The sequence below is a fragment of the Paraburkholderia sp. BR13439 genome (assembly GCF_040948805.1).
Classification (GTDB): Bacteria; Pseudomonadota; Gammaproteobacteria; order Burkholderiales; family Burkholderiaceae; genus Paraburkholderia; species Paraburkholderia youngii.
Map to the genome: position 1 here is coordinate 1 of NZ_JBFPKN010000023.1, position 57,671 is coordinate 57,671.

47 protein-coding genes and 2 pseudogenes are annotated in these 57,671 nt (G+C 61.0%); 19 read left to right on the forward strand and 30 right to left on the reverse strand.

What is annotated here, in order from left to right:
• Nucleotides 1-594 precede the first annotated feature (594 nt).
• Both AB3X96_RS33465 and AB3X96_RS33470 read left to right on the forward strand, forming a co-directional pair.
• Complete coding sequence (locus tag AB3X96_RS33465) at nucleotides 595-1,194, forward strand: LemA family protein (protein ID WP_176379792.1); 600 nt, start codon at nucleotides 595-597, stop codon at nucleotides 1,192-1,194.
• Nucleotides 1,195-1,245: 51 nt separating this feature from the next.
• Nucleotides 1,246-3,195, forward strand: a complete 1,950-nt coding sequence (locus AB3X96_RS33470) for a M48 family metallopeptidase (RefSeq protein WP_368593031.1) — start codon at nucleotides 1,246-1,248, stop codon at nucleotides 3,193-3,195.
• Between the two features lie 46 nt (nucleotides 3,196-3,241).
• On the opposite strand, the gene AB3X96_RS33475 is transcribed toward AB3X96_RS33470, so the two are convergent.
• A complete protein-coding gene (locus tag AB3X96_RS33475) occupies nucleotides 3,242-3,814 on the reverse strand; it encodes a class I SAM-dependent methyltransferase (RefSeq protein WP_368593032.1) in 573 nt (190 codons plus the stop codon).
• On the reverse strand, nucleotides 3,814-4,164 hold the full coding sequence (locus AB3X96_RS33480; protein ID WP_368593033.1) for a NirD/YgiW/YdeI family stress tolerance protein: 351 nt from the start codon (nucleotides 4,162-4,164) through the stop codon (nucleotides 3,814-3,816). Before AB3X96_RS33480 ends, AB3X96_RS33475 begins: the two co-directional genes overlap by 1 nt.
• Nucleotides 4,165-4,579: 415 nt before the next feature.
• Here AB3X96_RS33480 and AB3X96_RS33485 point away from each other — a divergent pair, with 415 nt between their 5' ends.
• Nucleotides 4,580-5,182, forward strand: coding sequence for a phosphatase PAP2 family protein (locus AB3X96_RS33485; protein ID WP_368593034.1), 603 nt, complete (start codon nucleotides 4,580-4,582; stop codon nucleotides 5,180-5,182).
• A gap of 468 nt (nucleotides 5,183-5,650) precedes the next feature.
• Here the strand turns inward: AB3X96_RS33485 and AB3X96_RS33490 are convergent, their stop codons facing one another.
• Nucleotides 5,651-6,367: a FadR/GntR family transcriptional regulator gene (locus AB3X96_RS33490; protein ID WP_368593035.1), complete on the reverse strand. Its 717-nt coding sequence runs from the start codon at nucleotides 6,365-6,367 to the stop codon at nucleotides 5,651-5,653.
• Nucleotides 6,368-6,518: 151 nt separating this feature from the next.
• Here AB3X96_RS33490 and AB3X96_RS33495 point away from each other — a divergent pair, with 151 nt between their 5' ends.
• From AB3X96_RS33495 to AB3X96_RS33505, 3 genes are read left to right on the forward strand one after another with little or no spacing between them, the layout of a single operon-like run.
• A complete protein-coding gene (locus tag AB3X96_RS33495; protein ID WP_368593036.1) occupies nucleotides 6,519-7,400 on the forward strand; it encodes a fumarylacetoacetate hydrolase family protein in 882 nt (293 codons plus the stop codon).
• Nucleotides 7,397-8,182 (forward strand): alpha/beta fold hydrolase, encoded by a 786-nt coding sequence (locus AB3X96_RS33500; protein ID WP_368593037.1) that lies wholly within the window; start codon nucleotides 7,397-7,399, stop codon nucleotides 8,180-8,182. The genes AB3X96_RS33495 and AB3X96_RS33500 overlap by 4 nt, the downstream gene beginning before the upstream one ends.
• A gap of 26 nt (nucleotides 8,183-8,208) precedes the next feature.
• Nucleotides 8,209-9,543, forward strand: a complete 1,335-nt coding sequence (locus AB3X96_RS33505) for an amidohydrolase family protein (RefSeq protein WP_368593119.1) — start codon at nucleotides 8,209-8,211, stop codon at nucleotides 9,541-9,543.
• A 479-nt stretch (nucleotides 9,544-10,022) separates the two neighbouring features.
• On the opposite strand, the gene AB3X96_RS33510 is transcribed toward AB3X96_RS33505, so the two are convergent.
• Nucleotides 10,023-10,478 (reverse strand): dihydrodipicolinate synthase family protein, encoded by a 456-nt coding sequence (locus AB3X96_RS33510; RefSeq protein WP_368593120.1) that lies wholly within the window; start codon nucleotides 10,476-10,478, stop codon nucleotides 10,023-10,025.
• A 9-nt stretch (nucleotides 10,479-10,487) separates the two neighbouring features.
• Nucleotides 10,488-10,844 (reverse strand): dihydrodipicolinate synthase family protein, encoded by a 357-nt coding sequence (locus AB3X96_RS33515; protein ID WP_368593038.1) that lies wholly within the window; start codon nucleotides 10,842-10,844, stop codon nucleotides 10,488-10,490.
• A 78-nt stretch (nucleotides 10,845-10,922) separates the two neighbouring features.
• On the opposite strand from AB3X96_RS33515, the pseudogene AB3X96_RS33520 reads away from it, so the two are divergent.
• The 5 genes and pseudogenes from AB3X96_RS33520 to AB3X96_RS33540 all read left to right on the forward strand — a co-directional run.
• Nucleotides 10,923-11,171 (forward strand): annotated as a pseudogene (locus AB3X96_RS33520) (transposase); the annotation flags it as partial.
• A 269-nt stretch (nucleotides 11,172-11,440) separates the two neighbouring features.
• Nucleotides 11,441-12,385 (forward strand): GlxA family transcriptional regulator, encoded by a 945-nt coding sequence (locus AB3X96_RS33525; RefSeq protein ID WP_368593039.1) that lies wholly within the window; start codon nucleotides 11,441-11,443, stop codon nucleotides 12,383-12,385.
• Nucleotides 12,386-12,767: 382 nt separating this feature from the next.
• Complete coding sequence (locus AB3X96_RS33530; protein ID WP_368593040.1) at nucleotides 12,768-13,013, forward strand: PAS domain-containing protein; 246 nt, start codon at nucleotides 12,768-12,770, stop codon at nucleotides 13,011-13,013.
• Nucleotides 13,010-13,693, forward strand: coding sequence for a response regulator transcription factor (locus AB3X96_RS33535; RefSeq protein ID WP_368593041.1), 684 nt, complete (start codon nucleotides 13,010-13,012; stop codon nucleotides 13,691-13,693). The genes AB3X96_RS33530 and AB3X96_RS33535 overlap by 4 nt, the downstream gene beginning before the upstream one ends.
• 914 nt (nucleotides 13,694-14,607) lie before the next feature.
• Nucleotides 14,608-15,699 carry a branched-chain amino acid ABC transporter substrate-binding protein gene (locus AB3X96_RS33540; RefSeq protein ID WP_368593121.1) on the forward strand — a complete coding sequence of 364 codons (1,092 nt, stop codon included), beginning with the start codon at nucleotides 14,608-14,610 and terminating at the stop codon, nucleotides 15,697-15,699.
• Between the two features lie 310 nt (nucleotides 15,700-16,009).
• Here AB3X96_RS33540 and AB3X96_RS33545 read toward each other — a convergent pair whose 3' ends face one another.
• The 6 genes from AB3X96_RS33545 to AB3X96_RS33570 all read right to left on the reverse strand — a co-directional run bounded on the left by AB3X96_RS33545 (nucleotide 16,010) and on the right by AB3X96_RS33570 (nucleotide 21,491).
• Nucleotides 16,010-16,939, reverse strand: coding sequence for an asparaginase domain-containing protein (locus AB3X96_RS33545; RefSeq protein ID WP_368593042.1), 930 nt, complete (start codon nucleotides 16,937-16,939; stop codon nucleotides 16,010-16,012).
• Between the two features lie 63 nt (nucleotides 16,940-17,002).
• On the reverse strand, nucleotides 17,003-17,176 hold the full coding sequence (locus tag AB3X96_RS33550) for a hypothetical protein (RefSeq protein WP_368593043.1): 174 nt from the start codon (nucleotides 17,174-17,176) through the stop codon (nucleotides 17,003-17,005).
• Between the two features lie 88 nt (nucleotides 17,177-17,264).
• The gene (locus tag AB3X96_RS33555; protein WP_368593044.1) at nucleotides 17,265-18,422 is read right to left on the reverse strand and encodes a pyridoxal-phosphate dependent enzyme; all 1,158 of its coding nucleotides are present in this window, start codon (nucleotides 18,420-18,422) and stop codon (nucleotides 17,265-17,267) included.
• 280 nt (nucleotides 18,423-18,702) lie between these two features.
• On the reverse strand, nucleotides 18,703-19,674 hold the full coding sequence (locus tag AB3X96_RS33560; protein ID WP_368593045.1) for an ornithine cyclodeaminase family protein: 972 nt from the start codon (nucleotides 19,672-19,674) through the stop codon (nucleotides 18,703-18,705).
• Nucleotides 19,664-20,293, reverse strand: a complete 630-nt coding sequence (locus tag AB3X96_RS33565) for a transcriptional regulator (RefSeq protein WP_176384734.1) — start codon at nucleotides 20,291-20,293, stop codon at nucleotides 19,664-19,666. Before AB3X96_RS33565 ends, AB3X96_RS33560 begins: the two co-directional genes overlap by 11 nt.
• A gap of 649 nt (nucleotides 20,294-20,942) precedes the next feature.
• A complete protein-coding gene (locus tag AB3X96_RS33570) occupies nucleotides 20,943-21,491 on the reverse strand; it encodes a mucin-associated surface protein (protein ID WP_368593046.1) in 549 nt (182 codons plus the stop codon).
• Between the two features lie 734 nt (nucleotides 21,492-22,225).
• Between AB3X96_RS33570 and AB3X96_RS33575 the strand changes: the two genes are divergently transcribed.
• Nucleotides 22,226-23,443 carry a hypothetical protein gene (locus tag AB3X96_RS33575; RefSeq protein WP_368593047.1) on the forward strand — a complete coding sequence of 406 codons (1,218 nt, stop codon included), beginning with the start codon at nucleotides 22,226-22,228 and terminating at the stop codon, nucleotides 23,441-23,443.
• A 241-nt stretch (nucleotides 23,444-23,684) separates the two neighbouring features.
• On the opposite strand, the pseudogene AB3X96_RS33580 reads toward AB3X96_RS33575, so the two are convergent.
• The 8 genes and pseudogenes from AB3X96_RS33580 to AB3X96_RS33615 form a co-directional block, all read right to left on the reverse strand.
• Nucleotides 23,685-23,889, reverse strand: a pseudogene (locus tag AB3X96_RS33580) (DUF1289 domain-containing protein).
• 8 nt (nucleotides 23,890-23,897) lie between these two features.
• Complete coding sequence (gene dmeF, locus AB3X96_RS33585) at nucleotides 23,898-25,187, reverse strand: CDF family Co(II)/Ni(II) efflux transporter DmeF (protein ID WP_368593048.1); 1,290 nt, start codon at nucleotides 25,185-25,187, stop codon at nucleotides 23,898-23,900.
• A 9-nt stretch (nucleotides 25,188-25,196) separates the two neighbouring features.
• On the reverse strand, nucleotides 25,197-25,469 hold the full coding sequence (locus AB3X96_RS33590; protein WP_368593049.1) for a metal/formaldehyde-sensitive transcriptional repressor: 273 nt from the start codon (nucleotides 25,467-25,469) through the stop codon (nucleotides 25,197-25,199).
• A 301-nt stretch (nucleotides 25,470-25,770) separates the two neighbouring features.
• On the reverse strand, nucleotides 25,771-26,892 hold the full coding sequence (locus tag AB3X96_RS33595) for a hypothetical protein (RefSeq protein WP_368593050.1): 1,122 nt from the start codon (nucleotides 26,890-26,892) through the stop codon (nucleotides 25,771-25,773).
• 40 nt (nucleotides 26,893-26,932) lie between these two features.
• Nucleotides 26,933-28,252 (reverse strand): hypothetical protein, encoded by a 1,320-nt coding sequence (locus AB3X96_RS33600; RefSeq protein WP_368593051.1) that lies wholly within the window; start codon nucleotides 28,250-28,252, stop codon nucleotides 26,933-26,935.
• 25 nt (nucleotides 28,253-28,277) lie between these two features.
• Nucleotides 28,278-29,537 carry a hypothetical protein gene (locus tag AB3X96_RS33605; protein ID WP_368593052.1) on the reverse strand — a complete coding sequence of 420 codons (1,260 nt, stop codon included), beginning with the start codon at nucleotides 29,535-29,537 and terminating at the stop codon, nucleotides 28,278-28,280.
• Nucleotides 29,538-29,582: 45 nt separating this feature from the next.
• Entirely contained in the window at nucleotides 29,583-30,368 is a 786-nt protein-coding gene (locus AB3X96_RS33610) for an NADPH-dependent F420 reductase (protein ID WP_368593053.1), read from the reverse strand.
• Nucleotides 30,289-30,537 (reverse strand): aldehyde dehydrogenase family protein, encoded by a 249-nt coding sequence (locus tag AB3X96_RS33615; protein ID WP_368593054.1) that lies wholly within the window; start codon nucleotides 30,535-30,537, stop codon nucleotides 30,289-30,291. The genes AB3X96_RS33610 and AB3X96_RS33615 overlap by 80 nt, the downstream gene beginning before the upstream one ends.
• Nucleotides 30,538-31,162: 625 nt before the next feature.
• Between AB3X96_RS33615 and AB3X96_RS33620 the strand changes: the two genes are divergently transcribed.
• Nucleotides 31,163-32,074, forward strand: coding sequence for a LysR family transcriptional regulator (locus AB3X96_RS33620; RefSeq protein WP_368593055.1), 912 nt, complete (start codon nucleotides 31,163-31,165; stop codon nucleotides 32,072-32,074).
• A gap of 57 nt (nucleotides 32,075-32,131) precedes the next feature.
• Here the strand turns inward: AB3X96_RS33620 and AB3X96_RS33625 are convergent, their stop codons facing one another.
• Nucleotides 32,132-33,154, reverse strand: a complete 1,023-nt coding sequence (locus AB3X96_RS33625; RefSeq protein WP_368593056.1) for a LysR family transcriptional regulator — start codon at nucleotides 33,152-33,154, stop codon at nucleotides 32,132-32,134.
• A 126-nt stretch (nucleotides 33,155-33,280) separates the two neighbouring features.
• Between AB3X96_RS33625 and AB3X96_RS33630 the strand changes: the two genes are divergently transcribed.
• The 3 genes from AB3X96_RS33630 (at nucleotide 33,281) to AB3X96_RS33640 (ending at nucleotide 40,304) form a co-directional block, all read left to right on the forward strand.
• Nucleotides 33,281-34,258 carry a zinc-binding alcohol dehydrogenase family protein gene (locus tag AB3X96_RS33630; RefSeq protein WP_176107341.1) on the forward strand — a complete coding sequence of 326 codons (978 nt, stop codon included), beginning with the start codon at nucleotides 33,281-33,283 and terminating at the stop codon, nucleotides 34,256-34,258.
• 1,105 nt (nucleotides 34,259-35,363) lie between these two features.
• Complete coding sequence (locus AB3X96_RS33635) at nucleotides 35,364-37,757, forward strand: filamentous hemagglutinin N-terminal domain-containing protein (RefSeq protein ID WP_368593057.1); 2,394 nt, start codon at nucleotides 35,364-35,366, stop codon at nucleotides 37,755-37,757.
• A 276-nt stretch (nucleotides 37,758-38,033) separates the two neighbouring features.
• On the forward strand, nucleotides 38,034-40,304 hold the full coding sequence (locus tag AB3X96_RS33640) for a filamentous hemagglutinin N-terminal domain-containing protein (RefSeq protein ID WP_368593058.1): 2,271 nt from the start codon (nucleotides 38,034-38,036) through the stop codon (nucleotides 40,302-40,304).
• Nucleotides 40,305-40,419: 115 nt separating this feature from the next.
• Here the strand turns inward: AB3X96_RS33640 and AB3X96_RS33645 are convergent, their stop codons facing one another.
• The 3 genes from AB3X96_RS33645 to AB3X96_RS33655 all read right to left on the reverse strand — a co-directional run bounded on the left by AB3X96_RS33645 (nucleotide 40,420) and on the right by AB3X96_RS33655 (nucleotide 44,691).
• On the reverse strand, nucleotides 40,420-42,045 hold the full coding sequence (locus tag AB3X96_RS33645) for a hypothetical protein (protein WP_368593059.1): 1,626 nt from the start codon (nucleotides 42,043-42,045) through the stop codon (nucleotides 40,420-40,422).
• Between the two features lie 1,033 nt (nucleotides 42,046-43,078).
• Complete coding sequence (locus AB3X96_RS33650) at nucleotides 43,079-44,071, reverse strand: IS110 family transposase (RefSeq protein WP_368593060.1); 993 nt, start codon at nucleotides 44,069-44,071, stop codon at nucleotides 43,079-43,081.
• 491 nt (nucleotides 44,072-44,562) lie between these two features.
• A complete protein-coding gene (locus tag AB3X96_RS33655; RefSeq protein WP_368593061.1) occupies nucleotides 44,563-44,691 on the reverse strand; it encodes a hypothetical protein in 129 nt (42 codons plus the stop codon).
• Nucleotides 44,692-45,016: 325 nt separating this feature from the next.
• Between AB3X96_RS33655 and AB3X96_RS33660 the strand changes: the two genes are divergently transcribed.
• Complete coding sequence (locus tag AB3X96_RS33660) at nucleotides 45,017-45,820, forward strand: lipid II flippase Amj family protein (protein ID WP_368593062.1); 804 nt, start codon at nucleotides 45,017-45,019, stop codon at nucleotides 45,818-45,820.
• A gap of 832 nt (nucleotides 45,821-46,652) precedes the next feature.
• Here AB3X96_RS33660 and AB3X96_RS33665 read toward each other — a convergent pair.
• The 7 genes from AB3X96_RS33665 to AB3X96_RS33695 all read right to left on the reverse strand — a co-directional run bounded on the left by AB3X96_RS33665 (nucleotide 46,653) and on the right by AB3X96_RS33695 (nucleotide 53,075).
• Complete coding sequence (locus AB3X96_RS33665) at nucleotides 46,653-46,868, reverse strand: hypothetical protein (RefSeq protein WP_368593063.1); 216 nt, start codon at nucleotides 46,866-46,868, stop codon at nucleotides 46,653-46,655.
• A 364-nt stretch (nucleotides 46,869-47,232) separates the two neighbouring features.
• On the reverse strand, nucleotides 47,233-48,909 hold the full coding sequence (locus tag AB3X96_RS33670; RefSeq protein ID WP_368593064.1) for an NRAMP family divalent metal transporter: 1,677 nt from the start codon (nucleotides 48,907-48,909) through the stop codon (nucleotides 47,233-47,235).
• 116 nt (nucleotides 48,910-49,025) lie between these two features.
• Nucleotides 49,026-49,166 (reverse strand): hypothetical protein, encoded by a 141-nt coding sequence (locus tag AB3X96_RS33675; RefSeq protein ID WP_368593065.1) that lies wholly within the window; start codon nucleotides 49,164-49,166, stop codon nucleotides 49,026-49,028.
• Between the two features lie 625 nt (nucleotides 49,167-49,791).
• Entirely contained in the window at nucleotides 49,792-50,001 is a 210-nt protein-coding gene (locus AB3X96_RS33680) for a hypothetical protein (protein ID WP_368593066.1), read from the reverse strand.
• Nucleotides 50,002-50,082: 81 nt separating this feature from the next.
• Nucleotides 50,083-50,790, reverse strand: coding sequence for an MgtC/SapB family protein (locus tag AB3X96_RS33685; RefSeq protein ID WP_368593067.1), 708 nt, complete (start codon nucleotides 50,788-50,790; stop codon nucleotides 50,083-50,085).
• A 348-nt stretch (nucleotides 50,791-51,138) separates the two neighbouring features.
• Nucleotides 51,139-52,800, reverse strand: coding sequence for an Nramp family divalent metal transporter (locus AB3X96_RS33690; protein WP_368593068.1), 1,662 nt, complete (start codon nucleotides 52,798-52,800; stop codon nucleotides 51,139-51,141).
• Between the two features lie 125 nt (nucleotides 52,801-52,925).
• A complete protein-coding gene (locus tag AB3X96_RS33695; protein WP_368593069.1) occupies nucleotides 52,926-53,075 on the reverse strand; it encodes a hypothetical protein in 150 nt (49 codons plus the stop codon).
• Nucleotides 53,076-54,284: 1,209 nt separating this feature from the next.
• Between AB3X96_RS33695 and AB3X96_RS33700 the strand changes: the two genes are divergently transcribed.
• The gene (locus AB3X96_RS33700; RefSeq protein ID WP_368593070.1) at nucleotides 54,285-56,075 is read left to right on the forward strand and encodes a carbohydrate porin; all 1,791 of its coding nucleotides are present in this window, start codon (nucleotides 54,285-54,287) and stop codon (nucleotides 56,073-56,075) included.
• Between the two features lie 420 nt (nucleotides 56,076-56,495).
• On the forward strand, nucleotides 56,496-57,449 hold the full coding sequence (locus AB3X96_RS33705) for a cation diffusion facilitator family transporter (RefSeq protein WP_368593071.1): 954 nt from the start codon (nucleotides 56,496-56,498) through the stop codon (nucleotides 57,447-57,449).
• Nucleotides 57,450-57,671 lie beyond the last annotated feature (222 nt).

Genomic DNA, 57,671 nt, shown 5'->3' on the forward strand with positions numbered 1-57,671 from the left:
CGCCGGCGTCGTCGACGGCTAGGTGCCGCTGCTTCTTCAATAGTGTTCACGTGTCCACCTATTTAAGTGAACACGATGCTCCCAAGACTTTCACCGTGACTCAAGATGGGATGACCGGGCGCTTACCTTCTGCCGCGCACGCAGTTCGATTTGTTCGCGACGAACAAGCCAGGTTTCGAGGCTTTTTCGTATCGCGGCTCCGAAATCTTCAGCGACTCGATCGTCGAGTATGGCGATTGCAGCGACTATATGGTGTCGCCCAAAGGTTGGGCGGAGATGTTCGAGCGCAACCGCATTGTTCTTCGCGCGGGTCATGAGGCATCGACGCGCACCTTGACAGTTTGACCCGAAAAGCACATATCGTCAGGTCGAGTTCGTGACCAGTTAGCCAGATCGACGATAACTAACCATAATCTCCCGGCGGATCGGCGGGACGACTGAATACATGCACCGACTCGACCGGCGATGCTGTTCTGGCTTCGCCGCAACTGGATTAGCGGCGACTTGATTGAATTGAACGCCATTTCGTTTATCCTGTTTCCATAGTCGTGCGATGGTCCAAACCAGCAGTGCTCTCGTCGGAGGTCACGGCCAATGAGTCCCGTCATTGTCACCCTGCTCGTGCTCCTGGGCATCGGGCTGTTGCTTGCGCTCTGGCTAATGGGCATCTACAACGGGCTGGTGGTTGCCCGGAAGCGCTTCGAGAACGCCTTCGCGCAGATCGATGTGCAGCTCAAGCGGCGCTATGACCTGATTCCGAACCTGGTCGAAGCGGTCAAGGGCTATATGGGCCACGAGAGGGAGACGCTCGACGCCGTCATCAAGGCCCGCAACAGCGCGATGGCTGCCGAGCAGAAAGTCGCCGCCAACCCCAGCGACCCGGAGGCCATTAAGGGGTTCAACCAGGCCGAGGCTCAGCTGGGCGGCGTCCTGGGCCGGCTCTTTGCCCTCTCCGAGGCATACCCGGACCTCAAGGCCAACCAGAACATGCTCGCCTTGCAGGAAGAGCTGACTTCGACCGAGAACAAGGTCGGCTTCGCCCGGCAAGCGTTCAACGATGCCGCCACCGAGTACAACATCCGGCGCGAGGTGTTCCCGGCGGTTACGGTGGCCGGCATGTTCGGCTTCAAGCAGGCGACGCTATTGGAAACCGCGGAGACCGAGCGTGCAGCGCCCAAGGTGTCGTTCCGGTAAGCCGGGACCGCATCGCTCTATGCGTCTCATGCTCCCCAAGCCGCTCTGACCGTGACCACCAATTTCTTTCAGCAGCAGGATTCGGCCCGACGCAAGACCTTTCAGCTGGTGGTCTATTTCGTCCTGGCGATCCTGATACTGATCGCCCTGGTCTACGGGCTGCTAGTGGCGCTCAGCACGTATGACGCCCACGCGCCCGTGTCCTGGTGGCAGCCGGAGATGCTCCTGTTCGCGGCGCTGGGGGTGGGCCTTGTGGTCGGCGGTGCCAGCGCATTCAAGGTGAGCCAGCTCGCTTCCGGCGGCCAGGCCGTCGCCCTGATGTTGGGCGGTGTGGAGGTGCCCGGCACGACCACCGACCCGCGGCAGAAACGGCTGCTCAACGTCGTCGAGGAGATAGCCCTCGCTGCGGGAGTGCCGGTACCCCCCGTTTATGTTCTGGATGAGCCCGGGATCAATGCCTTCGCGGCCGGCTACGCTCCGGGAGATGCCGTGGTCGCCGTCTCGCAGGGCTGCCTCGACTACCTGACCCGCGACGAGCTCCAGGGCGTGGTGGCCCACGAGTTCAGCCACATCCTCAACGGCGACATGCGACTCAACATCCGGCTAATCGGCCTGATCTTCGGGATCATGGTGTTGTCCATCATCGGCCGCGGCCTCATGTTCTCTTCCAGAGGACGCTCGTCGGGAAGGCAGAATGCCCAGGGCGGCATGGTGCTGCTGGGCCTGGGCGTGTTTGTGCTGGGCCTCGTGGGAGCGTTCTTCGGTCGGCTGATCATGGCGGCGGTGTCGCGGCAGCGCGAGTACCTGGCCGACGCCAGTGCCGTCCAGTTCACGCGCAACCCCGACGGAATCGGCGGGGCGCTAAAGAAGATCGGTGGGCTGGCTGAGGGGTCACGCATCGGCAACCCCCAAGCCGCAGAGGCCGGTCACATGTTTTTCGCCAACGCCTTCGCTGGCGAGGGACTCGCCGGAATGCTAGCTACCCACCCGCCCCTCGTCGAGCGCATCCGCCGTCTCAATCCCCAGTTCGACGGCCGGTTCCCGGAGGTGCGGCCGGTAGGTGTCGATCGGGAAGAACCTGAAGGCCCCCGGCCCAGCCATGCCCCGCCGTTTGGCGGGGCTCCTACGTTACCGGGGCTTCCGCAGGTGCCGGTGCCGGTCCTGGGGCTCGCCGACGAAACAGCATCCCGGGTCGGCCACATCGATCCGGAACTGATTAGTTATGCGCAGGGGTTACACGACGGTATGCCAGACGTGCTCCGGGTCGCCGCCCAGGAGCCGTTCAGTGCTCGCGCCCTGGTCTACGCCCTCCTCATGGACCCGGGGTCGGACCTGCGGGAACTCCAGCTGAGCCGGCTGAAAGCCGGCGCTGAGCCTCAGGACTTTGCCGAAACCCTGCGGCTGATCGCCCCTGTCCAGGCTTTGCCGGACACGCATCGGCTGCCCCTTCTGGACCTGAGCCTGCCAGCACTGCGGCAGATGTCGCCGCGGCAGCATCATTCATTCCGCGCACAGGTCGAGATGCTAATGATCGCCGACCAGCGGCTGAGCTTGTTCGAGTACACGCTTCGCTGTGTACTGCATCGCCATCTCGACGCCCAATTCCTCCCGCAGCGCCCGGCGCGTGCAATGCGCAGTTCCCTGCAGAGCCTCGCGCACCCGGTGGCAACGGTATTGGCGCTACTGGCCTGGGAAGGCCAACCGGAAACCGACCAGGCCGCGCGGGCTTTCGATGCGGGCATGCGCGGCTACATCGGCGGCGAGCACGCCTACCGCTTGCGGCCTCGCGAAGAATGCTCCCTCGCCGGATTCGACGCGGCCCTGCAAACGCTCAATCAATCGGTCCCAGCCATCAAGCGCCGGATCGTCGCCGCCTGCGCGGCCTGCATCCTGGCAAACCAGCAGGTCACCGTCCGCGAAGCGGAGCTGCTCCGCGCCATCTGCGATACGCTCGGCTGCCCGCTACCGCCGCTCGTCGTGCGGGAAGCGGAAGAAGGGTAGTCCTGGCAATGCAGGTGCGCGGTGCTCCCGCCGCCTGTTGTGCCGCTCATAGTTGCATCGTCACGACACGGGCCGGCGGCAGGTTAGCCCAGATGATCCGGCTCGACAGCATCACAAAGTCGCCCATCCCACCGGCATTCACGACGTTCCGGTCCGGTCGGATATCGTAGGTGAACTGAATCACGACACCACCAGGACGCAAGACCTGCCGCCACTGGTCGACAATCTCATCCACCTCGCGATGAGGCAACGAGCGCAAGGGAAGGCACGACACGATCGCGTCGACGCGCAGGTCCAGTGGCAGGCACCAGGCCAGGCGGGCAGCGTCGGCGTGCATGACCGGCACATCCGGGAATCGCCCGCGCAGATGCTGCACGAAGGTAGGGGAGCGCTCGACGACGATCAGCCGGTCGGTTGGCACGCCGCTTTCGAGCAACGCGTGCGTGACCGCGCCGGTACCGCCACCGAGTTCGATGACCACACCGTTGCCTGCCGGCACCTCCCGCGCGAGGCGCGCGGCGAGTCGCCGTGAGCTCGGGCAGATGGCGCCGACCGACCAGGGCGCCGTCGCCCATTCCCGTGCAAACAGCCGAGACGTGTGCAGGGGGCCGGCAACCATTACTGCACCACCTTGATGTCATAGACCTTGGCCTTTGATGCGCCGACGATTTCCTTGTCGTACTTGCCCGTCAGCTCGATGGTGCCCGTCTGATTCACCGGCTGTGCGGCCGGCCAGTGTTTGTGGTCGATCTTGACCGGGAGCTCTCTCGTGCTGTCGGCGAACCGGTACTTTTCGTCGCCGATGGATTTCACGATATGGCCGCGCAGTGCGATGCGTTGGTCTTCCCTGCCTGCGTCGCGAAGCTGTTGGACCGTCGTGACCGTCGCTTCGACACCCGGGCCTGTGCATACCGCGTGAGCCTCTGCGGCGGACGTGGCGGTCAGGCAGGCAACAATGAGCTCCTTCATTGGTTCTCCTTGTACGGGCGACATCGTGGTCGCGACAGAAAGCAGTCTACGGACCCGAGGCTGAAGCCAGAGTGAAGGCGACGCTGCGCGGTGTCCCCCCTTAATGCAGTGTTAACCTTCCGGCCGGTAAGCTTGCGACGCCGCGTCACGGAACCGGCGGGAACAGGATGACGACGGATGCGAATACTGCTGGGGCCAAGGACGATCCGCTGATCGGCAATGGACTAAGACTCGGCCTGCGCCGGGAAGGTTTCGCCGCACTACCCTACGGCCGCTTTCGGCGTGTCCAATCTCGCGAGCAGGGCGCGCTCGCTGCGGTGCCGCTTGTCATGTGTAGCCAAGCGCCGCAGCCGCAGACGCAGCCGCAGACGCACGGCGGCTGACGCACTCTTCATCTTCAGCACAAAACGACGCAATGAATACCATCGAAGCATTCAACCACGCGCTCTTCCTGATGATCAACGGCACGCCGGCAACGCCGGGATGGCTGATCAGCACGGCGCTCGTCTCTGCAAATTATCTGATCTGGTTAGTCCCCCTCATGCTGGTGATGATGTGGCTTTCCGGGGACCACCAGCGGCGCGAGCTGGCGCTGCGTGCCTGCTGTGTCGCGCTGCTGGCGCTCGGCGTCAACCAGTTGATCGGTCTCGTCTGGCAGCACCCCCGCCCGTTCATGATCGGGCTCGGCCACACGTTCCTGGCGCATGTGCCCGATTCGTCGTTCCCAAGCGATCACGCCACCCTCTTTGCCAGCATCGCACTGCCGCTGCTCTTCGGCCGGATGTGCTGGCTCGGTGGCTTGACGCTCGTTGTGGGTGTCGTCGTCGCGTGGGCACGCGTGTTTCTCGGCGTGCATTTTCCGCTCGACATGATCGGGGCAGTGGCCGTCGCGTGCATCGCTTATGCGGCAATTGCGCGGCTGTGGCAAACGGGCGGCACGGCGATGACAGATCTGGTGGTCACGCTCTATCGTGCGCTGTTCGCATGGCCGATCAGCCGTGGCTGGCTGAGGCCGTGATTGCCTGTCGGAGATAGTCTGACCCGTTAGGGCGACGCGCGTGGGCGTTGGCAGGACTGGGTAGTGCCGCTGCCCGTTGCTTCTAGACGTAAAAACAACGCGTCACCCCGCGGTCCACAACGTCTTGCAACGCGTGTACTCAAGTTGGTAAAGCGTCGAAGTAGGCGTTGCTGGGCCGACGCCGGGCAAAGCCGCGAGTCCGGCATTGAAAGCGTCCGCCGCTAAACGGACGCGGTCGGCGCGGCATCCTTACTAGCACGATCCATGTCGGCACTTGGGTGCCTTCCGAACGTGCCCGCTTTTCCGCTTTCTCTAGCTTGCTGACAGCCTCATCGGCCAGGCAAAGATGGACTCCCGTGATGCCCGCCATCTCGACCAGCAGTGGCAGGACGTGCTCACGCAGACCTTTCACGACTTGTGTGCGCCATCGTTACGGTGCCGACGGAGCATGTATTGGCGCCAGGTTTTCTAGCCAAAGAGGTTGTGCTGAATCTGAACAAGATGCCCAGTAAGCGCCTTCACTGCTGCATCCGTATCGCGGTCTCTAAGGGCTTCGACGATTTCACGGTGCTGGGCCTCATATTCCTTGCGACGTTCTGGAGTCAGCGAGCGCGCTTTAAGCCGCCCCCATTCGCCTTGCTCGCGCACGCGATTAGTCAACTCCAGAATCTTTAGGAAAAAAGAGTTATGCGTTGCAAGTGCGAAAACTCGGTGGAGCTGACCATCCCAATGCTCGAACTCCTCGATAGTCTGCGCGGCCTCCGAGCGCTCGATGCATTCAATCATCTTCGCGAAATCTGCGCCCGTCGCATTACGCGTGATGAGGCGTGGCATCAGCGGCTCGATTAGCAGTCGCGCTTCCATCAGTTCAGCAGGACTCGTCTGGGCCTCTGGCGGGGGTTCCTCCTGCTCGCGAATTCTCACAGGGAACGTGCTAGCAGCGCCAGGTCGCACGAACGTGCCGCTTCCGACGGCCTGGGAAATCAATCCGCGCTCTTTCAAATCCTGAAGCACCCGCCGGACGGCCCCTCTCGACGCTCCAAACTGCTCGCTCAAAAGACGCTCCGCGGGCAACTTCGCCCCGTCGCCCAGCCGACCAGACTTGATTTCTTCGTCCAGATACGCCGCCAAGGACTTCGCGCCGGCCGCCCGAACCGTACTGCCACCACTTTCAAGGTCGCTCATTCTTTTGCTCTCCCTCCTGACCGTTGAAGTAATTATACGCGAAACGGTACCAATTGGTGAAAACATTGGTTTACCCCCCAGTTGCATATGTGCCAATATGGTTCTACAGTAGAACCACATCGCAACCAAATGGACCAACAACGAGTGAGAAGTGAAGCTTGCAAACTTACGAGTGGCTGGGCAGAAGGTCGTTGCCCTTGTAGATTCGGACTCGGAGACATTCTGGAGCATAGGTGCACTGGTGCCTGGTTTCTCTGGTGACATGGTCCAATTGGTACAACAATATCCAGATCTAAAGGCTGACCTGAAGCCCAAGACGTCCGGCACACCTTTGAGCGGTGCTGAAGTGCTGGCTCCGATAGACCAGCCTCGCCGCAACATCTTCTGCGTGGGCAAAAACTATCACGAGCATGCCGCGGAATTTCAGAATTCGGGCTTCGATAGCAGCGCGCAAAACGGTGGGCACGCGCCGGAAGCGCCTGTGCTCTTCACAAAGCCGGCGTCGGCCATCATAGGTCCTGGCGAAAAGATTCCTCGCCACACGAGCGTTACCAGTCAACTCGACTATGAAGCCGAACTTGGCGTCGTTATCGGTAAGGCTGGCCGCAACATCTCCAAAGCGAACGCGATGGACCATGTGTTCGGCTACACAGTGATTAACGACTTTACCGCGCGGGACCTGCAAAAGCTCCATCGTCAGTGGTTTCTCGGCAAGTCGCTGGACGGCTTCTGCCCGATGGGCCCGTACGTGGTCACTGCAGACGAAGTCGATGGGCAAAACATCGATGTCAAGTGCTGGGTCAACGGCGAACTGCGTCAGAACTCGAATACATCGCAACTGATATTCGACATTCCAACGCTTATCGAGACCCTTTCTGCTGGCATCGAATTGCAGCCGGGTGACGTCATTGCGACGGGTACTCCGGCAGGAGTCGGTATTGGGTTCACACCGCCCAGATTCCTTCAAAAGGGCGATGTGGTTCGTATCGAAATCGAAAACGTAGGTGTTCTTGAAAACGAGGTGGGTGAATGACGACGACTTTGGTCAAAAACGTGGTTGTGGAAATTGATGGTGATGGTCAACCGGTGGTGTGTATCCACGGTCTGGCAGGTTCCTCGAATAACTGGACGCCTGTGTTGCCCGCGTTCGAAGGCATGAAGGTCATCCGCCTTGACCTGCCCGGCAGTTCGCGCTCGGAACTCGCGTCGGAGCCTCTGTCCATTGAGCTGTACGTTCAGACAATTGCCGCTGTTCTTGGCGAGCTCAAGGTGTCCGGGGCGCACATCGTCGCGCACTCGATGGGCACCATCGTCGCTCAACACCTTGCTCTGAAGCATCCGGACCTGGTGAAGAGTCTCGCGTTGTTCGGTCCGTTGATTGAACCGCCAGAAGCCGGTCGCAACGGAATGAAGGCACGCGCCGCACTGTGCCGGGACAAGGGCATCGTCGGCGTGCAGGAAGTGGCGGACGCAATCGTTAAGGGTGCAACGAGCGCGGAGACCAAGGCCCAGCGCCCGGTGACGGTGGCGCTCGTACGCGAAAGCGTGATGCGCCAAACACCGGAAGGATATGCGCAGAGCTGCGAAGCGCTGGCCGGAGCGCAGGGTGCGAACGTCGACAACATCAAAGTGCCGACGCTGCTCGTGACGGGAGATGAGGACGGTGTAGGCCAGCCGGCCGCAGTCAAGGCCATGGCAGAGCGTATCGCGGGCAGCAAGGTGACGGTCCTTGCGGGCTGCGGTCACTGGACTACCTTTGAAAAGCCGGCCGAGTGCACGGCCGAACTTCAAAGCTTCTACAAGACGGCGAACTAACACCTTCCAGGAGAAATGGAGGAGACATGGCTAAGATCCTTTTCACCAACGTGAACATCTTCGACGGCAGCGGCACCGACCCTTTTCGGGGCGAGGTACTCGTCGAAGATGATCGAATCACGCGCGTTTCCCGAGCGGAAGAATCGGTATCGCGCGAGGGGTTCCAGATCATCGACGGCAAGGGCAAATTCCTCATGCCGGGCATGACCGAAGCGCACACGCACTTCTCGTGGAATGACCAGCCGTCGCTCAGTGCGATCCAGTTCATGCCGCCCGAAGAACATATTCTGTGGTGCGTCCGCGTGGCGAAGCGCTATCTGGAGATGGGCTGGACGTCCGCCATCGGCGCGGCAACTGCGAAGCCGCGCCTCGACGTGGTGACGCGCAATGCAATCAACGCCGGCGAATTTCCTGGCCCGCGCTATCTCGCAGGCAGCCAGGAAATTACCGTTCAGGGCGGTCTGGGCGACAACACGCTTTCGCACCTCCCGTTCCGTGAGCTTAGCTTTGGCGAAGTCGTGTGCGGGCCGGAAGAGATGCGCAAATCGACACGCATGTTCCTCAAATACGGCGTTGACCATCTCAAACTCAACCTGTCTGGCGAATATATCGCGGGCATTCCTGCAGAGGCCTCACCGTTTTCCGAAGAAGAAATCGCGATGTGTACCGCGGAGGCCAAACGCGCGGGCAAGCGGGTTGCCGCGCATGCGCGCTCCGCTGAATCTGTGAAGCAGTGCGTGCGGCACGGCATTGAACTCGTCTATCACGCGAGCTTCGCGGACGAGGAAGCGCTCGACATGCTCGAGGCGAACAAGGATAAGCACTTTGTCGCCCCAGGCATTGGCTGGCTCGTGAGTACGCTTTACCACGCTGAACAGTGGGGAATTTCGACGGAAGTCGCGACGAAGATGGGCTATGCGCGCGAACTCGAAATTGCGGCTGACACGTTGCAGAAGATGCACAAGCGGGGAATCCGCATTCTGCCGGGCGGCGACTACGGCTTTGCGTGGATGCCTCACGGGACGAATGCGCGTGACCTCGAGCACTTCCAGAAGTACATCGGAATGACGCCCAAGGAAATCCTGTTGGCGGCCACCAAGCTTGGCGGCGAGATCATGATGCAGCCCGACAGCATCGGCCAGATTGCGCCAGGATTTTACGCGGACATCCTCCTCATTGATGGCAATCCGCTGGAGGACCTGAAAGTCATGCAAGACCCGACCAGAATCCTGATGGTCATGAAGGGCGGTGACATCTATAAGCACTGCAAGGACAGCGAACCGGTTAGTGCGAGCGTCCATGCGTCACCGGTTGCAAAAGCGACGCAAGACGCCGGAGTGGCTGAAGCATTGCAGCACTAGCATTTCGGACGGACCCTGCAGCTCGTGCCGAAAATATGTCTGCCACCGGTCGGTTACGGGCTCTATTGAGCGCAAGACTGACCGGTTTGCGGGCTCCAGACGGAAACGTCGTTCGTCGGCAACGTTCGTGATGCAAGGACAAGCATAGGAAGACCGCTGCCTCTCCCAGCGGTGCGCAACACCCGGTCAATGACGCTTCCCGGAAGAGAACCGGCCGTTAGAGCGGCTACGGCCCGAAGGTCGGCAACGTCTCCAAATGGCCGACCCCGGCCCGACGTAGACCGGCGGGCATGCTCGGCCATAGATCGGCCGCGTCGGGCAGCAGTCGACCCACTCCAGACGTTCGGACTGATGCGAGGTCAACGGCTGCTTCCAGAGTACAACGGCCATGCCGCCAACTCGATTGGCGGGTGCTCAGCCCCACATGCTGACGAACTTTCATCCTCCGGAGGCCGCAATCCGCGCCGTCGAAATGACATTCAACTTCTATTCCGATAAGGGTGCGCGGTTCGCTCAAGCAAACCCGACTCGATCAAGGCGGCGCGCACACGTTCGATTTCACCGGCGTCAAGTTTCAAGAGCGGTGGCCTTACCGTTGCGCTCCTGAATTGTCCCAAGATGACGAGCGCCTCTTTCATGCGGTTGTGCATGTCGAGAAAAGGCGGCGCGTAAAAGGCTTGCTGCAACGGGTAAAGACGGTCGTTGACCGCGCGTGCAGCGACCAGGTCGTTGCGCTGTACCGCCTCGAACAGTTCGACCTGTTGAGAAGCCACAACACTGCCGGCACCCGCACCCGATAGCAAACCCTTGCACCCCATCACGAGCGAGCTCATCAGCCACGAGCTGTTCGTCGATAACACGTTGACCGGACGGTCGAACTGTTGAAATGTTCGCACATTGCGCTCGTGGACCATCGGTTCGGACCAGTCCTTGATCGCCGCCCATTACCATCGTCGGCTGCGGAAACACGAGCAGGGCCGACGCACCGGCCTGCTCCGCTGCCCGCGCGATGCACGCAGCCTCCAGCGCGCCGTCAGCGAATATACGCCGCAAATGATGGGCACCTTGCTGCCGATCTCGTCAAGTGCCAGATCCAGGATCCGGCGCTGCTCGTCGAACGTGCATGCGCTCACCTCCGATGCATGGCCGTTGACTGTTATTGCAGACGCGCCGCGGACACCGCCCAGACGCCGCAGGTGATTCGCGGCACAGCGTTCGTCAATCGCGTAGTCTTCAGAAAAAGGTAGCAAGGACGCCGGGATCAGCCCCGCCGGCGTCCAGTCCGGAGAAGGCGTCGTCATCGTGTCCTACTTCCTATGAGAGTGGGTGTGCGGCGGTCGCGTTGCCGCCTGGAGACTCCGGCGCGCACAACCTTGTTCGCGGCCCTGGAAGCCATGCAACGTCGTCTTGACCGCAAGCCCGACGTAATGACCATCCGCAGAAGCACTGTCGAGCATGTCTTCGGCACGCTCAGGCACTGGATGGGTGCTACTCACTTCCTGACCCGAACGCTGGGGCGAGTGAACACCGAAATGAGCCTTCGGATGCTGGCCTACAACATCAAACGCGTCGTAAATATACTTGGGGTTGCTAGAACGATAAAGGCGTTGAAGATGGTTGGAACCTGACGCCCGAGGGGCGTTCTCGCGCTTGAGACGGTACGTCAGCCCAGATTCGACCTGATCGAACGCGAATGACCCGAAGTGGAAAAAGCGGTTCCCACACATCCTCGGCCGGTTGCCGCGTTCAGGACCGTCATGTGTCGATCCAATAGATGCGTCCCGGAAGCTACGAATAGGTCGGAGCATTCCTGAATCGGCGCGTCCGGAAAACGTAGTTTATACGTCCTTTCAGGCATCGACCAATTGACCGTATAAATGCCGGTAAGGAGGCAGCCATGCCGACAATTGCGTTCGTGGTGTTCGACGGATTCTACTCGATGGCGCTCGCTGCTCAGTCGGTGTTCGAGTTCGCGAATGTGGAAGTCGACAAGCCTTTTTATGAAGTTTTTAACGTGTCCGAACGGGGTGGCCCGGTACGCTCCTCAAGCGGTCTTGCGTTACTGACTGAGGCAATAGACCATCGCGTGTTTGATACGGTCATTTTTGCGGGCAGCAATCCGGCCGATATCGGACCGCCGCCGGGACTGCTGCAATATGTGCGCCGCAGTGCCGAAACAGCACGCCGTACTGCTTCCGTCTGCACGGGTGCGTTCGTGCTTGCGGAAGCTGGATTGCTCGACGGCCGCCGCGTGACCACGCATTGGTATCACGCCCACGAGCTGCGGACACGATTTCCTTCTGTCACGGTAGACGACGACCGGATCTTTATCGAGGATGGACTAATCTGGACCTCGGCCGGGATGTCGGCCGGCATCGATCTTGCGCTCGCACTGGTAGAAAACGATCTCGGCGCCAACCTGGCGCGAGCGGTTGCGCGCGACCTTGTTGTTTATCACTGGCGCACAGGTGGACAGTCACAGCACTCGGCGTTGCTCGAACTCGAACCAAAATCCGACCGCATTCAGGCAGTGCTGACGTACGCAAAGCAGAACCTTAGGGAGCCGCTTTCAATCGAGCGTTTGGCGGAGGTCGCGCGGCTGAGCCCACGACAGTTTAGCCGCGCGTTTCGCGAGGAGACGGGGCAAACTCCGGCAAAGGCGGTTGAGCGACTGCGGCTTGAAACAGCACGCCTGATGCTCGAGGAGAGTCGGCACACAGTCAATCAAATTGCTGCTGCAAGCGGCTTTTCCGATCTTCGTAGAATGCGGGAGGCATTCCTCCGTGTGTTTGGGCAACCACCGCAATCGTTCCGTCGCAATGCCCGTGCGACAGCGTCGTGACCAGCCGGTTCTGGAGACTGACAGTGTTGGGAGCGCGTGTGTGCGACGCACACGCCCACTTTCAGTCGCAACGAGACTAGATCGTTCCGTCTCGCTCAGGCTTCGCTGATTTGGGCATGCGAAATAAATATCTGAAACGCAATGCAAGCAACTTCAACGCGCTCGATTCCTCGATTCCTTACGTTGCGCTGCTCGACGCGCAATTCGGTCGCCATCGTCGGAACAATGCCTGAAGACAACTGGCGTTCGTCATATAGGTAATCCTGCTTCTACATATCCAGCGGGTTGGGACAAGCTCGTGGGCGCCCGGAATCCCACCCGCGGTCCGATCTCCGAAAGTGGAAAAGCTCGCACGGCCACATGCCTTCGGGAAGGGAACGCAATGAAAACTGAGCTCAGTCGTGTTGTGGACGAACTCCCGGGCCTGGTATGGTCCGCATTACCCGACGGCCGTATTGAATTCGTCAACCGACGCTGGTGCGAGTATACGGGGCTTTCCGCAGATCAGGCAGGGTGCCGTCGATTGCCTCTTCAAGCCTTTCAGCGACACTGCCATGCTCGGAGCGATCCGGGCTGCACTCCAGGTCGAATGATTCATCCAGGTGCCTACGCATGGAGTTCGAAATGACACCAGACCAAGCAGTTGAACACGAATTGTCGTCGGCGCAAGGCACGCCGGTCGTCTTCGTCGTCGACGACGATGTCTCGGTGCGTGAGTCGCTCGAAGCGATGATTCGCTTTGCCGGCCTCAGGGCGGAGACGTACGCATGCGCACAGGACTTTCTCGGGCGCCCGCGCGCGATGGTCCCGAACTGCCTGGTGCTGGACGTCGCTCTTCCCGATATCAGCGGCCTCGACCTGCAGAACCTGATTGCATCCGAGCGCACCGACATGCCAATCATCTTCATCACCGGCTACGGCGACGTTCCAATGACGGTGCGGGCCATGAAAGCTGGAGCGGTTGAGTTTCTTACCAAGCCCTTTGACGACCAGGCGATGCTCGATGCCATCCGGCACGCAATCGAGCGCAGCCGCGTGGCATTACGCGAGGAAGCCCGGATGCAATCGATCCGGGATCGCTACGCGTCACTTACCTGTCGCGAGCGCGAGGTCATGACGCTCGTGGTGACCGGCCTTCTGAACAAGCAGGTGGGGGGCGAGTTGGGCATCTGCGAGATCACGGTGAAGATGCACCGCAGGCAGGTCATGCGAAAGATGAAAGCCGGCTCGCTCGCCGAACTGATAGGCATGGCGTGGAAACTTCATCCTGACCGCGTGCCAGGGGCAGCGCTGCAAAACGTCTCGTGAAGGGATTGGGCGCGCGCTCTGCTAAGGTTCATCGACACGCTCATCAATGCGTCGGAGCGATATTTCCATGTTAGTTCTTAGGCGGCACGTCTCGTGTGACGCGAAATAATTCGTTCCTCAGATGCACGGCTTGTTGAGCGCGCAGCTTCAAATCGGACGTTTAAGTTGGACCGAAGAATGCGAGGGGCCGTTTGTGGCCCTGGAACCGACGTTTGAACGTCTGCGCAACAGTACGAGCAAATGACGCTTCATGGCCGACCCCGGCCCGACATAGACCAGCGGGCATGGTCGGCCATAGATCGGCCGCGTCGGGCAGCAGTCGACCCTCATCGGCCGCTCGTGCTTGACGGAATGGGTGGCTGCTTTGGAGGTCTTCGAGACTTCGCGTAATCCCGATCGCATTCAGCCCCGAGGCGTCGACGGCGGTGCGTATCTGCTGGATCGGCAGCGCCACGTACCACCAGTCGATCCGGCGAGCGATGTTGCGTTCAAGTCAACTGCCTAGACCGAGATGCGGCGGATTTTTTTCGAATCTCGGCCTCCCCTCCATCTATCAGTAGTTCAGCCCATGGTCGGAAGTCGGACCCGGACTAGGTGTTTACACCTACAATACATTTTATTTAATTCTAGATAATCTTTCTAGAAAGACGGGGTCCCCTATGGAACAGGTGGGCCCCTGACCACCGCCAGTTTGCCAATGCTCACGCTAAGGAGTGCCAACGAGCTTGCCCGCTTCCTCGGTTGATAGGCGGCTCTGACGAATACTTACATTCGAAAATATCGCCAACGTCGATAACTTCGATAGAAGACGCCGTACGCATTTTTCAACAGCAACCCAGTTCAACAAGAGGCTCAAGCATATGAAATTTCATCTCAAACCCATCAGCGCCGCGCTGCCTCTCGCCTGCATCGCCATGGCCTGTGGTCAAGCTGCTCTCGCCGACGTGACTGTGAAGATCGGCAGCGCCGCCCCGCTGACCGGCAACATTGCCCACATGGGCCAGGATGCGGCCGATGGCGTCAAGCTCGCCGTCCAGCAAATCAACAAGGCGGGCAATCTGGTCATCGGTGGCCAGAAGGTCGTCCTCGAGGTCGATTCGCTGGATGACCAGGCCGATCCCAGGACAGGTACGAATGTCGCGCAGAAGCTGGTCGACGACGGCGTCGTGGCAGTGATCGGCCACCTGAACTCCGGCGTGTCTATCCCCGCGTCCAAAATTTACCGCGACAACGGCGTCACCCAGATCACCCCGGGCTCTACCAACCCGCAGTACACGCTGCAAGGCTACAAGACCGCCTTCCGTGTGATCGGCACCGACGCCCAGCAAGGCCCCGCCCTAGCCAAGTACGCTCGAAACCAGAAGGTCAAGACGGTAGCCATCGTCGACGACGCCACGGCCTACGGCCAGGGCCTTGCGGACCAGTTCGAGAAGACCGCCAAGGCCGAAGGCATCCAGGTGCTATCGCGCGACGCAACCAACGACAAGGCCACTGACTTCAAGGCCATCCTGACCAAGATCAAAGCCGAACGCCCCGACGCCATCATGTATGGCGGCGAGGACGCCACCGGCGGCCCCTTCGCCAAGCAGGCCTTGCAGTTGGCAGTCCCCGCCAGGATCCTGGCGGGAGACGGCGTCTGCACCACCGACCTGGCCAGGCTGGCCGGCAACGCCGCCGATAACCTGGTCTGCTCGGTCGCGGGCGGCGATCTGTCCGCGATGGACGGCAGCGCCGCATTCGGCAAGGAACTGAAGGCGGCGTACGGCCACGATCCGGTGGTCTACTCGCCGGTTGCGTACAGCGCCGTCTACGTGATCGTCGATGCCATGAAACGCTCCAACTCGGTCACGCGCGCCGGTGTCCTGTCCGCCATGCCCTCGACCAATCTCAACACCCTGATTGGCAATATCCGGTTCGACGAGCACGGCGACCTGAAGGACAGCTCCATCTCGCTCTACAAGTACGTCAAAGGCAAGCGGACCCTTCTCGAAGTCGAGAAGATGTAATCGAAGCAGGGCTGACGCGGAAGCCTCCAAGCCCCCGCGCCCGAACCGCACCGGGGGGATTTTTGCTGAAATCTTTGAATGGCCGCCGTCACCGGCGGCGTTTCTCTTGTGCGCTTAGCACGAGGGCACTGCAAGCGGCGCGTCGCGACCGTGATTGACTGGGATGTGCGGCGTGTAGCTGCTGTAGATTGACGCCTAAGACAGCGAAGCGGCGATACGCTACGACAACTGCTCGCCCATCCGGTTCGACGGTCTACACCTACGCGAATAGTACGGTGCTCAAACAGGCCCCAAGTGGACGAGGCGCTGATCAGCGCCCAGCCTTTTTGCTGCGATTTGCACGACCAAGCTCGGCTATGAGCCGAATTTGTGCCTTTGATGCGTTGAGCCCGTCATACCCTGCCGTGGTCAGGCCGAGGTTGTGGGCGTGATCATAGGCATATTTGGTTACGGCTGGATTGACCCGGAAACCATGGGCGCAGCGTGTCGATAGCACGACAGGGAGGTGCCGTGCGGCTTCGCTGAGCAGTCTCTCTGATTGCGCGGAGAAGCCCCCTGCGCCCTTGCCTGCCACGACGATACCGTCGAGTTTGGAGAGATCCGGGAAGCCAACGAGTAAGCCGAAGGTCTCCATGACGATCGCAACTCGGGCGCCGAGATCGGATACATCGAGTTCCGCGTAACTCTCGTCAACGATTCCCGATCCTACGAGCGTGACTATATCGGCGTCTATGGAGCCGCGGATCGCTGTTTCCGGTCCGAAGGGCTGAATGGCTTGCGGCCATACCTTGACGAGCGACACCGGGTCGAAAATCCGTCCCGCGAAGGCAACGAGGGCGCTCGCGCCCTGCGGCATGACCCGTGCCAGATTTGCAGAATCTGCCAGATTTCGCGGACCATCGGCATTGGCATTGCCACCGGGGATCGCAGCACCGGTCAAAACGACAGGCCGGTCACGATCAAAAAGCAGAGCGGCGGCATAGGCGACATCTTCCATTGCGTCCGTGCCGCAACACATCACGAAAGCTTCCCTCTCCCGATCCTGCCGCATGACATCACGAGCCCGGCAAAGTGAGGCGAAGGTCAGATCGCAGCTATCGACAGGATCGATGTCATGTCCGATCCAATCTGCTTGACCGCTCAATGCGATCAAATCGCGTGCCAATAGACGCTTGATCGTCCCGTCAGCCTGATAGTTTTCCGTGATAGTGCCGCCGCAATTGAGGAGTCCGATTTTCATTAGGGTTGGGCCTTTAGACAAGAGTTTCGAAATTTTCTCGCTGGAATATCAATGCCAGTCCCGTCATATCAAATAGGGTGATGTCTTTCGGCTGCGTGACGTTGCGATTTCGCCCGCCGGGGTACAGCCGATTTCGATTTCGTCTTTCATGTCACCCCACTGACCCTCGCCGATCTGGCGACTTTGCTGTTTGTCATCTGCGAAGTGCTTCGCTTTTTGCAGGGTGCCTTCCGGCAATTCGCGCTTGCCTTTCGTGTCGGTGCCGAACGCATTGCCGCGTCGAGCGACGCTCGGTGCCTTGGGCCGTCAGTGCAACATCCCGCCCTTAGTCGCCGAATACGGGCACCGTGCGCTCATTAACCGAGTAAATATCCGCGATGGCTCCCGCGTTCTTGATACCCGTGCCTGTCAACAGGACAACCGTCTCCTCTCGCGCCCGAATCGCCCCAACCTGTGTAAGCCGATCAAATCCTGCAACCGCAGTCGCCGAAGTCAGCTCAGGCAGAAGGCCTAATCGCGCAATCCGCCTGAGAGCTTCAACGATTGCTTCTTCTTCCACAGCCACAGTCGTGCCGCCCGTCTCTCTGACAGCGTTGAGCACTTGCGCCAGCCGCAGAGGATGGGCGATGGCCGTCCCCTCGGAGACTGTCTTTCGAACCTCGCGCGGAACGGGAGTCGTGACGCCCGCCTGGAAGCTAGCATCGATGGGAGAGCAGTTCAATGGCTGGCAAACGAAGAGCTTGGGCATTTTGTGAATCTGACCCGCGCGCATCAGTTCCGAGAACGCCAGATAACAGCCAAGTACATTGCTGCCCGCGCCTGCAGGCATGACGATGTTATCCGGCGCCTGGAAGTTGAGGTCCTCCCAGATCTCGTAGCCGACCGACTTGGTCCCTTCGAGGAAAAATGGCTGCCAATTGTGGCTGGCGTAGAAGATGCTCGCGGACTGCCGGACTGCCTCATCCTCACACGCCTGTCGAGGCCCGTCGACCAGTTGTACCTCCGCCCCGTAGGCTCGCATCTGGGCGATCTTCGCGGGCGACGCGTATGCGGGCGCCAGAATCTTCACGCGCATAGCGCCTGCAGCGCCATAAGCCGCCACCGACGCTCCGCCGTTGCCTGAACTGTCCTCCAGAACGGACGTGATACCTTGTTGCCGTAACATCGAAAGCATCACCGTGGTGCCGCGATCCTTGAAGCTGCTTGTGGGGCTGAACCACTCCAGCTTGAAATGCGGCCGGTAGTCGTCCCATGTCTTCTGGATCAGGGGGGTGCAACCTTCCCCCATGGAGATGGGGGAGACGATCTCGACGGCGAGCGATGCGCGATAGCGCCATTGGGAGCGAGTGTGTCGGTCGATGTCATCTCGGGAAATTCCAGCCAGCGGCGAGATCAAGAGCGGTTTGCGGTTGTCCGAACACCACCGAGGCGTGTCTAAAGGATAGGTCGCGCCGCTGAGCGGCTCAACATAGTGCGATTTCAAGTTTCTGACTCCTGGTTGGCGCATACCGGATCGCTGCAAGAGCAAGACGACGATGGCCATGACGTTGTGGGGTGTTGCGGGAAGGCCATTGGTTGATGAAAAGGTGGCCCTTAGGGAGCCAAACGCCAGGCGCCCTTAGCGTCAGGAATTGATCGGTTGAGGCCGCCATCGACGACGTGCGGGGAGGTCGCGCGGCGACGTGCGATGAAGGCGAGGAGGATGCACGGTGCGGGTCATCATCGTGGATCCTCCGGATTCTGGGTTCAGGCCAGGACAGCGATCACCAGGGCCACGCCACGGTGACTCCGAGGCCGAGGTCAGTGGCGCGGCGGTGGATCAATCGAGCGACGGTCAAGTCCTGCAAGGCCAGGCCGGTCATGTCGAAAACGCTGATATCTGTCGGGTCGCGCCGCCATTGGGCATGGCCCGTGAGCAGGTCTCCCATCTCGACGGAAGGCGTCTGCGGTGCCCATTGCAGTTCTCCAAGCTCGCGGGCCTGCTCCAGGTCATCGACGACGATCCGGGCTCGATCCAGGACGCCCACGGGGAGCTCGCGCTTGCCTCGGGTGTCCGCGCCGACGCAGTTCAAATGCGTCCCAGCCCGGAGGGCTGTTTCATCGAAAAGTGGGCCGCTACCGGTCGTCGCGGTGATAATGAGGTCGCTTTGGGCGACCGCCTCATCCGCATTCACGGCGCATCTCAACATGCATTGGTCCGCAAACAAAGATTCAAAGTCTGCCTGCGGTTCCCGATCCAACGAGACGTAATTTACGTGCGTCAGCGAAGGCAGCGTTCTGAGCGCAAACGCGAGTTGAGCCTTGGCCTGGATGCCGGTGCCGAAGACCGTGGCCACGGCGGTGTCCTGACGGGCGAGCAAAGAGAGACCAAGGGCGCCGGCCGCAGCAGTACGTGCTGTGGTGATGGCATTGCCGTCGATTACGCACAGGGGCCGGCCGGTGGCCGGATCGAATAGCAGTACCGTGGCCTGATGCGCTTCGCCACCGATTGACCGGTTCGACGGCCAGAAGCCGGCTGCCTTGAACCCCAGCAGGTCCTGGCTACCGACATCGCCGGACTTGATGCCAAAGATACCGCCTGTGTTCAGCTTCTCTCGAACCACCGGAAACACGCGGCCCGCCCGCCGTCCGTGGAGTTCGAAAGCCTCACGCACCGCGGCGATGACATCGTCGGGTACGAGCAGTTGCTCGACGACGTGCTTGTCGACGAGGAGGAGCGTGGCGTCACTTGGCATCGCTGTATACCGTAGCGCGTGACACGCCCAGGTGGGCGGCGATGGTGTCCATCGCGCGACGGACCTCAAGCAGGCCACCCGCTTTGAGTTCCTTGAGCAGCGAGCGACGATCCTCCGGCCTGAGCGAGCGTGGTGTCGATGCCAGGCGTGCGGCGAACTCGTCGATACGGGCACGAATTTGGTCCGCGTTAGCAGGGTCCAGCGATTCCCTGGCCGGCGTGCTGCCCTCGACCGCCGTGAACCTGCTCAGCGCGTTCTGGAACCCGTGGAACAGGGTGAGGTCGACATTCATGCACAGCGCGGCGATGTAGTCGCCCTTGGAGTCCTTGATACCGATGGAAGTGCTTTTTACCTGTCGGCCATCCGAGAACTGGTTCGGATAGTTGGCGATGATCTGCTCATAGGCAGGGTCCATGATCCGCGCCAGACCAAGTTCGGTCGCAGGTTGTCCGACCTCGCGACCCGACAGATTATTGTGGATCGCGAGCACCGCATGCTCCGGATCCAGAAGGTCATGCACCACGACCTCGGTGAAGGGGGCGAAGGTCAGGGCCAGCCCTTCGGCGACCTGTTTGATCTGCCCCAGCAGTAGCTGCTGTTCAGGAGTTTTCTTCGGCATGTTGGGTCCAGTCGTTTTCTTTGGCATGCTGGGCAGTTTGGCTATTACTAGAAGATTTGTCAAACCCCTAACAAACCGTCCAGATGAAAATCCCGAGCCTTGTTTGGCGAGGAGCTTCCAACGCCTGATAAATCGGTGCATGCACGACAACATGCTCATCCACGCTCTAGTGGATTCCTCTGACCTGACACCCCGCCAGAAGGCGTTCTGATCGGGCCCGTCACAGATCTGTGGCACCCCTTTCGGCCCGTGCAGTGCACGGTGCCGTCCGTCACCTTGCCGCGAAGCGCTCGAACACAGGGAACCCCGATGGCGCGCATTCACACTTTTCCGCAATTAACCGAACGCGGCGACGATAGGCGTTTGCGCGTAATGTGTACCCCATGCTCGTTCGATCGCTCCAACAGGCAACCTTCCGACTCTTGCTAAAGCAACGGCCGGTTCCTGACTCGATCCGACGTTTGAACGTCTGCGCGACCGTGCGAGCAAATGACGCCTCATGGCCGCTGGCAGTCTTATGCCTCCCGCACCGATCGTGCCGCCGTCCGTAGCCCGATAAATCCCCGGCTGTGGCTCCGGCACCGGTTACGCAACTCCCGGTGCCGGGTGCGAAACGGGGCGGTACAAGGATTGCCCGGAGTGCCGATCGTCAATCCTCGTTGACTTCGCCGTCTTGGTCGACGGCCGGATCTACTGGATCGGCCGCTGGGTTCTCATCAGCGGGTGCGCCGGCATCCGCCCCCGCACTTTCAGCAACCTGCGCATCAACGGCGTCGCCTGACTCAACTTCCGCCACAGCTGCACCGTCGCTTGACCCGGCTTGCGCAACTTCTGCAACGTCGCCTGACTGAGCTTCCACCAGATCCGCAACGTCGCCCGACTCAGCTACCGCCGCATCTGCAACGTCGCCCGACTCAGCTACCGCCGCATCTGCAACGTCGCCCGACTCAGCTACCGCCGCATCCGCAACGTCGGCTGACTCAGCTACCGCCGCATCCGCAACGTCGGCTGACTCAGCTACCGCCGCATCCGCAACGTCGGCTGACTCAGCTACCGCCTCATCTGCGACGTCGGCTGAATCAGCTACCGCCAGATCCGCAACGTCCCCTGACGCATCGGGCTCCTGGATTGACTCATCGGTCAGCGTCGTAACGATCTCATCCGGCACGCCAGCCGTGCCGTCCACGTTCAGTGTCATCGAAATCCTCATATGGTCGAGTTAATGGTAGAAACCCCCAAAGGATTCCCAATGAAATGCGCGTCGCCTACGGTCGACTTTTTTATCGCAGGCAGCGTGGCCAGCGTGGGAGAGCACATGGTCTCACATCGCTAGACCGATAATGGATCACAGCATGGACGCATTCGATCTGGATGTGTTCGCAAGCGAACACATCGCGTGACGCGCATAAAAGCCTAAGTGTTCCGCCGAACGGCCTGCTTAGTCTTCTGCTCGAACGAAGGCCGACTCGCGCACCGCGAATGCAATGCGAATACTCGTTCCCGCCGCTGCCAATCGTCGCTGCGGGCCATCGGCGTCAAGCGGTGCTGCCTCGTCCTGATCCTGTCCAGGTCGTCAGGAGCAAGGCGGCTGAGCCGAGGCGTCGGCAAGCGCATTTCGACTGCTATCGCCGGAATATTTGCCGCGCGCAGCCGTTTAGTGCGTACGTGCGGTCCCCTCCGTCTCGCGGCCGGGCCGCCGTGACTGCCGGACCGGTCGTGCCGGCAAGAACGGTGTTGCCGCGCACCTTGCCACAACGCCGCCTTTGTATCGCCTGATGCATCACCCGCCGCCGGTGAGGGGCCTTCGCGCGCTCGCCGTGGCGCAAATGCAACTCATCAGGCGGGATCGCTCGCGACAGCCAGCACACCACCCACAGGGCGTTCGCGCGTAGGTGGATGGAGGCTGCCGCAGCTTTCGTGGAGAGTCGAGTCATGAAAACTGTCATCACACGCCTGGCTCCGCGTCTTGCGGCGCCTGCCAACCCCGCGCAAGCAACGCAGCCCATGCTCGCGCGAAGTACTGCCCGTTCGGGCCGTCCCGCGCGCAGCGCACGCGGCCACCCGTGGCGCCGTCTGCTGCTCGCGCTGTGCGGCATCGGCGTCGCGCTCGGCGCAGCAAACTTTGCGTACGCCGAAGATTCCGTCCCATTGCTGCCGCCACCCTCGGTCACATCGACCACCGTGCCGGCCAATGGTGACCTCAATCCGTATGGCGTCGCCTTCGTGCCGGCCGGTTTTCCCACCTACGGCACCATCGCACCGGGCGACCTGCTGGTGTCTAACTTCAACAATGCGCAGAACGTGCAGGGCACCGGCACTACCATCGTCAAGATCGTGCCGGGCGCGAAGCAGGCCACGACGTTCTTCCAGGGCCCCCCCGGGCTTGGCCTCACCATGGCGCTCAATGTGCTGCGCGGCGGCTTCGTGCTGGTCGGCAACACCCCCACTACTGACGGCACGTTCCACACGATAAAACCCGGCTCGCTGATCATCGTGAACCGCAGCGGCAACATGATCGCGCAGTGGACGACCGCCGCGAAGATCGATGGACCATGGGGTATGACGGTCTTCGACCAGGGCGATCGCGCGAAAGTGTTCGTCTCGAACGTGCTGAACGGAACCGTTGTGCGGCTCGACGTCACGGTCGACGACAGCGGCGTGCATCTCGTGAGGGCAATCCAGGTCGCATCCGGCTACCAGTTCCGCGGCGACCCGGCAGCAGTGGAGATCGGGCCTGCCGGGCTCGTGTACGATCCGTTACGCGATGTGCTCTACGTTGCGTCGATCGTCGACAATGCGATCTTCGCAGTGTTCGGCGCGGGCACCTCACAGCATGACGGCGGCAAGGGCGTGGTGATCTACGCGGACAACAAGCACCTGCATGGAGCGCTCGGTCTTGCGTCAGGACCGAACGGCCATCTCTTCACCTCAAACGGCGACGCGATCAACCCCGATCCGGCACAGCCGAGTGAACTCGTCGAGTTCACGCCGCAAGGGCAATTCGTTGCGCAACTGCCGATTGATCCGGCGCCAGACGGTGCGTTCGGCATCGCGTTTGGTCGGGTGATGGACGAGCACGTGCACTTTGCCGCGGTCGACGACAATACCAACGCAGTCACGGACTGGAAATTGCCGTTTGAGGAACAGTGACGGATCCGGCGGTGCCATCAGCCACGGTGCAGCTGTGACCCGACTCGCGCCGCGGCAGGCGCAATACACGCTACGGGGTAAAGGGGTTGATGGTACAAGCATGAAAAGTACGGCCGATCGTTCATGGCCGACTGCCTGAAGCGGTCGGCCGTACCTCCGCCGTTGACCGGTTCCCCGCGAACGGACCACAAGGCGCTGCAGAACGGACACTCAAGTGGTGTAAGCCCACACACCCACCTCTTCAGCATTCCGCTTGGGCCGTCGGTGCGCCCCGTATCACCTTCGCCCGTCGCCGGGATTTCTCATTCAGGATCTGGCGCCGCCGGTAGTCCGTCAGCTTCTTCCAATCCCGAATTTCTTCTCGAGTTCGAAAGAAAGCAACCGATGCAGAGCTCGGTTTTACCGTCGGAAGCGCATACCTCGACATACGGTGATTTGACTGCCATCGCTTGTCTCAGGCGCCGGCACGCGTCGGATTCACTTCTACCGTCACGTGTGACAGCCCCTTAAAGCGTTTGAGCGCCGCGTGATAGAAGCTCGGGCTGCGTTGTATTTCATTGGTGACGACCGATACCACCGCGCTCATGTGCCCGGGGCCGACGCGCCAGACATGTAGGTCAAGCACGGCGTCACCGTTGTCTTCAATGACGTGACGAACGTTTTCGGCCATGCGCTTATCCAGATTCATGTCGAGCAGAATGCCTCCCGTATCGCGCATCAGGCCCCACGACCAGTTCGCAATTACCAGGGCGCCGATTACGCCTGCGAGCGGGTCCATCCAGGCCCAGCCGAACGCACGGGCCAGCAGGAGGCCGATGATCGCGAGCACGGAAACTGCCGCGTCTGCGATGACATGAATGTAGGCCGAGCGAATATTGTGATCGCGATTCGCCGCTACATGCGCTTCGTCGTGACTGTGATCGTGTTCTTCGAACTCGATCGAGTGTTCACCATCGGGCAAGCTGACAATGGCCCTGAATGCATGTGGCTCGGGAATGTCATCTTTCGACTCCAGATAGCTCCCACGGTCTTCAAACGTGAAGGTTTGCCGGGAACCATCGGGCCGAATCGTCGTGATTGATACCACGTCGGTGGTCAGCCTCGAAGAAGCCATTTCAGGCGTGATGCGGAAAACGGGCGGCACACCATCTTCGAAGACCGACACGGCGAAAACGCCCGCGTTACCGAAGATGCGATGCGCCTCTTCCTCATGACCGTGTGCGTCTTCATGTCCATGCCCGTGACCGTGGCTGTGCCCATGTCCATGATCGTGGCCGTGGTGGTTTCCGCTGAGCAGCCAGACGCTTGCGAGATTCACCAGCAGGCCGAGCACCGCGATGGGAATCGCTTGACCGAAGTGGATGGGCACGGGCGAGAGAAAGCGCGAAATGGCTTCATATCCAATCAGCAGCGCGATCATGGCAAGCACGATAGCGCTGGTAAAACCCGCCAGGTCGCCCAGCTTGCCGGTGCCGAATACGAAGCGGCTATCGCTCGCGTGTCTGCGCGCGTAGGTGTATGCCAAAGCGGCGATCAGCATTGCGCCGGCGTGTGTCGACATGTGCAGGCCATCGGCGACGAGCGCCAGCGAGCCGAACAGGCTTCCGCCAACAATTTCAGCCACCATCATCGCACTGCACAGTGCGATGACCATCCACGTCCTGCGCTCGTTGACTTCATGGGCCGCGCCCAGAAAGACGTGATCGTGCCCCGCTCCGAAAGCGGCATCTTCAAAGTTACTCATGGTTCCCTCTTACCTGAAGTAGCTGTGGACTACTTCAATCAGCTGCTCGGTGCCGCTGCCGTGCTCGTCGTCCGGCTCTGCGTCGACGAGATGCGTCCGGATGTGGTCTTCGAGAACCACGGCGAGCAACCCGTTCATCGCGCCACGGCTGCTGGTGATGAGCTGGAGCACATCCATGCAGCCGCGCTCCTCTTCAAGTGCACGCTCGATGGCCTCAACCTGTCCCTTGATGCGGCGAACGCGGTTGAGCAGCTTCTGTTTCTCGCGAATCGTATGGCTCACGGCTAGCCCTCTGAATACAGTAGGGTGCTATGTTACGCTGGATAGGGTACGGGGGTATACGTTTCTTTAATGTTGAACGGTTTGGCGTAGATCATTGTCGGTGCGGCACTTAGTCCAGAGGACCGCAGGCTTCTGGGTGGTGTGCGCCCAAATCGTATGGCTGTTTGGCAGCATCAGCCGACATCCTCGTGCAACGAACGAGGGGGATCGTCCTGCGTTGCGTACACAGCCATGTCGAACTCGAGGTCCACGACGCGGTGAACGACTAGCCGCCGAAGGCCAAGGGTTGCCGCCACGCTCGTTACGCTGAATTCGCTGCTCGTGTGAGTTCAAAGCGAATCCTGTGGTTGGTGCGTTCCACGGTCAATTCGCGGTGCGCTCGGAGCGGCCCGTCAAACGCCTCGAACAGGTTGTTGCCGCAGACGTCTTCAAGGTACGGCGCGACGCGAATGGCTGGCCGCGTCGCCGTCCAGGGCGAATCCGGCGTAAAGGTCCAGCGTCTTTCGCCCTTTTCGATCGCCACGCGCCCTGCTACCGGAAGTCCGTCGTCGCCCACGACCATAATCGCGCGCCGCAGCAACGCCCAATCCAGCGGCCTGGGAAACACCATCTCCAGGGGTTGATAACTCTGCGCCGCAGGAGGTAGAAGCGTCCAATCCGCGAGCGCAACGGGCTCCCGGACCGCCTGAGCGACAACGAAAGGCTTGTAGAAATTCTGCCGTAGCGGACGACCGGACGAGTCGACCATTGCAGAGCCGATGGCCAATGCGTAGCGTTGCCCCAACCTCAGCGGCGGACCCAGTTCCCGATTGGGACCTACCCAGCGTTTCAACCTGCCCGGATCCAGCAGAACCGTCAGGCATCGCATGTTCCTGTCCCAAAACTCCAGCGCAGGCCGATAGAGCACGTCGTGCGCAGGCCGTCCATCGGGGCCGATGAGACGGATCTGCGCCTCGGCACCGCCACGCCGCATGGGGCTGGAAAAGCAAACGTAGAAGCGAAGCAGGTTTTCCGGCAGCACATCGGCGGATGGAAAGACACCCGTCACCGAAGCCGGGTCGTCCCCGATCGGGTTCGGTAGCGAGAATTCGAGCGTCAGCACGTCCGCATACCCGACCCGGCCGAGCGGCCGCGGATCGAAGCTTGCCCGATAGCGAACGCCCGGTTCGAACGGAAAACGCGGAACGAATCGCACCCCGGCCTCCAGAAGCTGATAGCGGCCGGTCACATCGGGAAGTTCGTCGCCGCCGCGCATGGCAGCATCGATGACGTTCACACGCAGCACGGATTGCAGCTGGCGGGCCGTTCCCTGGCGTTCGACGAGAAACTCAACGAGATCCGCATCGAGGTTGTACACGCCGACGCAAGCCGCCCCGCTCCGCTGTGTCTCGTGCTCGACCCGCAGTGTTGGCTGAAGTGTCATTGGCATCCTTACCCAGTCTCGTTGCGTGATCTGCCCACCGCTACGCGTGGTCGATCTCGTTGCGATGTTCGCGGTAGTGGAACGGATCGGGACCATTCGGCCAGTTCATTTCCGCCATTCCCAATCTGCGGTCGAAGAAGTACGGAACCATCAGCGTGCCGATGTCCAGCCGCCAGGACGTCTTCGGATGCCGCCAGATCACGACTGCCCATCGTGGATCGAGAATCGCGATATGTTCCGCCCGGATCGGCAGATCGCGCTGCGTACGCCCGAGGCCACCCGGCCCGAAATCAATGGGGCCACCGGTCGGCTCGGGTTTCGCGGTCGTCAACTCCGCAGCCTCGATACGCGACGCGCTGCGTACATCGATGGTGACCAGCAAGTAATCCTTATGGTCTGTCGGATCCGTATAAGTCAGCATATCCAGCGGATTCGACCCATAGCCCAGCTCGCCGATCGTGTCCCCCCGCACATGCGCGCCATCCTTCAACTCTTCCAGTTGGAAGCGAACGAGCGGCGTGCAACCATACACGGCAAACAGGTATGGTTTTCCATCCATCTCCCGGATCAGTTGCCGCACGATCGGGGCGCGCGTTTCGAACTCCCCGTGCGTCGGGTGCCAGATTTCTACGGTGCTCGTCGACAGGCGGGAACTGAACGGGTACGGGATGCGATAGAGCGTCGATGCAAAGCGCTGATTCGAGATCCCTGTGACGAAAACCTCGCCGTTGTAATACTTGACATCCGTAATCGCATAGACCTGCTGGGGCTCGAACTCCAGCATCGCCCTCTCGTCCGGCTCGTTTGGAATTGCCATTTTCGAGTGCGCAATACCGTCCAGTTCGAGCAACTCGAGCTTGCCATGATTGACCTTCACAATCGCAGCCATGGCGCCTGGTCCGCTGCCGCGCTCGACCGACATGAAGATCTGTCGCGACGGCTGATGGATCGCCATATCGTTGATGACAATATTTCCGACCGTCGTGCCGAAGAGCGCAGCGAGCTTCTGATCCACGCCCAAAACCAGATCGCGGCCTTCGAAGTTGTGAAAATTTCCCATCTCCACGTCGACCTGTGAGGTTACGTCCGAATCCTTCAGTGCGAACGCATGGACGGCCGCACCCGTGATATCGCCGACGAAGAGGACATTGTCGGGCCCGAACTCGAGGGCTCCCGCAGACCGAAGCGGTCCGCCCGGCCGCGGCAAGCCGTCCCTCTCCAAGTCGGCCCTGGCCTTTTCGCCCCCGGCCAGCGCCGGGCGGGACAAGGCAAGCATGAGTGCCGAGGTTGAGCCCGCACGCAGAAATTCGCGCCGCGCACGAGCCTCTTCCGCCATACCGGATTCTGTCGTGTGGTCCATTGCGTTCCCTGGTTGTCGTTCGATGCTAGATGGTGGCGAATCCGCCACCGGCAGCCGTCAATCCACCGCTGACTTCAAGTGCATCGATCGCGCCATGCAGTTCCAGCGGATTGACGCCTTCGCCATGCGTGATCAGGCCGCCGGCGATTGCGATCTTGCGCGCCGATCCTCCGGGCTTGATGCTGAGCGCCGTCGCTGCAAGCCGGACAACGACGCCTTTGACCAGTGAGTCGCCCGTACCGCCCCACGTCTCGATGCCCCGGCGGACGGTGATTTCACCGACAGGCTGGCTGATCTGAATGCCCACTGCGCCATCGGCATGGGTGACGACGCGCTCGAATTGCGCCGACCGCACGGTGCCCGTGTAGACATTGAAGCCGCGCGATCCCTGCCCGAACGTCTCGATCAACGCGTTGACTTCGAGCCGCTCGAGGGAGCCGAAATTCACGAAGCCGATGCCGCTCGGCCCGTGGGACGTGACCTTCCCGTCGACGATCCAGCGATCGACGGTTCCCCAGTTGTCGAGCACCATGTCATTCGAACCGTAGGTCGTCACCGGGCCGTGATTGCGCACACTGGCAACGAATGCGCCTGACACGACGAACACGCCGCCGGTGATGCGATCCGGCGTCCCGGGCGCGATGCCGCCATCGCTGTGGACGGCGCCTGTCTCCAGGCGATTCGCCACGACACGCCCGCCCGTCTCTCCGGCGCCACCAACGAAGATGCCGCTGCCGCGGACCGGCGCACCGGCACGGCCCGCCGAAAGCCCGGTGAGCTCCGCCGTGATGACCACGCCGCGGTCTTCGCTCTGATTCCAGAGCGTGAAAACGCCAGGAACGACTTCGACGCCGTATCCCTTCGGGCGCTCTTCATAGCCACGGGCGTCCGCGGCCCAAATGTCGATATCGTGTGCTTCGACATGGCCGCCAGCCACGCTGTCGCGGGCCAACAGTTGCACGACGCCCGCAACAGTCAAATGGCGCAGCACGAGCCGACCGAATCCGTCGACACGCGTGTCGTTGGAAATGGCGCGCCGATCGGGGTCCGTGGCAAGCCGCAAGCCTTCGACCCGATTGTCTGCCGACAGCTGGAGCCCGTCGCTGCCTGGCGCAAAGCGCAGGGCGGCATGTGCGTCGATGCCGGTCAGAGCCAGGCCGGGCCGCAGGCGAAGGGCTGCCACCCCATCGATCTGCGCTGAAACGACGATATGCAGAACCTGGTCGTCGTCGACTGCCGTCTGCAATTCGGCGCGCGTGGAGACGGTGCGCGTTTCGGTGTTCATGGTGAGTCGTTCCTCCATGATCTGATGCACGGCGCGCGAGGCCGCTTAGACGAGCGACACGGCCTCTTTGGCGCTGACCAGCTTGCCAAGCTTTCCATACTCGTGCAGATCGCCGCCAACCTCGATCCGGATCGACTGGTCGATGTCGCCCACGCGCACGGGAGAAAAACCGCTGACGGTAATGAGTCTTGCCACCACCTCGCCGGCTTGTGCATCGTCCGCTGCATAGAACAGCACGGCACGCTCCGGCGACCGGTTTGCTCCGGCTTCCAGCGATTCGGCGCCCAGCGTGCCGAACGCCTTGACGAGACGCGCCCGATCCGGGAGCAGCCCGGAAATCAACACGCCAGAAGATTGCTCGTCAGGAATGATCTTCCTGTATCCGCCCTTACCGTCCGGGGCGATCGGGTTTGACGGATCCACGATGATCTTCCCCGCCAGCGCCTCACGATGAGTGACGAGAAATTGCCTGATTGCGTCGAACTGGATCGCCAGCACAATGACGTCCGCCTTGGCAATTGCATCCTCGACCGTCGACGCTTCGGCATGGTTGCCGAGGTGCCGGGCCACCTCCTCGGCCTCATCCGGCGTCCTTGCCGCGACGATGATCGTCTCGCCACCAGTTACCAGATTCTTCGCCAGCCGGGAACCTATGTTTCCAAGGCCGATGATTGCCGTGCTCATGACAGTTGCGCTCCTTTCTGTTTCCCGCCTGCGTAACCGCAACGGTGCATCGCGGCGGACGATGTAATCAGTGACGCTTTGCATCCAGGCCGATCTCGTGAATGACCGTGCGATATTCGACGAAGTCGTCGATTGCCGACACACCATTCAGACGGCCCAGACCGCTCTGCTTGTAGCCGCCTTCTTCCGTCTCGTCGTAAACCACCGCCCAGTTGTTGATCCAGACCGTGCCCGCCTGCAACTGCCGCCGACAGGGAATGGTCGTTGATCTCCAGAAGTGCCGGACGATAGAAGGCACCCCGCGCGAGCGGCCCATCGTTGACGACGCCCGCAGGCAGACTAGCGACTTCGCAGAACACCTCGCACATTCGCGTGTTCGTCTGCGCGGTGAAGCCAGGCCGACCTCGCAAATTAAAAGCCATATCACACTCCCGTCCGGTTTCCCGTTTCGTTAAGAGCTACTGCTCAAACACTCGTGACACGCAATGTGTTCTGGATGGTAGCCAACCGTTCGGCTGACCGCTAACGGACATCGCGGAAATCGGATTTCCATTTCTGGAAAGCTCACGCGAGAGGCCGCTTTTGTATGCTGGAACGTGTGCCCCCGATGGGGAGGAAGAAGCCCATGCTCGCGCCAACCGAAGTGCTGTCCTCGATACTCGAGAAGCCAACCGATATCGAGCGCGTCCGTGCGCTCGTCACACCTGACATGACCTATGTTTCGCTCAACTACGACAATGCCGTTCTGAAGCGGATCATGCCGTGGGCCGGTACGTATCGCGGTGCCGAGAGCATCGAGTCGTGCTGTAGGCGACTGGATCCTTTACGTCGCCGCGGGCGGACGGCTGCCTTGCTGCCGCCCGGTTGCGGCGGTAATCTGCATCAGACGATGGAGGCCGCAGATCGCCAGCAAGGTGCGGGGCGGACGGAGCGTAACGGTAATGAAAGATCTGAATACGCTGCTGATTTTTGCGAAGGTTGTCGAGGCGAGCAGTTTCTCGGAGGGCGCGAGGCGGCTGAAGATGCCCATTTCCTCAGTGAGCCGCCGTATTGCCGAACTCGAAAATCAGCTGGGTGTTCGTTTGCTCGATCGATCCACGCATCACCTGAGGCTCACGGACTTCGGCACCGAAGTATTCGAGCTCGCGAGACAGGCCACCGAGGTCAGCGAAGCCGTCGACAATGTCATTTCGAACCGCCTGCCCGAGGTGTCCGGCGCCGTACGGCTCTGTGCGCCGCCAAACCTCTCCGATTCGCTGATCGTACCTGTCGTCGGAGCCTTTCATCAGTCTTACCCGAACGTGGAGGTCAAGGCATTCATTACCGAACGCATCGTCGACCAGATAGCCGAGGACGTCGATATCGCGTTCAAGGTCGGAACCTTCACCGACGCCACGCTCGCAGCGCGCACGCTTCTGACCTACCGGCATCAGCTCGTTGCAAGTCCAAAGTACCTCGCCAGATGCACGCCTCCGGAATCGCCGCGGGACCTTCCCGCGCACAGGCTTTTCGCGTTCTCTTTCTGGAAGCCGGACTATTGCTGGAGCTTCGTTCATGTCAATGGCCGGGATACCGAAACGGTTTCCTTCCAGCCGACAATTGCCATGAACGATTACACCGGGCTCATTGTGGCGCTGCTCGAGGGCTGCGGCATTGGGGAACTGCCGCCCATCGTCCAGCCAGACCTCGTGCGCAGCGGGCAGCTCGTCGAGGTCTTGCCGGACTGGCATCTGCCGGTGTTCGACCTGACCATCGCCAACCTGCGCGACCGCTATCTGCCCCGGCAGGTCCGCATCTTCAGGGACTTCGCGTCGAAGATGGTGCCTGGGCTCTTTGGCACCTTACCATCCTGAAAAGGCGAAAACAGGCGATACCGCCGGACCCCGTTTCAACCATTCGAAGTCCGTCCGTCAGGAGTTCGAATGTTCCGCGCTTTGCTCCGGAAAATCCGGAAACAACACGGGTGCCATTTCAATCGCGAATTCCTTGAAGAGCCTGCACGGTTTCGAAATGTGCCGGTTGCCTAAGTACACGAGTGAAAGGTCGTATGTCGGGAGGCGCCACTGCGGCATTACCTCCACCAGCTTGCCCTCGCGGACAAGATCGGGCCGGACCACAGGGGGAAGTTCACCGATGCCGGCACCCGCCAGCAACATGGAAGCGAGGCCGGCAAAATCGTTCATCGCGAATAACGGCTGGAACGTGAGCGTCTGCTTTTCCCTTCCATTCTCGTGCACGAAGCACCAGCTGCAATCCGCCTTCCAGTGCGAAAACGCAAGGAGGCGATGCTCGAGCAGATCCTGCGGTTTTCGGATCGCCCCGCAGCGCTTAAGGCAGGCGGGCGTTGCCACGATGCGATGCCGATAGGTCAGAAGGCGCCGCGCGACCAGCGACGAATCGCGCAATGCACCAACCCGGAAAACAAGGTCGACGCCGTCCGCGATATGTTCGACGTAGCGCTCGGTAACGAGAATCTGAAAACGCACGTTCGGATAGCGCTTCTGGAATTCAAGGACGAGCGGCGTCAGCAAGGTGTCCGAAACGCTCGGCGGCGCCGAAAGGCGCAAGAGCCCTGACACGTCCGAAAGATGGCTGGAAGCGACTCTGTCGATGGCCTCACTCAGCTCGACGCCTCGCACGGCTTGCTCATACACCTCCTTGCCGAGGTCGGTGAGGGTGAGATTACGCGTGGAGCGCTCCAGGAGCCGAACGCCCAGTGCCTTCTCGAACTCTGCGATGTGCCGGCTGACCGTAGAGACCGGCATGCCAAGCCGGCGTGCCGCCCCGGAAAGGCTGCCCGATTCGACCACCTTTGCGAATATCACCAGCGAGCTGAGGTTCGCCATCGCTTTTCCATCATTGGAAAACCATTGTGCGCCAATCGTCAGCGGCGTCGCAAGAACGGGCGCCAACCCCGGCGTACGAGCGCGCACGTGACATGTCATGGCACGCCGACCTTCCCGGAACTGGAAAACGTTTTTCTGCTTTTCCGTCTACCGGAAAATCGCGGCTCGTCTATGGTTTCGAATAGACACTCGCGAGCCGCAAAGGAGGCGTCGATGACGACCATGAAAGCAGCAGTGATCCACGAGCCGGGTGGCCCTGAGGTGCTCAGGCTCGAACAACGTCCCATACCGACGCCGCAGCGCGGCGAGGTGCTGATCCGCGTGAAGGCGTTCGGACTCAACCGGTCCGAAATGTTTACGCGCCAGGGATTTTCCCAGAGCGTGAAGTTTCCGCGCGTGCTGGGAATCGAGGCGGTCGGCATCGTGGAAGACGCACCGGGAATGGAGTTCGCCAAGGGCGATACGGTTGCCACCGCGATGGGAGGCTTGGGGCGTGAGTTCGACGGCAGCTATGCGGAGTACACCTGCGTACCTGCCCGGCAGGTGCAAAAACTGGTCACTGGCTTGGCTTGGGAAACGCTCGGCGCAATGCCGGAAATGCTTCAGACCGCGTGGGGCTCGCTGTTCAAGGCCCTCGCGCTGCAAGAGCGGGACCGGCTGCTGATTCGGGGCGGAACGACATCGGTTGGACTTGCCGCCGCGGCAATCGCCAAAGCGCACGGTGCGTTTGTGATTTCGACGACCCGCAATCCGCAGAAAGGCGACGCGCTGCGTGCGAATGGCGCCGACCGTGTCGTAATAGACTCGGGCGCAATCGCGCAGGAGATCGGCGAAGTGTCGCCCGGCGGCGTGGATAAAGTGCTGGAACTCATCGGAACCACGACGCTGAAGGACTCGTTGCGCTGTGCAAAACAAGGCGGCGTGGTGTGCATGACTGGCATTGTTGGCAACCAGTGGTCGTTCGATACCTTCAGTCCGATGGAAGTGATACCGAGCACGGTGAAACTCACCATTTACGACGGCGGAGTCAATGAATTCATGGCGACGCCGTATGACGAATTACTGGCGCAGGTGAAGGCCGGAACACTTCGCGTCCCCGTTGGGAAGGTTTTTCGGCTCGACGAAATCGTGGAAGCACACCGGTGCATGGAAGAGAACAAGGCTGGAGGGAAGATCGTCGTGCTGCCATGAAGGCGGCCTCCAGGCGATTGCACCGACCGATGGAAGCCCCCATCTCACGTTTCGCGATGCACAACCGACAATAGCTGGCCAGAAGGAAACCGCGCCCGCGGTGGCCTTCGAAGCACCTTCACTAGTGGCGACGCGGCCGACCTAGCCCAGAGTGCAACGCGCCGCAAAATTCCCTAATTTCCTTGCGCGGTGTGTCGACACGAAACGCCGCTATTTTTTTGGCGGCTAGATGAACGTCAAGCTGGCCGCAACCCGGCTAGCCGGAGTCGTCACGACGACCGCAAAGCGGAATGTCCGAAATGAACCCTGAGAGCCTGCGACGCTGGGTCCGAACTTGCCTTCTGCAGCGGTGCGCTGCCAATTCGCTCGTCGCGCTCGGCTAAGGTTCGCCTTCGCGACCTACGCCCTTTGCGCGCCAGTGCGCGTGCGAGGCCAGCCGCCCTACGCGATGAAGGGCTCCGCGCGGCCTGAAGCGGCCGGTCGAGGTCGTCGTCCAGTTAGACTGGCCGAGATCTCGTCCGGCCTCGCTCAATGGCCGGTTTCTGGCGAGCAAACTGCGGAGGGCACTGCCTTGACGCGGCCAGGAAGCGTCATTCGCCATGACCGTCACCCGGTCATTTGAGCGGCCAGTTTGCACCGGTTAGCTGACGTACTTGCTGGCGGCAATCGCTGTCTTCGCCGCAGCTTCACTCATAGGGGCCCGGTCGTCGCATGGCTCGCTGTCAGCCTCATACACCCTGGACAGGCCATCAAGCGACATTCGCCCCTCCCCTTAGACGGACGTTCAGACGTCGGCACCGCATTGCATATGGTCCTTGGCCTTTGGGACACGAATGCCGGTATCGTCCGTGGCCATAGGCTGCCCACAGCATGAATCACGGGCGACTGCAGTTTCGCGTTGATTTCGTAAAAGATCCGGAGATGCCGCTACGCGCCAGGCGCCACAAGCGCACAGAATAAAAGCCGAAGAAGGCGCAAAACGCAGAGATATCGGCATACATTTGCAACGTCAGCGGCTATTCTTCAGACGCTGCGACTGACGCGTTTCCGGTCGGCTCTGCTGGTCGCCGGCAGCCATTCCGCGCCCCACGCGGAAGGGGGGTGTATGTCACGTCAAAAATTACCTCGGCCCGCGCGACGCGCACTGCATCGTCGGCAGTCAATCGCACGCGTCTGGCTCGTCATCGGTATTTCAATTACCGGGCTGTCCTTTGCACATGCGACGCTCGCGGCGGGCACCCTTCCACAAGGCGGCGCTTACGTGGCCGGCGCCGGCACGATAGCGAGCCAGGGCAACGGCCTCGTGATCACCCAACCAGGTTCGACGCGCGGCGTGATCGATTGGAACAGCTTTTCAATCGGCAGGAACAACAGCGTGACGTTCGACAACGGCTCGGGCGCGACGCTGAACCGCGTGACGGGCGGTTCGCCGTCCGCCATCTTCGGCAGGCTCAGTGCAACGGGCAGTCTCTATGTGATCAACCCGCAAGGCATCGTCGTTGGAACATCGGGGGTGGTCAGCACGGGTGACCGTTTCGTCGCGTCGACACTTGATGTCGGTAATTGCGCGTTCATGCAGGGCGGTGGTTCCCTCACGCTGTCGGGCAGCGCGAACGCAAGCGTCATCAACCTCGGAAAGATCAGTTCGAGCGGCGGCGATGTGTTCCTGATCGCGCGGGGCGCCGTCATCAACGCCGGCAATATCTCCGCACCCAACGGCACGGCCGAACTGGCTGCAGGCGAACAGGTGCTATTACAGGACGCGGGCAGCAGCAAACAGTTGTTCGTGCAGACGGGCAGTCGGGGCACCGTGATCAACAGAGGGAACATAAACGCCGCGCAGGTCAGCTTGCAGGCAGCAGACGGCAACGTCTACGCGCTCGCGGGCGGCGGCACGCGCATCCGCGCGACGGGCACGGCAGATCGTGACGGCCACGTGTGGCTCGTCGCCGATCGCGGCCGTGTCGAGCAGTACGGTAAGATCGCCGCGAGCAACGCAGATGGCAGCGGCGGAACGGTCGACACGCAAGCTACACAACTGGCCTTCGGCAAGCATGCAGCCGTTCACGCGGGCCAATGGAACCTGTTGACGCCTATTTTCACCATCGATGACACCGCCGCGCGCACCTTGCAGCGCAGCCTGAACGCGGGCACGTCGATCGATGTCACGACGACAGGCGCGAACGGCGCAACAGGCGATCTGGGCGTCGCTTCGAGTTTGAGCTGGAGCGGTCCGGCTTCTCTCACGCTCGCCGCGTATCACGACGTGTCGGTGGCGACGGGCACGACCATCGCGAACTCCGGTGCGGGCAACCTGACGTTGCGCGGCGACGCAGCCGGCATCGACAACGGTGGCAGCGCTAACAACAATGGGACGATCGACTGGTCGCGCAGCACGGGCATCGTGAGTGCAATGCATGACATAGCTGGTGGATACTTACCGGGAAACATTCTGTCAAACAGCACATGGTCTGCCGCTCCAGACAGTGGTCTGGTGACGCAAGTTACCGCCTATGCGCTGGTGAATACCGTCTCCGATCTGGGCGCAGTTAACCTCAACCCCTCGGGCAACTACGCGCTCGGCAGAGACATCGACGCCACGCCCCCGCCCGGTGAATTCAGTCGGACCGTGGCTTCGTTCTCGGGCCAGTTTGATGGCATGGGACACATGATTTCGAATCTTTGGTTATCTGAATCGCTTTTCGGGGACATCGGATCTTCGGGCGTCGTTCGGAACCTCAACATTGAGGGCAGTGCCAACTTGCCCGAGTCTGCCGCCTGGGCGGGCTTTCTCGCAGACAGGAACGACGGTACGATCGCATCCGTGCACTCAAGCGGCAGTGTTACTTCAATCGGTCGTATTTCAACTGGGGGACTTGTGGGCTTGAACTTCGATGGCACGATCACGCGTTCGTCAAGCACTGCCGACGTTTCGTCTGATTCCTTGACGGGAGGCCTGGTCGGAACCAACAGCTTCGGCGTGATCCGGCAATCGTTCGCATCGGGCGATGTCACCTCGACCCATCTTCAGGGAGCGGGCGGTCTGGTCGGCTACAATTTTGGCGTTATCACAGAGTCTTATGCGACTGGAACAGTTCATGTGCAGCCGCAATGTGACACGGTCAATGCGTGCGGGGGTGGGTTAGTTGGCGGGACTTCAGGCACGATCAGTCAGTCGTTCGCGACCGGCAAGATTGACCAGCCATCCGGACCTGTGGGAGGACCGGGCGGCATCGCGGATTTCAACGCAAATTACATCGCGTCTTCCCCGGGGACCATCACAAACGATGTTTACTGGGATACGCAAACGACGGGCGCGCCAGTCGGCGTCCGCGCCACCATCCTAGGCGCGAACCTGGGTAACGCTCAAGGCTTGACTACTATGCAGATGAGCACGCCGTCCAGCTTCGGTCCGACATACAACTTTGGCCCAGGCGGTGTTTGGGCGATGCCCGTTGGAGCGACGCATCCGATATTGCAGTGGCAACTGGCGCAATGAGACCGACTGCTATCCACAACCATCAGCGAGCAGTCATCCTGTTGCATTGTGGCGGTAGTGGGTTAACTAGCAGCCGCGCCACTGCTGCCTATCGGATCAGTCAAGGTCGAAGACGAGTTCATAGATGAAGGCGCTGTATGGCCGGTCCACGCCTGATACCTGCCCTTGCATTCGCGACGCCGACTCCTATTCTTCAGACGCAGCGACTCGCGCGTTTCCGGCTGGCTCTGCGGGTCGTCGGCAGCCATTCCGCACGCATGCGGAAAGGGGGCTGTGATGTCACATCCAGGACTACCTCGGCCCGCGCGACGCGCACTGCGTCGTCGGCAGTCGCGCGGACACATCTGGCTTGCCGTCGGCATTTCGCTGACTGGACTGTCCCTGACACCCGTTGCGTTCGCGGCGGGCCGCCTTCCGCAAGGCGGCACATATACTGCCGGTACGGGCACGATAGCTAACCAGGGCAACGCTCTTTTGATCACGCAACCGGGTTCGACGCGCGGCGTGATCGACTGGAGCAGTTTCTCGATCGGCAGGCACAATAGCGTGACGTTCGACAACGGCACCGGCGCGACCATGAACCGGGTAACGGGTGGCTCGCCCTCGGCCATTCTTGGCAGGCTCAGCGCAACGGGAAGCCTCTATGTGATCAATCCGCAGGGCATCGTCGTGGGTCCGTCGGGTGTGGTCAGCACCGGTGGCCGCTTCGTCGCGTCCACCCTCGATGTCTGCAACAGTGCGTTCATGAGCGGCAGCAGCACGCTCATACTCTCAGGCGACTCCGATGCAAGCGTGCTCAACCTTGGCAGGATCAGTTCGAGCGGCGGCGATGTGTTCCTGATTGCGCGAGACGCAGTCATCAATTCCGGCACCGTGGCGGCGCCCAACGGCACGGCGGAACTGGCCGCAGGTGGGCAGGTGCTGCTGCAGGACTCGGCAAGCAGCCGGCAGGTGTTCGTGCAAACGGGCAGTCAGGGCACAGTCGTCAACAAGGGGCGGATAACAGCCGCACAGGTGAGCCTGCAGGCCGCCGACGGCAACGTGTACGCGCTCGCAGGCGGCGGCACGCGCATTCGCGCAACCGGCACGGCCAGCCGCGACGGGCACGTCTGGCTCGTCGCCGACAGCGGTGGTGTGGAGCAACTCGGCAAGATCGTCGCGAGCAACTCGGACGGCAGCGGCGGGACCGTCGATACACAGGCGGTACAACTGACGTTCGGCAAGCACACGGTGGTCGATGCAGGCCAATGGAATCTCTCGACGCCTGCTTTCACGATCGATGATGTCGCCGCGCATGCGTTGCAACGCAGCCTGAACGCGGGCACCTCGGTGAATGTCGGGACGACAGCTGGTAACGGCGCGACCGGCGATCTGGGCGTCGCGTCGAGCCTGCGCTGGCGGGGTCCCGCTTCGCTCACGCTTGCCGCATACCACGATGTCTCAGTCGCGAGCGGCACGACGATCGCGAACAACGGTGCGGGCACTCTCATCTTGCGCGCCGACGCCTCCGGTATCGACAACGGCGGCAGCGTGAACAACGGCGGCACTATCGACTGGTCGAAGAGTACCGGCATCGTCAGCGCGTTCTACGACATGAACGGCACCTACGGCCCCGGCACATTAGTCGGCAATGCATCGTGGACCGCTCCGGCTTACAGCGGCCTGGTCACGCAGATAACGGGTTACCAACTCGTCAATTCGGTAGCGGACTTTCAGGCCGTCGACAACGACATGACCGGCAACTACGCACTCGGAAGAGATATCGAAGCGAACAACGCTGCGTTCATCACGCTGGGCACTACCCCGTATGCGATTAGCACGTCGTTCACCGGTCAATTCGACGGCATGTGGCATACCGTTTCGAATCTCTCTCCGAGCCTCGACGCCATCTTCGGCGATATCGGCCAAGGCGGTGTCGTGCGCGACCTGAAACTCGACGGCCACCCGCTCGCCAACGACACAGGGTTCTACTATGGAATCGGCCTTCTCGCGATCAACAACCACGGCACGGTCGTCAATACATTCACCTCTGGCGCGAACAGCTGTGGTTGCTTCGACGCACCGCTGTCAGGGCTCATTGGGGCGAACTACGGGCTGATCGAGCGCTCGGGAAGCAGTGCCACAGTTCGGACAGGCGGCGTAGCGGCCGGACTCGTTAGCACGAACTATGGGACGATCGACCAGTCGTACGCGACGGGCTCCGTCACAGGCTTTTTGACGCACGGCGGTGGTGCCGGACTGGTCTTCGAGAACCTCGGTAAAGTCACACAGTCGTTTGCGTCAGGCAGCGTTTCCAGCGGCAACGGGTTGGCGATGGGCGGCATCTGCGCGGGCTGCTCCGGTGGCCTTGGCGCCGACGTTTACTGGGACGTCCAGACCACGGGGCAACTGTCGAGCGGCGGCGATCTACCTGCATCCAACGGGCTCACCACGGCCCAGATGAGCAACCCGGCGAGCTTCGTCGGCTGGGACTTCGGGCCGAACGGCGCGTGGGTCATGGCAACTGGCGCCACGCATCCAGTGCTGCGGTGGCAAGTGGAACATTAGCCTGGCGCGATGTTGGTGGAACTGTCCATCGCGCAGACGACTCGAGATCGGAGTGGGTCCCGTTTCTGACGCTCGATGCAACACCGCCTTAACGACAGCTTTCAAGGTGCATCGGTCAATGCTGGTCGAGATACAGCTTGGCCAGTCGTACCTCCGGCCGGACCGTGTCCGCGTTTTGCGTGAGCGTGACAAGCTTCGCGTAGTAGAGTTGCGCTTTCTTATCGTGCGCCAGGTCTGCTGCTTTCGCCGCACCATACAGGCCACGCAGGCGGTTCGGGGTTGCTTGCATCGATGCCTCATACTCCTTCAGCGCATCGGCAGGTCGCTTCAGATCGAGCAACATTTCGCCCAGCAACTCCCGCATCGGGTAAAGCCGGTTCTCCATCGCGACCTGCTTTTCGCTGCCGTCTTCCAGATCGGCGGCGGCGTGCATCTGCTTGAGCGCCTGATCGTCCTTGCCCTGAACATGATCCAGCCACGCCGAGGCGGCGAGGATTTGAATCTGGACCTGATCGGCCCAGTAAGGCTGCTTGGCCTCTTCGAGCTTGGCGCGCAACTGCATGAGCACGTCGATATTGGTTTGCGCCATGTCCGCCTTGCTGCTGCGAGCGCAGCCTAGTGCACGGGCAAAATACGTGATTGCCTCAGCTTGCGGCCAGTGGCTGCCACGCGGCTCGAGCGTGGCAGCCTCCTGCCAGTCGCCGCGCTCGAGCGCATAGCGCGCCGGGATGGCAGCCAGCGCCGTGTAGACTGCCAGTCGGTCAAATGGAAATTTCGTGGCAGCATTGGCGTCATCGCGCACTTGTTTTGCGTGCGCGTCCTGGCCCAGTTGTAGATAGGCGTACTCCATGAAATCCAAGGAATGGGGCGCCCCTGTATGGGTGGCGCCGGGCCAGCTTCTGGCGGCTTCTTCCTGCATCACCTTCAGCGCCGCTTCGTTCGATTTGATGGATGCATCCCACATGCCGAGCATCGAGTAAATATGCGAGGGCATGTGCAGGGCGTGCGGCGCCGCCGGGGCGATCTGCGCGTATTTGTTGGCAAACGGCAGTCCGCGCTTCGCGAGCGGCGGGTAGTCGTAGCTGTGGATCAGGTAGTGCGCGACACCGGGGTGGTCGGGCTGCTCACGGTAGATTTTCTCCAGGATCGTTGCAGCCTCGAGTTGGTTGGCGTACGTCTTGTCGCTGGGGTCCGCGGCCTCGTTGAGCGCAAGCGCATAGAAAATCGCGGCTTCCGTATCGTCGGGATACTTCTGCGTCAGGCGCGCCATCGCATGCTCGTATGCCAACGTGCGCTGGCTTTGTGGGACTTTGTCGTAGTCTTTGTAGAATGCTTCGGCAGCCAGCAGCCAATCGCGCTCCCGTTCGGTCTTGGGATCCAGCGCCAATCCCTTCTCCGCAGCTTCCCATCCGCGCTTGAGTGCCGTCTCGTCAAACGGCGGGACCAGCGGATTAGGACGCTGGGCAATTGCAATGCCCCAGTATGCAATCGCACATTGCGGATCGATCTGGGTCACGGCCTCGAACGCCTTGAGTGTCGAAGGGTAAAAGAAGGAATGGAGCATCGCCAATGCCTTCTCAAACTGGCTTTGTGCCGCAAGGCTGCACGAAGTGGGGAACTTCACAGTGCCGAACTTGCCGCCAGTCGGCGGCGCAGCGGGGTGTTCTTCGTGCTGGGCGAGCGCGGGAGCGGATGCGAGGACCGCGAGCAGGCATGCGGTTATTAGCTGCTTGTGATACATGATGACCTCCCCCGCAGGATGAATGGCAAACTTCACGCGAGATCGTCGAAAGCGGTGGTGCCAGGCGGCCCGACGGCGATGCCCATCGCAATGACATTGTCGTGGGCGAGGGCTCCCGGCGCCGTGGACGATTCCGACTGGAGTGAGTGGTGAGCACTTTTTTTCTAGTCAAGGCGTTACGTGCCCACAAGCTCGGAAACCCTGGGCGGCTGCACATTTTCACTAACGGATCGAACGCACAGACCAGTTGCAGCCGCTTAGCCATCAGCCTACCGCGCAGTCGTTCAAAGTTGGATTGGCCGCAAGGCACGGTCCCCGGCATTGGCCGATGAATAGGCTTGCATCGTCACGGATCGAACGGCCGGTTACGGATGAGGAACGGACGCGTCAATGTCGCCGGTACGGTTCGGTCGGGTGACCCTTGGTGGCCGATTGGGTCAGGTCGCCACCGGCCGCTTTCTCGCACCGCGGTTCGCGGGGATCTGGATCTTGTCGACTGACCGTTTTCGGGAAAGTTGTCTGACCGAGAAGGGTCGACTGCGGTCGACTAGGTGGGGCAGCAGTCGGCCACCAGCGGTCGGTCGACAACAGGCTCCAGATCGTCGACACCCATTAGCGGACCCGGTGTCAAGTGAGCAAACAACACCCTCGACTGCGTGTGCAGCCGATTTCGATTGCACTGACCGAATGCAGTAGCCGAGCGCACCCGTTTCTTCGATTCATGGCTGCGACGGATCGCGCCAGACACCCATCAGGCTCAAGCGATCGGCGTACATCGGTTGCCTGTCGCCCTGGTGGCTCTGCCACCCCAGAAGAACGTTGGTGCCGCAACGCGTCCATTGGGTTCGCACAATAGTCGTGATTGCCGGACGTCCGGCACCAATCCAGGGCTGGCTCGCGTTGCAGGCGATCCGCGTTACTGCACATCGGGGACGGCGGCACGGCATCCCATTCAATTGGGTGGCTTTTCGTCAGTCAACGATCAGGGCTTGCCGGTCGCCGTCGTAACGCTTATGCGAAGCAGCGGGTCACATCAAATGGCTTTCGCTCCTTCAGCATGTGGAAGCACGCACCGGGCGAGCTTGTGGGCCAGTGCCTTGCGGGCGATCACTGAATTCGTTTTGGCTTTCTTGCACTCGTAGAACTGCCTGGCTTCGGTGCTAAAGTGCATCGCGAAGTTGGCCGCCTCGATGAATGCCCAGCACAGGTATGGATTTCCATTCCTGGTATTGCCCTCGCTTTTTTTCTTGCCGTTGCTCATGCGCTGGCTGTCCACGCACCGCGCATAGGAGGCGAAGTTGCCAGCGCTGGCGAAGCGTTCGATGGTCCCGGTTTCCAGCACGATCACGGTGGCAAGCGTCTGGCCAATGCCAGGCACCGTGGTCAGGAGGGCGTAGTCCGGACGTGGCGCGACCTTTTCGTGAAGACGCTTTTCCATGATGGCGATCTGTGCGGAGAGCGTCGCGATGACCGCGACGTTCGCTCGGACCGCGAGCGCCACGTCGTCTGGGAGATGCAGCTGGTCGACAGTGGTCTGGTCCAGTTGCTTGACCTGATTGCTCGTGATTCGCATACCGGACTGACGCGCCGTAATGTTCTCAACGGCGAGAATGTGGCTGGTGCGGCTGCGCACCAGTTGCATGCGTTTGCGGGCCAGGTCGCGCACCTCACGGTGCTTCGCCGGCAGAATGGTGCCGGTAGGCAGGATGCCCAGGCGCAGCAGGTGGGCCAGATAGCGCGCGTCGGTCTCGTCACCGCTGTGCTTGAGCCCGTCGTATTTCTTGATCGCGGTGGTGTTGGCCAGATGGACCACGTAGCCGGCCGTCTGCAGGCCGTCTACAAGCCAGTACCAGTTGAACGTGGATTCGACCACGACGCCGGCCAGCCCGGTTCGCCACGGAGCAAGGAACGCCAGGATCCTCGCCAGGTCGTTCGGCAGGCGTTTTTCGGCGACCACGCGGTCCGTTTCGTCGATCACGCTCACCACGGTATTGTTCGAATGCAGGTCAATGCCGCTATAGTTCATGATGACCTCCTTCCGGTTAAAGCTGTTTCGGCAAACTCACTTTAACCTCGTCGCCGGCAGGGCGGCGGGAGGAGGTCCGCTAGATGATTTTCAATTTCATGCCGTAAATCAACCGGGAAGGAATTGGCGATGACCATTTTTTGGACGCTCAGAAGCATTCCAGAACTCGCGAATTTACCGGCGAGCGATCGACGCAAAAATTGGCGACGGGCCTATCGCTGCACATGGCGCCATTGGCAGACATGGGCCGGCTTGCTCGCATGCATCATATGCACCGGATTGGGTTTGGCACTCGGTGCATTTGCCGCTCAAAAGGTCGTGGGGGGAATGATCGGGGCAGGCGTTGGCGGATTCGTGTTTGGACAAACGACCGTACTTATCGCACGATCTCATTACAAAAGTCTACTTCTGGGACGCGAAGGCTGATTGAAAGCACACGCGAAAGCTCAAAGCACGATATCAGTTAGACGGAATAGATCCCACATTATTGGCTAACGGATGCAAACGAATCTGCCGCCTTTGCCGTTGCAGAAATTCACGCCTTGCCAGTGGAATTGATAAAGCCCATGCATCACCAGCAGGACGCTCAAGACCAATAGAAGCATAAGTGCCTTGTTCATTCGGTTCTCCAGGAACACGTGCTTGACATCTTAGCGTGAAGTGAATCTGCTTTGGAGAAATGGGAAGATCCCTTCCGGGTCGAACTAGAGCCGACCGCGTGGGGCAGCGGCCGGCCCATGAGCCGCCGGTCGATGTCGTCGTGCAGTTTGGCTGCCGAGGTCTCGTTCGCCCTCGCTCAATGGCCGGTCTCCGGCGAGCAAATTGCGGAGGGCACTGCCTTAACCCGGCAAGGAATCGGAGGGCATCGGCCGTCAGTGTGGTGACAATCGAAACGGGGACGGGCTCCGGTAGACTGCAATTCTTGCGCAACCTCGTCGCGATAGCATGGACTCCCAGCTTTTCATCATTTGCGGACTTACATTCGTAATCCACGTCATCGCGACGCTGGCCTACGCGGTACGGATCGCAGGTGTTCGCACGCGGCGTATCGCCGTGTCGTTCTCTCTGTTCGGGATCATCGCCCTTGTCTCCAGAACGGCGAACTCGTTTCAAGGGCCGTTCATAGCCAAGCGCGTAGAGCTTGATATCGCTCAGCATCTGGAGGGTGGGCTGCTCAGTGATTTTCGGCTCTTTCTGGTTACAGCCACTGCGGCAAGCATAGTCGGCGCGTTGCTGATCCCAACGTTCCAGCGCTATTTCAGTCGCGCAGTCGAGCACTTCCAAGCCAATCGTTCATTGCCGCGCCTTTTGCTCCACATTTTCAGTCGCGGCGGCATCAACTATATGCGTGACGGTGCACGCATCCCGTCACGCCAAAACATCTCTCAGCTGACGAGCGGTGCGGGTGTCTCTGGAAGGGTGATAGCTCTCAACGTCTTCGCGATGGCCATCTGGACGGTCGGCGTTTTCGCGTCACTCTACGCGGGATACCTGAAACCAGATTTGCGCGTGACGTGCGCCAATCTGTCGTCGGTCATTAATGGATTTGCGACTGTGGTTCTGGCGGTGGTAATCGACCCGCAGGTTTCTGTCATGACGGACGACGTGATAGAAGGCCGCATCTCCGAGAATAGCTTTAGGCGAGCTATCACTACCCTTGCCGGTGCACGTGTTCTTGGGACCGTGTGTGCACAAGTAATCCTCGTACCGGCCGCGCTCATCATCGTACGCGTTGCCGAGCTAATCTAGACGATAGAACTGGCGTACCCTGCATCGGAATGACCGCTTCGGAGCAGCTCGGCTGTCCCTTGTGGGTCGAAATGGCGCATTCGCATTTGCGAATGTCCTCGTTGCCCCATACCCGTTGTGAACGTCAGTGAAGCGACGGCGACCAGTTATATTGGCCGAATTCTGCGCGTAGCTCGTCCGTCACATTGTGGAGTAATGCGACCAGCCCCACGGCAGGCATGCGGGGAAGCGTTGGACAACGCCTACCCGCATGCCACCTGTTTCTCGCAACCAGGCGAGGACCACCGCGCCTGTCACCGACACCGAACACACGGGTCGGGTGGTGTACTGCAGAGATGCACCATGCACTGTAGCGGAACTGAAAGAACCATCGCGTAGGATCGCTAGCCCACGCGCTTGATAGCGTGGCTGCGTTTAACAATCCTGGGGGTATCTGTGGAAACTTACGTACTTTTCGGCGGCGTTATAGCAATCGGCACAGCCATTGCGATCTGGGGAATCTGGAATCTCAGGTGACGCGTACCTTCAGGTTATCCCAGATCCCTGAGGCATGCAGAAACATCCAGGGATTGGGTGAACAATCAGGTTGTTCGTTGTTTGACAGATTAGTCGACCAGACTCCTTTGTCGGGCACCGATCCCTGGTGATTGGCCGTTTTACCAGGTGCAGCCGCTCCGCAGGCGATTGGTGCTGTGAGATATCGGGCCAAGCCGATCATCGGCGATGCGAGAAGCGGCTCGTACGGGATCATCAGTGCTCCCCGGGTCGCACGAAGCCGCCCGTTCGGTCGCTCTCACTGTCCCGCGCTCCCTGACGTCCGACCGTCGCATTCCTATCGGCTGCGCAGAGTGTCGCTGAGACAGTATTTCCCATGGAGCAGGCAATGAGACGCCGCTCCGTTCAGCGATCCGTTGCCCGGCAATTCATCAGCGACGACACGCGTGGCGTTCGACGCATGCACCTCACAGCTCTCGTTAAAAGTCACGAGGGTGCGGACGACAAATACCAGAATTGCGATCGGGAATACTGCAAGAAAGTGCTTCTTCATAGTCGACTCCTCGCGCTGGCGGTCGGGCCGTCACGGCGTTCGTCAGTCAGTGGCACCGCACCAATACTGAACTGCCATCGGGCCGCGGTACAACCTTCAATATGTCTGCCTGAGTGACCTGATCAGTCTCGCGATCGGCACGACCCAGAGTACGCTCATGAGGATCCATGCCCAGGCGGCGAGCAGCGCCCACTCCGTGCGGCTAAGCGGCCTGTCCCGCCATGTCCGGCGAACGCGCGCGGTGCGACCCGCGTTGGCCCGCGCCGTGATCCGGCATGAGCGTGCCGAAAGCGTTCGTATGCGGCTCATCGCCACCATCCTTCGCAACCTCAGCCCGTCTGCCTGATGGCAGGCGCGTCGGGTGCTATTTAAGCAACGTCATCTGCACGACCTTCACGATCACCAGCGCCACCGCGATCAGCAGATAGCCGCGCAGCACGCCCATCCAGACCCGCTTGACGAGCGTGAGTTTGGCGGGCGGCAATTCGTCGAGCGGTGGCATCCGCCATGTCTGACGGGCGCCTTCCGCAGACGCTTGTCCGGTCATTCCGGGGGCGCCGTCCGCCGGTTCACGGCGCAGCCTGCGAATGCCAACCGTGATCGCATAGCCAACGATGGCCAGCAGCGTGCCGCCGGCCAGCACCTCGAGCATTGTTTCCCCGCTGATGTCGGGGTACATCACGGAAGCAGTCAGGATGATGGAGAGCATGACCAGCACCCAGATCACGGTGCCCGTGAACAGGTTCACTTTCGTCGAGTTGGCCCACGGACCTAGCACGGCCCTGTCATTGCACAACAGCAGCAGAAACACTGTGGCGCTCGGCAGCAGTACGCCCGCCAGGGTCTGCACAGCCAGCGTCAGCAGACCGAGGGGGCTGCCTGGTATCAGCACCAGCGCCGCCGAACCAGCGACGATGCCGAAGTACACCAGATAGAAACCCTTGGCGGACGCGACACTACGATGCAGTGAATGGCGAATCTTGAACACGTCGCCGATTGCATAGGCGGTCGACAGGGACACCGCCGCGGCGCCGATGATCGCGGCGTCAAATAGCGCGATGGCGAAGCAGGTCGCCATCGTGCGCCCGGCGTATTTCCCCAGACCGGCGATGACGCCACCCGCATCCGTAAAATTGCCGAATTCGGGTCGGCCGGCAAACAGCTCGGCACAGAACGCCATCATTGCTACCGCGCCAATCATTACGAATACGATCCCGATCCACAGGTCCGCTTTTTCGTAGCGGATGAAACGCGGCGTGATGCGCTTGTCGACCACATAGCTCTGCTGGAAAAACAGCTGCCACGGTGCCACCGTCGTACCCACGATGCCGATGACCAGCAGCATCACGTCGGAGAGCTTCGAGTGCGCGGGCCAGTTCGGAATGAAAAGGTCGCGCGCCATCTGGGCAACCGGCGGGTGAATCGACACCAGGACGGGTACCAGCAGCAGACTCAGCACACACAGCAGCATGGCGAAGCGTTCGAAGCGCCGGAAGTTGCCGGTGCTGACCGCGGCCATCGTCAGCGCTGCCGCGATGCACACGCCCGCCAGCCTGGAGAAGCCAAAGAAGTCGAGTACGAATGTGATGCCGATAAACTCGGTGACGATCGTCAGCGCGTTCAGCAGAAACAGGTCGACGATGCTGAACGCGCCCCAGAACCTCCCAAAGCGCTCGAAGATCAGACGCGCATGTCCGACACCGCTCACGGCGCCCAGACGCAGCACCATTTCCTGGTTTACGTAAAGCACTGGAACCAGCAGCAGAAGCGTCCATAACAGCGTGGTGCCGTAGTTTTGCCCGGCCTGCGTATAGGTGGCAAATGCACCCGCATCGTTGTCGCCAACCATCACGATCAGACCGGGGCCGAGGATCGCAAGCAGCGTACGCAGACGCGCCCACCAATGCGTGCGCGGTGCGATGTCGTGATGAGCGATGGTGCCCAGCGCACCCGTGATATCGCCCAGATGGGCTTCATCGAGGACCGCGCTGCGTTCGAGCACGGCGCTGCGTGCCGCTGAGGTTTCTGCTGGAATGGACATTTTGTTTCCTCCCCTCGTGACGGGTTGTCGAAACGAAAATGCTTGGCTCCGGAAGGCGAGAGGCCGTCAGTGGTGGAACGACCGCCCCTCGCCTTTGGCGGAGCACAGCGAGGCGCTCAGGAGAAAAGCGATTTCAGACGGTGCCAGAAGGTGGCGAACCGATGCGATTCATGGGGCCGCAGCGACAGCATCGCGTCGTAGTGGAGGCGCGCTTCATCGACGTGTGGCAGGTTCGAAATGAGGAGGCCGAAGTTCATGATATTGCTCCGTGCGTCTGGCTCGACGCGTGGTTGTGGAAAGCCAGCAGACACGGGCACGGGACGACGCGTCAAATAGACCCGGTCGTGGCCTACCTGCCTTCCTCGGTTAATGATCGAGGTGATTGCCATAAGGGATAACTGTCACTGTCCAGCATTTCGACTCCGTTCTGCTTCAGGTTCGCATGCGGCGATTGCTGCACGCGTGTTTCACCGCGCGCCGGTTTCCGAATGGATTGACCGGACGCGGACGAGCGCGCTGCGAGTTCAGTCTGGCGGCGCGATGCCATGCGGTGCGCCCGAAGGCGGCTCCGCATATTGTTAATCAACGGGTGCACGGGAATATGGCTACGACGCGCACCGTCTGCCTGCTGGCAGGACGGCGGCTCGGAAAGGTGGGCTCGAACGTCTTGCCGGTCAGGCAGCGAACTGGTTCGAAGGTCGACTACTGCAAGAGTCCAAGGCACGGCCCCCCTTTGTGAAGACTCTTAAGTTTAGGAGACGAATAAAGGACAGGTCAATGTAAATTCGTAAGCAGAACCGTATATTTTGCGTAAACGACGGTCGTTGTCAGGCGCTCTGTTTCTGGATCTTTCGATGACCGATTAGGCATCGCGGCGCCGGTTCAAGCTGGATTTCCAAAGAGTCCATCAAATGTTTCAAGCAGCGTTTTCCCTTGCTCGGTCAGCACGGGCAGACCTCCATTCTCCCCATCCCACTCAAGGTCGATCAGCCGTTGTTCGAGCAGCGTTTTGAACTCGCATCTCTCCCTGTCGATCTGTGCCGGCGCGTCTCGTACCAGCACCAGCGTTGCATATTCGTGCGGACTTAGCATGTGTTCCCCTTCATTGAATCGGGCTGGCGAAGCAATCATCTTCAGCGGGTGACGTCTCGGCAATCTCTCCGGATTCGATGCTCATTCCGGCACGGCTTCGGCGTCCCTTGCCGACCAGCTGATACTGGACACGCCCTTCTCCATGCTGATTCGACTCGCCATCAGTTCCAGCTTCGACTGGTACTTCGGATGCACGCGCACGGTCGCCGTGACCGCGACACGCGACCCGTCACCGTCGACGTCCTGGCTAACGAGGCTCTGGAACGACAACGGCTGTGAGTGCATCGAATTCGAGAGCACCGTGCGGATATGAATTTCGTCCTGTTCCCGGCACACGACGCTCAGAACGTATTCGCGGACAAGGTCGGCAGCCGACACCGGTGTAGCGTTGATGGCATGGCTGACCTCGCGCAGCAAGGTGTTGGTCAACAGCACGAGCGCTGTCCCCGCAATGGCGGGACCGAAGTGTCCAGTGCCGCAGAGCACACCTACGGCGGCCGCGCACCACAGGGTCGCCGCAGTATTGACGCCCTGGATTTCACCCTTGTCGCGCATGATGACACCGCCGCCGAGAAACCCGACACCGGACACGACATAAGCGGCAATCCGCGTTACACCGGATTCACCGTTTCCGGTCAGCATCCCCAGCGTAACGAAGAGACACGCGCCACACGTCACCAGCGTGATGGTCCGCAGTCCCGCCGTGCGCTGGCGTATTTGCCGCTCCAGACCGATGGCTACGCCACATCCAAAGGCGGCAAGCAGGCGCCAGATGAATTCAGCAGTCATCTCGTGGACTCCTGATGCAGTAGCACGGAGCGTTTTCGCGGCGCCTGGCGGTACAGGTCAGCGCTGAAGCGCCAACGGCCCATACGTGACCGTAGCTGAACCGTCCTTCCGTGACGGGACCGGCGTCAAAGCGCCTCCACCGCAAAACCGGACAGTCCCGGCAGCGATACGCCCCCCATCCGACTCTTTGACATTAACGCCCGGACGAGGGCCGGCACCCGCCTCACCCGCCTGAGTGGCCTGTCACGCCATGCAGGGCCCGCTGTTTACGAGCTGCATGCGCTTTCGCAAAAATCGCCCACCGTGCGTTTGTACGAAGGGGCAGACGTGCGCCTGCCCCTTTCAGCTTTAATGAATGGCCATCTGCACGACCTTCACGATCACGAGACCCACCGCGACGACGAGATAGGTGCGAAGCACGCCCATCCAAACACGTGCCGACAGCGTCAGGTGCTGCGGCGCCGGCAGGTCTTCGAGCGGCGGCATGCGCCACGTGTTGCGTAACGCCTTCTGAGCCGGCTTGTTGATTGCCGGCGCGTCGTCGGCGGCAGCTGTGCTACGGGCCTTCCGCGAGAGTTCCACCGCGGCATAAACGGCAGTGGCAAGCCCGCATCCGCCCGCGAGAATCTTGACGATAGCAGCACCGCTGATGTCCGGATACACGGTGGCGGCCGTCAGGATGATCGACAGGACGACGAGCACGGCGATGACGGCGCCCGTGAACACGTTCAACTTCTTCGAGTTCACCCACGGGCCAAGCACCGCCTTGTCATTGCACAACAGCAGCAGGAACACGGTTGCGCTCGGCAGCAGTACGCCCGCGAGCGTCTGCACAGCCTCGGTCAAGAGGCCAAGCGGGCTGCCCGGCATCAGCACGAGGGCGGCAGCGAGCGCAATGATGCCGAAGTAGACGAGATAGAAGCCCTTCGCGTCGAGCACGCTACGATGCAGTGAGTGTTTGACCTTGAACACATCGCCGATCGCGTAGGCGGTCGAGAGCGAAACAGCGGCAGCGCCAATGATCGACGCGTCGAGGAGCGCGACGGCGAAAATCGTCGCCGATGTCTGGCCCACGTACTTGTGGAGACCCGCAATCACGCCACCCGCATCAGTGAAGTTGCCGAACTCGGGCCGGCCTTCAAAGAGCGCAGCCGTGAAGGCCATCATTGCCACGGCGCCGATGATCACGAACGCGATGCCGATCCAGAGGTCGGCCTTTTCGTATTTCATGAAGCGCGGCGTGATCCGCTTGTCGATCACATAGCTCTGCTGGAAGAACAGCTGCCACGGTGCGACGGTCGTGCCGACGATGCCGATGACGAGCAGCATCACATCGGAGAGCTTCGAATTCTTCGGCCAGGTCGGCACGAGGAAGTCGCGCGCGATGACGCCGACAGGCGGGTGTATCGAGACGAGCACCGGGATCAGCAGGAGGCTCAACAGGCACAAGACGATCGCGAAGCGTTCGAAGCGCCGGAAGTCGCCAGTACTGACTGCAGCCATCGTCAGGACCGCGGCGATGCAAACGCCCAGAACCTTCGACACACCGAGAAAGTCGAGTGCGAACGTAATGCCGATGAACTCGGTGACGATCGTCAGTGCGTTGAGCAGGAAGAGGTCGATGACGCTGAAGGCACCCCAGAACTTGCCGAAGCGTTCGAAGATGAGGCGGGCGTGACCGACGCCGGTCACGGCACCGAGGCGCAGCACCATTTCCTGGTTGACGTAGAGAACCGGGATCAGGAGAGCGAGCGTCCAGAGCAGCGACGTGCCGTAGTTCTGCCCCGCCTGCGTATAGGTGCCGAATGCGCCCGCATCGTTATCGCCGACCATGACGATGAGACCGGGGCCGAGGATGGCAAGCAGCGTGCGCAGGCGCGCCATCCAGTTGCTGCGCGGGGCCGTGTCGTGGTGGACGATCGTGCCGAAGGCGCCTTTGATATCGCCGACATGAGCGTCGTCGAGCACAGCGGCGCGGCGCTGCGCGATGTTTGCTGGTGTGGTGGACATTTGGACTTATTCCTTATCGGTAACGCTTGAAATCGGCGCTGAAAAACGTGGCGCCGCCATGCCACATGCCGGAGTTCGAGCCGATGTCCGAACGATGGGCAGGCAGGCGGCCACGCGAGGCAACGTTAGTGAGCGAGTTTCCTGAGCGCCGCCCAGATGGCGGTGATCATGCGGGCCGTTGCATGCGAACGGGCGTCGAGCGCCAGCATGCCGTTGTAGTGCGAGCGGGCGTCTTCGACGTGCGGGAGCTGCGAAACGAGGAGAGCGAAGTGCATGGTGATTCCTCCAATAGCTTGAAACGTGGCGCCTTCGACCAGGCCGGCCTTCGTTTCAGTTCACGCAGACCGAGGTGCTCGGGTGTGCGGGAGGAACGTATGCGGCGAGGATGTCAGGCGGAGCGAGCAGCGTTCTGCGGGAACGCATGGTGAGTCGTACAGGAACAAGGCTCAGGGTCGGGCATCGTGAACTCCTCTGTCGTTTGTATCCGCTTCGCGTTGAACGGACGTGGGTAACCGCACGCCGGCTCCGCGCGACATTGGGTGCGCGAAAACGGCGTGAACAAGCGGCGCCGCGAGCCAAAGGCTCGACGCGCCGGGTCGCAAGGACGAATGTGCGTTACAACGCACGCGTCAAGCGACGGCGGCCAATCGAAGAGATGCGCGGGGAGAAACTGCGAAAGCTACTGCGGCGCGCACCGTCTGCCTGCTGGCAAGACGGCGGCTAAGGAAGAATCCAGGCGGGCGTCGTGCCGGTCAGGCAGAAAAACTGTTCGAAGGTCGACTACTGCAACTGTCCAAGGCATATGCCCCTTTCGTGGAAACACGCGAATTCTAGTGATGTCGCGCGAGCCGAGTCAACGACTATTTCGAAGATTTTTCTTTCGATTCCGTTACCTGGCGTGGATGCAAATCATTTTTGCTCACATCTTCGCAGTGCATCATCGCAGCGGTGAGTGCTGCGCCTGCGGCCTTGCATACGAACACCGCCGGGAACGCCCGTGCATTGAGCTTGAATACCCCCTGGACGCGGCATGGCAATGTGATTGAGGTCGCTTATGCAGGCCACTCAGCACTGCATAGCAATTTCTGCTTGCGCGCTCGCGAATGGCGCGCATAGAATTCGCCCTGTCTTGAAACAGGAGAGTCCTTCGTGGACGCAAGCCCTAACAGTCGATCTTGTACGCCGGCCTGTGCCGGCACCCCGATTGCAATCGCGCGTTAGCGACGCCGGACCATCCTCCCCGCCGCTGTCCCCGATTGTCGGGTCAGCGCGCTTCTTCAGGACCGCCAGTGCGGTCTGCCTGTAGCTCGCTCCCTTTTTCTGCATAACAACGCCCACGGCGCTTAACTTCGCTGACGGTGCGTCACTTATCGAACGTTGCCTGGCCGGGCTCGACGGGAGTTGAATCATGTATATCGAACGCTTTCTAAGGGTCTCACGCGCTTTTTTGCGTGCGTCACCGGCCGCCGCTGCGCACCGGGAATTTGGCGGGCATAGTCAGCTCTGGCGGCACACCATCGCCCGCGCAGGCGAGGCAGTGCCACGCGACGCCTCAGTCGCGGCCCTCTGGACGACGTCAGGACGCAACGTCCGCGGTAAATCATGGCCAGCCTGAACGGTCGCTCGTCGCGAAGGCGACTGGACAGGACTGTGGCCCAACTACGGGTGGACGCCGGATATCTCCCTGCTTCGGCGTCGCTCGCTCATCAGTTCGTTTCCCAGAAGAAAGCAAAATGATCTCCTTTGGCACGTTCTTACAAAACGACAACGGCATCGACACGCGGTGCCTCCTCGCTCCGTCTTCGCGCCTCAAGCCAGCCTGCGTTGCGGCAACTCTGTTAGTCGCACTGGCTGCCGGCTCGATTGCTCCGGCTTACGCGCAGTCGGAAGCTGTCGCCCCAACAGCGTCTGACCACGACTCAGCTGCAGCCCCGAACACCGACGCAAACAGCACGCCGGCCGACTCAGCCGCCGCGCCGACCGGCTTCTGGGAGCGCTCGAACCTGCTAGGCGATATGGGCGGACTGCGCACGCTGTTGGGCGACCACGGTGTCACGTTCAACGCGCAGGAAACAAGCGAGCTCTACGGAAATTTCTCCGGCGGTCTTTCCAGGGGCGCTTCATACAACGGTGCCACACAATTCGGCCTCAACGTTGATACGGACAAGGCGTTCGGGCTGAAGGGCGGCACATTCTTCGTCGATGCCTTGCAGATTCATGGACACGGCATCACGGCTGCACGCCTGAATTCGCTGCAAGCGGTGAGCGGTGTTGAGGCCGAAGCGACGACGCGTTTGTGGGAGCTCTGGTACCAGCAGGCGTTCGGCGACAGGTTCGACGTAAGGATCGGCCAGCAGAGCCTTGATCAGGAATTCATCATCAGCCAGTACGGCAGCACATTTGCGAACGCGACATTCGGCTGGCCCGTGCTGGCCGCCACCGCCTTGCCTGCCGGCGGTCCCGCCTATCCGCTGTCGTCGCTTGGAGTACGCCTGCGGTTCAAACCGAGTGATTCGATGACGATTCTGGGTGGCGTCTTCGATGGCAACCCTGCGCCGGGCAACGGCGACCCGCAGCAGCTCAACCCCAACGGTACCCAGTTCAACCTGCACAACGGCGCAATGTTGATCGGCGAAGTCCAGTACACGATCAATCAATCGCCGCCGAGCGGGTCCGGTGCGACAGTGCCGAGCGGGTTACCTGGCACTTACAAGCTCGGCTTCTGGTACAACAACAATCACTTCGCGGATCAACACCTCGACACAAACGGCATTTCACTCGCGAGCCCCGCGTCGAACGGCGTGCCGGCCACGCATCGCGGCAACTTTAGCATTTACGCCGTCGCAGACCAGATGGTGTGGCGCCCAAGTGCCGACAGCCCGCAATCGGTCGGCGTGTTCACGCGTGTGATGGGCGCGCCGGGCGACCGTAACCTGCTCGACTTCAATGTCAACGCAGGAATCGTGCTGAAAGCTCCGTTCAAGGGCCGGGACAACGACTCGGTCGGGCTTGCGCTCAGCTACGCGAACGTCAGCTCGAGTGCGAGCGCGCTCGATCGTGATATCGCAGCCTTCCAGACGCCGGGCTACCCCGTGCGCTCGGCGGAAACGGTGATCGAGGCGACGTACCAGTACCAGGTTGCACCGTGGTGGCTACTGCAGGGTGAATTCCAGTACATCGTCCATCCGGGTGGCGGCATCCCTGATCCGAACAACAAGGGTGCACGCATCGGCAATGAGGCCGTGGCCGGACTGCGGACGGTCGTGACGTTCTGATCGTTTCGGATTTTGAAGCAACAGGGGCCGCCAGCGATGCAGCGGGCTCCTGATATATGGTCTCTCGTACGAGGCCTCCCTGCGGACACGGCTGCGCCATTGGCGGAAGAAGAGTGTCAGAGTCAAACCCGGTCGGACGTATCGGACGGGCTCGGCGGCATGTTCTGCGGCCGGAGGAATACCACAGCCGATCAGCGAGCCGGCGAGCAGCCCAGTGAGCACGCCCTCGTTCGGCGTCGCTCATCCCCTCTCGCTTCAGTCGAACCGCAGCATGCCGGGTTTTCCCTTGCAGAAGGACCACATGGCAACGTCACGAAAGTGACACTTCTCCATTGCCCCCTGGTCGGCAGCGGAACCGCCATGTCAGATGGTATGGACGCGCTGCCGCATAGACAGTTTTACGGTTCACTGGAGCGTTCCATGAAATCAAGCGAGTTTTTCGAAGATTCTGAGGATATCCAGTACACCCTCTCTGAAAGAGCAGCCGCCGCGTCGCGAAGCACATGGGTCAGTGTCGGAGTAAACCTGATGCTCACCGTCACACAGGTTGCCGCCGGCGTCCTTTCGCATTCTCAGGGTCTGATTGCGGATGGCGTTCATTCGCTTTCCGACCTTATCTCCGACTTCGTCGTGCTGTTTGCGAGCCATCACAGCAAGATGGGCGCGGACAAGGAGCACCCGTATGGTCACCAGCGGTTCGAGACTGCCGCGTCCCTGGCGGTCGGTGTTCTGCTTGCTGCTGTCGGCGTTGGCATGATCTGGTCGGCTTTTCGGAAACTTGAGCATCCTCAGGCAGTACAACGCGTCCACATCACTGCACTCTGGGTCGCGGTTGGGGCATTGATCGCGAAGGAGATACTGTTTCGCTACCTGCTATCGGTCGCCAAACGTGTGCGCTCGAGCATGCTCGTTGCAAATGCCTGGCACGCCCGCTCCGATGCGGCCTCGTCGCTTGTGGTTGGCATCGGCATCGTAGGCAATCTGCGGGGATACCCGATTCTCGACCCTATCGCAGCACTGATCGTGGGCTTTATGGTCGCCAGGATGGGGTGGGAATTTGGTTGGGATGCGCTGCACGATCTGATGGACCGTTCCGCAGACGAGGATGAAGTGGACGCAATTCGTCATACGCTCCTGGACACGCCCGGGGTCATCGGTGTGCATGATGTCCGCACGCGCAAGATGGGAGACATGATCCTGGTCGACGCACATATCGAGGTCGATGCCTCGATTTCAGTGGTAGCCGGGCATGACATCGCCGTCGACGCCCGGGCGCGCGTCCTGGATAGACACCGGGTGCTCAATGTCATGACCCATGTCGATCCACGCCGGTACTCGATCCAGAGCGAGCCAGCCGCGGAAGATCCCCTTTGATCAATCGCGTGCCCGCTCTATCCGTGGGCCGTAACAGCGCCTCGCGTATTTCGCGCCATGTTCACTTCACGCAAAACCTCATAGATTGATCTGACCGCCCATTTCAACGACGCGATTCGCCGGCAGGCTGTAGTACTCGGCGGCCTGCGCCGCGCAAATACAAGCGGCCAAGGTGGAATGGACCTCGCTTTCCCTTCGCTTCGCGTGTGGGTGTGTCGAAAC

Coding starts and splice junctions, on each gene's coding strand:
- AB3X96_RS33615 (WP_368593054.1), bottom strand. CDS start 30,537: ATGGGCCGCTCGCGCGGGGTGCCTTCTATCGTCCGGCACTTCTGGAGA.
- AB3X96_RS33605 (WP_368593052.1), bottom strand. CDS start 29,537: ATGAACACCGAAACGCGCACCGTCTCCACGCGCGCCGAATTGCAGACG.
- AB3X96_RS33565 (WP_176384734.1), bottom strand. CDS start 20,293: ATGCCGAAGAAAACTCCTGAACAGCAGCTACTGCTGGGGCAGATCAAA.
- AB3X96_RS33525 (WP_368593039.1), top strand. CDS start 11,441: ATGCCGACAATTGCGTTCGTGGTGTTCGACGGATTCTACTCGATGGCG.
- AB3X96_RS33505 (WP_368593119.1), top strand. CDS start 8,209: ATGGCTAAGATCCTTTTCACCAACGTGAACATCTTCGACGGCAGCGGC.
- AB3X96_RS33640 (WP_368593058.1), top strand. CDS start 38,034: ATGTCACATCCAGGACTACCTCGGCCCGCGCGACGCGCACTGCGTCGT.
- AB3X96_RS33675 (WP_368593065.1), bottom strand. CDS start 49,166: ATGAACTTCGGCCTCCTCATTTCGAACCTGCCACACGTCGATGAAGCG.
- AB3X96_RS33575 (WP_368593047.1), top strand. CDS start 22,226: ATGAAAACTGTCATCACACGCCTGGCTCCGCGTCTTGCGGCGCCTGCC.
- AB3X96_RS33645 (WP_368593059.1), bottom strand. CDS start 42,045: ATGTATCACAAGCAGCTAATAACCGCATGCCTGCTCGCGGTCCTCGCA.
- AB3X96_RS33670 (WP_368593064.1), bottom strand. CDS start 48,909: ATGTCCATTCCAGCAGAAACCTCAGCGGCACGCAGCGCCGTGCTCGAA.
- AB3X96_RS33545 (WP_368593042.1), bottom strand. CDS start 16,939: ATGAAAATCGGACTCCTCAATTGCGGCGGCACTATCACGGAAAACTAT.
- AB3X96_RS33540 (WP_368593121.1), top strand. CDS start 14,608: ATGGCCTGTGGTCAAGCTGCTCTCGCCGACGTGACTGTGAAGATCGGC.
- AB3X96_RS33635 (WP_368593057.1), top strand. CDS start 35,364: ATGTCACGTCAAAAATTACCTCGGCCCGCGCGACGCGCACTGCATCGT.
- AB3X96_RS33705 (WP_368593071.1), top strand. CDS start 56,496: ATGAAATCAAGCGAGTTTTTCGAAGATTCTGAGGATATCCAGTACACC.
- AB3X96_RS33630 (WP_176107341.1), top strand. CDS start 33,281: ATGACGACCATGAAAGCAGCAGTGATCCACGAGCCGGGTGGCCCTGAG.
- AB3X96_RS33595 (WP_368593050.1), bottom strand. CDS start 26,892: ATGACACTTCAGCCAACACTGCGGGTCGAGCACGAGACACAGCGGAGC.
- AB3X96_RS33690 (WP_368593068.1), bottom strand. CDS start 52,800: ATGTCCACCACACCAGCAAACATCGCGCAGCGCCGCGCCGCTGTGCTC.
- AB3X96_RS33660 (WP_368593062.1), top strand. CDS start 45,017: ATGGACTCCCAGCTTTTCATCATTTGCGGACTTACATTCGTAATCCAC.
- AB3X96_RS33490 (WP_368593035.1), bottom strand. CDS start 6,367: ATGAGCGACCTTGAAAGTGGTGGCAGTACGGTTCGGGCGGCCGGCGCG.
- AB3X96_RS33600 (WP_368593051.1), bottom strand. CDS start 28,252: ATGGACCACACGACAGAATCCGGTATGGCGGAAGAGGCTCGTGCGCGG.
- AB3X96_RS33515 (WP_368593038.1), bottom strand. CDS start 10,844: ATGACGACGCCTTCTCCGGACTGGACGCCGGCGGGGCTGATCCCGGCG.
- AB3X96_RS33465 (WP_176379792.1), top strand. CDS start 595: ATGAGTCCCGTCATTGTCACCCTGCTCGTGCTCCTGGGCATCGGGCTG.
- AB3X96_RS33695 (WP_368593069.1), bottom strand. CDS start 53,075: ATGCACTTCGCTCTCCTCGTTTCGCAGCTCCCGCACGTCGAAGACGCC.
- AB3X96_RS33650 (WP_368593060.1), bottom strand. CDS start 44,071: ATGAACTATAGCGGCATTGACCTGCATTCGAACAATACCGTGGTGAGC.
- AB3X96_RS33620 (WP_368593055.1), top strand. CDS start 31,163: ATGAAAGATCTGAATACGCTGCTGATTTTTGCGAAGGTTGTCGAGGCG.
- AB3X96_RS33655 (WP_368593061.1), bottom strand. CDS start 44,691: ATGAACAAGGCACTTATGCTTCTATTGGTCTTGAGCGTCCTGCTGGTG.
- AB3X96_RS33480 (WP_368593033.1), bottom strand. CDS start 4,164: ATGAAGGAGCTCATTGTTGCCTGCCTGACCGCCACGTCCGCCGCAGAG.
- dmeF (WP_368593048.1), bottom strand. CDS start 25,187: ATGAGTAACTTTGAAGATGCCGCTTTCGGAGCGGGGCACGATCACGTC.
- AB3X96_RS33610 (WP_368593053.1), bottom strand. CDS start 30,368: ATGGTGTGTCGGCAATCGACGACTTCGTCGAATATCGCACGGTCATTC.
- AB3X96_RS33665 (WP_368593063.1), bottom strand. CDS start 46,868: ATGAAGAAGCACTTTCTTGCAGTATTCCCGATCGCAATTCTGGTATTT.
- AB3X96_RS33475 (WP_368593032.1), bottom strand. CDS start 3,814: ATGGTTGCCGGCCCCCTGCACACGTCTCGGCTGTTTGCACGGGAATGG.
- AB3X96_RS33485 (WP_368593034.1), top strand. CDS start 4,580: ATGAATACCATCGAAGCATTCAACCACGCGCTCTTCCTGATGATCAAC.
- AB3X96_RS33530 (WP_368593040.1), top strand. CDS start 12,768: ATGAAAACTGAGCTCAGTCGTGTTGTGGACGAACTCCCGGGCCTGGTA.
- AB3X96_RS33570 (WP_368593046.1), bottom strand. CDS start 21,491: ATGACACTGAACGTGGACGGCACGGCTGGCGTGCCGGATGAGATCGTT.
- AB3X96_RS33685 (WP_368593067.1), bottom strand. CDS start 50,790: ATGACTGCTGAATTCATCTGGCGCCTGCTTGCCGCCTTTGGATGTGGC.
- AB3X96_RS33680 (WP_368593066.1), bottom strand. CDS start 50,001: ATGCTAAGTCCGCACGAATATGCAACGCTGGTGCTGGTACGAGACGCG.
- AB3X96_RS33500 (WP_368593037.1), top strand. CDS start 7,397: ATGACGACGACTTTGGTCAAAAACGTGGTTGTGGAAATTGATGGTGAT.
- AB3X96_RS33560 (WP_368593045.1), bottom strand. CDS start 19,674: ATGCCAAGTGACGCCACGCTCCTCCTCGTCGACAAGCACGTCGTCGAG.
- AB3X96_RS33535 (WP_368593041.1), top strand. CDS start 13,010: ATGACACCAGACCAAGCAGTTGAACACGAATTGTCGTCGGCGCAAGGC.